Source organism: Jiella mangrovi (assembly GCF_017815135.1).
GTDB classification, from domain to species: Bacteria; Pseudomonadota; Alphaproteobacteria; order Rhizobiales; family Rhizobiaceae; genus Jiella; species Jiella mangrovi.
The window spans coordinates 1-57,671 of sequence record NZ_JAGJCF010000021.1; the positions used below are offsets into that span (position 1 = coordinate 1).

At 65.1% G+C, this 57,671-nt stretch carries 45 protein-coding genes (1 of these 45 running past the window's edge); 21 read left to right on the plus strand and 24 right to left on the minus strand.

Going from position 1 to position 57,671, the window contains the following annotated elements; genetic code table 11:
* Window positions 1-315: 315 nt before the first annotated feature.
* On the minus strand, window positions 316-717 hold the full coding sequence (locus tag J6595_RS19800) for a type II toxin-antitoxin system death-on-curing family toxin (RefSeq protein WP_209596979.1): 402 nt from the start codon (window positions 715-717) through the stop codon (window positions 316-318).
* Between the two features lie 24 nt (window positions 718-741).
* Window positions 742-924, minus strand: a complete 183-nt coding sequence (locus J6595_RS19805) for a hypothetical protein (protein ID WP_209596981.1) — start codon at window positions 922-924, stop codon at window positions 742-744.
* A 434-nt stretch (window positions 925-1,358) separates the two neighbouring features.
* Here J6595_RS19805 and J6595_RS19810 point away from each other — a divergent pair, with 434 nt between their 5' ends.
* From J6595_RS19810 to J6595_RS19840, 7 genes are all read left to right on the plus strand, one after another.
* Window positions 1,359-2,402 (plus strand): cysteine synthase A, encoded by a 1,044-nt coding sequence (locus J6595_RS19810; RefSeq protein ID WP_209596984.1) that lies wholly within the window; start codon window positions 1,359-1,361, stop codon window positions 2,400-2,402.
* Complete coding sequence (locus J6595_RS19815; RefSeq protein WP_209596986.1) at window positions 2,399-3,130, plus strand: alanyl-tRNA editing protein; 732 nt, start codon at window positions 2,399-2,401, stop codon at window positions 3,128-3,130. The genes J6595_RS19810 and J6595_RS19815 overlap by 4 nt, the downstream gene beginning before the upstream one ends.
* A gap of 311 nt (window positions 3,131-3,441) precedes the next feature.
* Window positions 3,442-4,299, plus strand: coding sequence for a 3-mercaptopyruvate sulfurtransferase (sseA, locus tag J6595_RS19820; RefSeq protein WP_209596988.1), 858 nt, complete (start codon window positions 3,442-3,444; stop codon window positions 4,297-4,299).
* 44 nt (window positions 4,300-4,343) lie between these two features.
* Window positions 4,344-4,853 (plus strand): GNAT family N-acetyltransferase, encoded by a 510-nt coding sequence (locus J6595_RS19825; RefSeq protein ID WP_245198893.1) that lies wholly within the window; start codon window positions 4,344-4,346, stop codon window positions 4,851-4,853.
* The gene (locus J6595_RS19830; protein WP_209596990.1) at window positions 4,850-5,785 is read left to right on the plus strand and encodes an ornithine cyclodeaminase family protein; all 936 of its coding nucleotides are present in this window, start codon (window positions 4,850-4,852) and stop codon (window positions 5,783-5,785) included. The genes J6595_RS19825 and J6595_RS19830 overlap by 4 nt, the downstream gene beginning before the upstream one ends.
* A 152-nt stretch (window positions 5,786-5,937) precedes the next feature.
* A complete protein-coding gene (locus J6595_RS19835; protein ID WP_209596992.1) occupies window positions 5,938-7,923 on the plus strand; it encodes a bifunctional 2',3'-cyclic-nucleotide 2'-phosphodiesterase/3'-nucleotidase in 1,986 nt (661 codons plus the stop codon).
* Window positions 7,924-8,008: 85 nt separating this feature from the next.
* Entirely contained in the window at window positions 8,009-9,010 is a 1,002-nt protein-coding gene (locus tag J6595_RS19840; RefSeq protein WP_209596994.1) for an alpha/beta hydrolase, read from the plus strand.
* A 29-nt stretch (window positions 9,011-9,039) separates the two neighbouring features.
* Here J6595_RS19840 and J6595_RS19845 read toward each other — a convergent pair whose 3' ends face one another.
* The 3 genes from J6595_RS19845 to J6595_RS19855 form a co-directional block, all read right to left on the minus strand.
* Window positions 9,040-9,918 (minus strand): MBL fold metallo-hydrolase, encoded by an 879-nt coding sequence (locus J6595_RS19845; RefSeq protein WP_209596996.1) that lies wholly within the window; start codon window positions 9,916-9,918, stop codon window positions 9,040-9,042.
* Between the two features lie 310 nt (window positions 9,919-10,228).
* Window positions 10,229-11,161 carry an alginate O-acetyltransferase AlgX-related protein gene (locus J6595_RS19850; protein WP_209596998.1) on the minus strand — a complete coding sequence of 311 codons (933 nt, stop codon included), beginning with the start codon at window positions 11,159-11,161 and terminating at the stop codon, window positions 10,229-10,231.
* Between the two features lie 279 nt (window positions 11,162-11,440).
* On the minus strand, window positions 11,441-12,352 hold the full coding sequence (locus J6595_RS19855) for a LysR family transcriptional regulator (RefSeq protein WP_209597000.1): 912 nt from the start codon (window positions 12,350-12,352) through the stop codon (window positions 11,441-11,443).
* A gap of 177 nt (window positions 12,353-12,529) precedes the next feature.
* Here J6595_RS19855 and J6595_RS19860 point away from each other — a divergent pair, with 177 nt between their 5' ends.
* On the plus strand, window positions 12,530-12,844 hold the full coding sequence (locus tag J6595_RS19860; RefSeq protein ID WP_209597002.1) for a hypothetical protein: 315 nt from the start codon (window positions 12,530-12,532) through the stop codon (window positions 12,842-12,844).
* A gap of 314 nt (window positions 12,845-13,158) precedes the next feature.
* Window positions 13,159-14,547, plus strand: coding sequence for an MFS transporter (locus tag J6595_RS19865; RefSeq protein WP_209597004.1), 1,389 nt, complete (start codon window positions 13,159-13,161; stop codon window positions 14,545-14,547).
* A gap of 51 nt (window positions 14,548-14,598) precedes the next feature.
* On the opposite strand, the gene J6595_RS19870 is transcribed toward J6595_RS19865, so the two are convergent.
* Together J6595_RS19870 and J6595_RS19875 are read right to left on the minus strand one after the other, a co-directional pair.
* On the minus strand, window positions 14,599-15,348 hold the full coding sequence (locus J6595_RS19870) for an RlmE family RNA methyltransferase (RefSeq protein WP_209597006.1): 750 nt from the start codon (window positions 15,346-15,348) through the stop codon (window positions 14,599-14,601).
* Complete coding sequence (locus J6595_RS19875; protein WP_425342188.1) at window positions 15,348-16,598, minus strand: Ppx/GppA phosphatase family protein; 1,251 nt, start codon at window positions 16,596-16,598, stop codon at window positions 15,348-15,350. The genes J6595_RS19870 and J6595_RS19875 overlap by 1 nt, the downstream gene beginning before the upstream one ends.
* Before the next feature lie 514 nt (window positions 16,599-17,112).
* Between J6595_RS19875 and addB the strand changes: the two genes are divergently transcribed.
* From addB to J6595_RS19890, 3 genes are all read left to right on the plus strand, one after another.
* The gene (gene addB, locus J6595_RS19880; RefSeq protein ID WP_209597008.1) at window positions 17,113-20,283 is read left to right on the plus strand and encodes a double-strand break repair protein AddB; all 3,171 of its coding nucleotides are present in this window, start codon (window positions 17,113-17,115) and stop codon (window positions 20,281-20,283) included.
* Window positions 20,280-23,939 (plus strand): double-strand break repair helicase AddA, encoded by a 3,660-nt coding sequence (addA, locus tag J6595_RS19885; RefSeq protein WP_209597010.1) that lies wholly within the window; start codon window positions 20,280-20,282, stop codon window positions 23,937-23,939. Before addB ends, addA begins: the two co-directional genes overlap by 4 nt.
* A 289-nt stretch (window positions 23,940-24,228) precedes the next feature.
* On the plus strand, window positions 24,229-25,428 hold the full coding sequence (locus J6595_RS19890; RefSeq protein WP_209597012.1) for a GGDEF domain-containing protein: 1,200 nt from the start codon (window positions 24,229-24,231) through the stop codon (window positions 25,426-25,428).
* A gap of 50 nt (window positions 25,429-25,478) precedes the next feature.
* Here the strand turns inward: J6595_RS19890 and glgB are convergent, their stop codons facing one another.
* The 3 genes from glgB to J6595_RS19905 are packed head-to-tail and all read right to left on the minus strand — an operon-like array spanning window position 25,479 to window position 33,104.
* Window positions 25,479-27,701 (minus strand): 1,4-alpha-glucan branching protein GlgB, encoded by a 2,223-nt coding sequence (gene glgB, locus J6595_RS19895; RefSeq protein ID WP_209597014.1) that lies wholly within the window; start codon window positions 27,699-27,701, stop codon window positions 25,479-25,481.
* Complete coding sequence (gene treS / locus J6595_RS19900; RefSeq protein ID WP_209597017.1) at window positions 27,698-31,030, minus strand: maltose alpha-D-glucosyltransferase; 3,333 nt, start codon at window positions 31,028-31,030, stop codon at window positions 27,698-27,700. Before treS ends, glgB begins: the two co-directional genes overlap by 4 nt.
* 31 nt (window positions 31,031-31,061) lie before the next feature.
* Entirely contained in the window at window positions 31,062-33,104 is a 2,043-nt protein-coding gene (locus tag J6595_RS19905; RefSeq protein ID WP_209597019.1) for an alpha-1,4-glucan--maltose-1-phosphate maltosyltransferase, read from the minus strand.
* Window positions 33,105-33,569: 465 nt separating this feature from the next.
* Between J6595_RS19905 and J6595_RS19910 the strand changes: the two genes are divergently transcribed.
* Window positions 33,570-34,154 carry a hypothetical protein gene (locus J6595_RS19910; RefSeq protein WP_209597021.1) on the plus strand — a complete coding sequence of 195 codons (585 nt, stop codon included), beginning with the start codon at window positions 33,570-33,572 and terminating at the stop codon, window positions 34,152-34,154.
* Between the two features lies 1 nt (window position 34,155).
* Here the strand turns inward: J6595_RS19910 and guaD are convergent, their stop codons facing one another.
* From guaD to uraH, 12 genes are all read right to left on the minus strand, one after another.
* A complete protein-coding gene (gene guaD, locus J6595_RS19915) occupies window positions 34,156-35,550 on the minus strand; it encodes a guanine deaminase (RefSeq protein ID WP_209597023.1) in 1,395 nt (464 codons plus the stop codon).
* A gap of 45 nt (window positions 35,551-35,595) precedes the next feature.
* A complete protein-coding gene (locus tag J6595_RS19920) occupies window positions 35,596-36,858 on the minus strand; it encodes a urate hydroxylase PuuD (protein WP_209597025.1) in 1,263 nt (420 codons plus the stop codon).
* Between the two features lie 268 nt (window positions 36,859-37,126).
* Entirely contained in the window at window positions 37,127-38,224 is a 1,098-nt protein-coding gene (locus J6595_RS19925; protein ID WP_209597027.1) for a BMP family ABC transporter substrate-binding protein, read from the minus strand.
* A gap of 31 nt (window positions 38,225-38,255) precedes the next feature.
* Window positions 38,256-39,173 carry an ABC transporter permease gene (locus J6595_RS19930; protein WP_209597102.1) on the minus strand — a complete coding sequence of 306 codons (918 nt, stop codon included), beginning with the start codon at window positions 39,171-39,173 and terminating at the stop codon, window positions 38,256-38,258.
* Between the two features lie 2 nt (window positions 39,174-39,175).
* On the minus strand, window positions 39,176-40,282 hold the full coding sequence (locus tag J6595_RS19935) for an ABC transporter permease (protein ID WP_245198895.1): 1,107 nt from the start codon (window positions 40,280-40,282) through the stop codon (window positions 39,176-39,178).
* 41 nt (window positions 40,283-40,323) lie between these two features.
* Entirely contained in the window at window positions 40,324-41,919 is a 1,596-nt protein-coding gene (locus J6595_RS19940; RefSeq protein WP_209597029.1) for an ABC transporter ATP-binding protein, read from the minus strand.
* A gap of 82 nt (window positions 41,920-42,001) precedes the next feature.
* Complete coding sequence (xdhC, locus tag J6595_RS19945; protein ID WP_209597031.1) at window positions 42,002-42,808, minus strand: xanthine dehydrogenase accessory protein XdhC; 807 nt, start codon at window positions 42,806-42,808, stop codon at window positions 42,002-42,004.
* Between the two features lie 364 nt (window positions 42,809-43,172).
* On the minus strand, window positions 43,173-43,511 hold the full coding sequence (locus J6595_RS19950; RefSeq protein WP_209597034.1) for a type II toxin-antitoxin system HicB family antitoxin: 339 nt from the start codon (window positions 43,509-43,511) through the stop codon (window positions 43,173-43,175).
* Entirely contained in the window at window positions 43,508-43,717 is a 210-nt protein-coding gene (locus J6595_RS19955) for a type II toxin-antitoxin system HicA family toxin (RefSeq protein ID WP_342453253.1), read from the minus strand. The genes J6595_RS19950 and J6595_RS19955 overlap by 4 nt, the downstream gene beginning before the upstream one ends.
* A gap of 128 nt (window positions 43,718-43,845) precedes the next feature.
* Entirely contained in the window at window positions 43,846-46,260 is a 2,415-nt protein-coding gene (xdhB, locus tag J6595_RS19960) for a xanthine dehydrogenase molybdopterin binding subunit (RefSeq protein WP_209597106.1), read from the minus strand.
* Window positions 46,260-47,786 (minus strand): xanthine dehydrogenase small subunit, encoded by a 1,527-nt coding sequence (gene xdhA, locus J6595_RS19965; protein ID WP_209597038.1) that lies wholly within the window; start codon window positions 47,784-47,786, stop codon window positions 46,260-46,262. The genes xdhB and xdhA overlap by 1 nt, the downstream gene beginning before the upstream one ends.
* Window positions 47,786-48,151: a hydroxyisourate hydrolase gene (gene uraH / locus J6595_RS19970; RefSeq protein ID WP_209597040.1), complete on the minus strand. Its 366-nt coding sequence runs from the start codon at window positions 48,149-48,151 to the stop codon at window positions 47,786-47,788. Before uraH ends, xdhA begins: the two co-directional genes overlap by 1 nt.
* A 194-nt stretch (window positions 48,152-48,345) precedes the next feature.
* On the opposite strand from uraH, the gene J6595_RS19975 reads away from it, so the two are divergent.
* Window positions 48,346-49,386: a DUF1963 domain-containing protein gene (locus J6595_RS19975; RefSeq protein ID WP_209597042.1), complete on the plus strand. Its 1,041-nt coding sequence runs from the start codon at window positions 48,346-48,348 to the stop codon at window positions 49,384-49,386.
* 68 nt (window positions 49,387-49,454) lie between these two features.
* Here the strand turns inward: J6595_RS19975 and tesB are convergent, their stop codons facing one another.
* A complete protein-coding gene (gene tesB / locus J6595_RS19980; RefSeq protein ID WP_209597044.1) occupies window positions 49,455-50,315 on the minus strand; it encodes an acyl-CoA thioesterase II in 861 nt (286 codons plus the stop codon).
* 154 nt (window positions 50,316-50,469) lie between these two features.
* On the opposite strand from tesB, the gene J6595_RS19985 reads away from it, so the two are divergent.
* Window positions 50,470-51,717, plus strand: coding sequence for a ubiquinone biosynthesis hydroxylase (locus J6595_RS19985; RefSeq protein WP_209597046.1), 1,248 nt, complete (start codon window positions 50,470-50,472; stop codon window positions 51,715-51,717).
* 541 nt (window positions 51,718-52,258) lie between these two features.
* Here the strand turns inward: J6595_RS19985 and J6595_RS19990 are convergent.
* A complete protein-coding gene (locus tag J6595_RS19990) occupies window positions 52,259-53,491 on the minus strand; it encodes an ABC transporter substrate-binding protein (protein WP_209597048.1) in 1,233 nt (410 codons plus the stop codon).
* A 477-nt stretch (window positions 53,492-53,968) separates the two neighbouring features.
* On the opposite strand from J6595_RS19990, the gene J6595_RS19995 reads away from it, so the two are divergent.
* The 6 genes from J6595_RS19995 to J6595_RS20020 form a co-directional block, all read left to right on the plus strand.
* On the plus strand, window positions 53,969-54,178 hold the full coding sequence (locus tag J6595_RS19995; protein WP_134762967.1) for a cold-shock protein: 210 nt from the start codon (window positions 53,969-53,971) through the stop codon (window positions 54,176-54,178).
* Window positions 54,179-54,206: 28 nt separating this feature from the next.
* On the plus strand, window positions 54,207-54,413 hold the full coding sequence (locus tag J6595_RS20000; protein ID WP_209597050.1) for a hypothetical protein: 207 nt from the start codon (window positions 54,207-54,209) through the stop codon (window positions 54,411-54,413).
* Window positions 54,414-54,492: 79 nt separating this feature from the next.
* A complete protein-coding gene (locus J6595_RS20005) occupies window positions 54,493-54,720 on the plus strand; it encodes a hypothetical protein (protein WP_209597052.1) in 228 nt (75 codons plus the stop codon).
* Window positions 54,721-55,074: 354 nt separating this feature from the next.
* Entirely contained in the window at window positions 55,075-55,425 is a 351-nt protein-coding gene (locus J6595_RS20010) for a DUF2849 domain-containing protein (RefSeq protein WP_209597055.1), read from the plus strand.
* 61 nt (window positions 55,426-55,486) lie between these two features.
* Window positions 55,487-57,175, plus strand: coding sequence for a nitrite/sulfite reductase (locus J6595_RS20015; protein WP_209597056.1), 1,689 nt, complete (start codon window positions 55,487-55,489; stop codon window positions 57,173-57,175).
* Window positions 57,175-57,671 carry the 5' portion of a DUF934 domain-containing protein gene (locus tag J6595_RS20020; protein ID WP_209597059.1) on the plus strand. It continues 19 nt past the right edge of the window, so only the first 497 of its 516 coding nucleotides appear in the window; the start codon lies at window positions 57,175-57,177; its stop codon lies off the right edge, out of view. The genes J6595_RS20015 and J6595_RS20020 overlap by 1 nt, the downstream gene beginning before the upstream one ends.

Genomic DNA, 57,671 nt, shown 5'->3' on the forward strand with positions numbered 1-57,671 from the left:
CAGCCTCATGCAACTGTTCAGGTTTCGAAGACGGCGCGGGAAGGGGCCATGCCAGGCACCGGTCTGCCTTGCGGACGACCAGGATTCTCTCGGCCTCCTTCCCGCCTCCCACCATACACCAATTCGAACACACAGGATTCTCGGGACGGGGCCCGAGAATGACGAAGCGTCGAATGGTGCGCCTTCTCGATCAAGTCGTGGCCGCCCTTCGAGGATCGTGTCGTGCACACTGGAGCGTCGCTCATCATCCCGCTGTATCTTTTGGTTTTGCAAGATCTTCTCCGAAAACCGGTTCCCACTTTTCGGAATCATATTTTAATCGCGGGGTGCCTGATCCGGGGACGTGTTGAGGACCACGTTCCTATCCAGCCAGGCGGCCAGTTGATCCTCCGAGAGCGTTCCATCCGCAATAGAACGCCATGTGTGGATAATCTCGTCCTCGGAGACCTTAAAATCCACCGCCGCGCCGGCGTTGAGACTGAGAAAGTTCAGAGTCGCGACAAAGGAAATTCGCTTGTTGCCATCGCGAAATGCATGGTTCTTCGCGAGACCGTAGCCAAGCGCCGCCGTTGTCGTTAAGAGCGTCGGCGCCTCGGCATACTGGTAATGGTCGATTGGTCTCTGAACGGCCGATTGGAGAAGGTTTTCGTCGCGAATCCCGTGCATTGTGCCGCGCTTCGCAGTTTCGCGCTCGTGCATCGCAATGATGGTTCGCACGCTCAGGAACTTAATGACGCGTTCCTACTTGGCCAGAGCGATCAGCACGCGTTCGTATCGGTCCATGACGTCCTCGGCAATTGCCATGGCCTCGTCGTGGTCCGCGATCTCGATGACGCGATCGGCCTGAGCTGGCTTGGCGGCCTGCTGCGACTCCGGCTTCTTGGAGGCCCGTCTGTCGAGGGTCGAAACGGGATTGTTACGCACGTTCTTGCCCTCCTTGGCTATGCGACTTGCACAAATATATGTCGTCCCAGGACGACTGTACAGCGAAACGCTTGTGTTTCGGTTGTGAGCCGATGCTGACCGGCCGCCCTCTCTTCAAGCCTCGAGACCGGCCAATCGCCGTTCGGGTCACGCACTCGCAGATGGCGAAGCCCCGTTCCGGCAGCGCCTCGCGGCGGTCTTCTCCTGCCCGTTTCGCGATGATCCGGAGCGCGGCGAGGGATGCTTTCACGACCTTGTTCCGACATCCCATTCCCCAAAGGCGCGGGGCGCCCTGACGGGAGGTTCGTTGTCTGCCGGACGACGGCGAACATGCACGAGGCCGCCGGCCTTCCCTGGCCAACCGAATCCTTGCCTTACTCATGGTGCGTCCATAGTTTGCGAGACATCTGCCCCAAATTTGCGAAACCGGACCCATGACCCTGCGCCTCAATTCCGTTCTCGACGCCATCGGCAACACGCCGTTGATCCGGCTCAACCGGGCCTCGGAGGAGACCGGCTGCGAGATCTATGGCAAGGCCGAGTTCATGAATCCCGGCCAGTCGGTGAAGGACAGGGCGGGCCTCTTCATCATTCGCGACGCCGAGGAAAAGGGCCTGCTTGCCCCCGGCGGACTGATCGTCGAGGGGACGGCGGGCAATACCGGCATCGGCCTGTCGCTGGTCGCCAAGGCGCTCGGCTACGAGACGGTCATCGTCATTCCCGAGACCCAGAGCGAGGAAAAGAAGGACGCGCTGAGGCTGATGGGGGCCCAGCTCGTCGAGGTGCCGGCGGTGCCCTACAAGAACCCCAACAACTACGTGAAGCTCTCCGGCCGCCTCGCCGAGCAGCTGGCCAAGACCCATCCCGCCGGCGCCATCTGGGCCAACCAGTTCGACAATACGGCGAACCGCGACGGCCATGTGGTGACGACGGCCGAGGAGATCTGGCACCAGAGCAATGGCGACGTCGACGGCTTCATCTGCGCCGTCGGCACCGGCGGCACGCTCGCCGGCACGGCGATGGGCCTGAAGCGCCATTCCGGCCGCATCAAGATCGGCATCGCCGATCCGATGGGCGCGGCGCTCTATGAATATTACAAGCATGGCGAGCTGAAATCGGAAGGCTCGTCGATCACCGAGGGCATCGGCCAGGGCCGGATCACCGCCAATCTCGAAGGCTTCGAGCCGGATTTCGCCTATCAGATCCCCGACGACGAAGCGCTGAAGATCGTCTTCGATCTCGTCAAGGAGGAAGGCCTCTGCCTTGGTGGTTCGTCCGGCATCAACATTGCCGGGGCGATGCGCATGGCCCGCGAGATGGGCCCCGGCCACACCATCGTGACCATTCTCTGCGACTACGGCAATCGCTACCAGTCGAAGTTGTTCAACCCGGCTTTCCTGAAGGAAAAGGGCCTGCCGGTGCCGGACTGGATCGGCGAGACGCCGCAGTTCGACATTCCCTACGAGACCGTGGCGTGACCATCCCGCTGTTTCGCGAGGACGCCTATCTGTCCACCGTCGAGGCGACGGTGACGGGCATCCGCGAGGATGGCGGCATCCTCCTCGACCAGACCGTGTTCTATGCGACGTCCGGCGGCCAGCCCGGCGACACCGGGCATTTCGAACGCGCCGACGGCTCGCTGATCAAGATCGGCGGGACGATCACCGGCGAGACCAAGGACGTCATCGTCCATGTGCCAGACGCCGGCCAGCCCGTGCCGGAGACCGGCGAGCTGCTGGTTCTGCACATCGACTGGAAGCGGCGCTACAGGCTGATGCGCATGCACACCGCCTGTCACATCCTCTCGGTGGTGCTGCCTTTTCCGATCACCGGCGCCTCGGTCAGCGAAGAGGAAAGCCGTGTCGATTTCGACCTTTCGCAAGCGTCCGCCGACAAGGCGGCGGTGAGCGAAAAGATGATGGCGATCGTCAATGCCAATCACCCGGTCTTCACCCGCTGGATCACCGACGAAGAACTCGACGCCAATCCCGGCCTCGTCAAATCCGCCAATGTTCGCCCGCCCCGCGGCCTCGGCCACATCCGCCTCGTGTGCATCGGCGAGGATGGCGCCGTCGACACCCAGCCCTGCGGCGGCACCCATGTTTCCGAGACGCAGGAAGTGGGCGAGGTCCACATCGGCAAGATCGAGAAGAAGGGCAAGGAGAACCGGCGATTCAGAATCCGGTTCGGGGCGATGCCGGCATAGCTTGAGGACGGCAGGTCGGATCATGATCTTCGATGCGATAATCGTGATGCGCGGCGCCAGTTTCGACAATTTGAAATGGATCCCGGCTCAGGTCCTAGATGACGATCCGGCGATGTCCTGAACCATTCTTCGCGAAGAGATTGCGACCGACAAACCCTGACAGGACACCGTCTCGGCTCCCGCAATCGCCGCACTGACGATGTGGACATACCGCATCAACCTCGACAAACGTCGCCATCGAACACCGGATGGCCAATGTCGCCCTCAGCCGCTATGGCCTTGGCCAGCTCCCTCCTCCATATTGCACGATCATGACACAGAATCCCTTCCTCATCTCGCCGGAAGACCTCGCCGAAGTCCTTGGACGCGACGGTGTCTCGATCGTCGATGCCTCCTGGTATCTGCCGGCACAAAATCGCTTCGCCAAGACCGAATACGAGGCCGCCCACGTGCCCGGCGCGGTGTTCTTCGATCAGGACGCCATCGTCGATCCGGCCTCGACGCTGCCGCACACCCTGCCCTCGCCCGAGGTCTTCGCCGAAAAGGTCGGCGGGCTCGGCATCGCGGACACCGACACGATCGTCGTCTATGACGGCGTCGGCATGTTCACCGCGCCGCGGGTCTGGTGGATGTTCCGAACATTCGGGGCAAAGGACGTCCGCGTCCTCGACGGCGGCTTTCCGGCCTGGCAGGCTGCGGGGCTGCCGATCGAGACCGAGGCGCCGAGCGTTTCTGCCGCGACCTTCGAGGCGACATTCGATGAGAGCGCTCCGGTGTTCCTGCCCGAGATGAAGGAAATCGTCGCCACAGGCAGGATGCAGATCATCGATGCGCGGTCGTCCGAGCGCTTCTCCGGCGAGGTGCCCGAGCCGCGCGCCGGCATCAGGGCCGGCCACATGCCGGGCGCCCGCAACCTGCCGATTCTGCAGCTTGCCGAGAACGGCAGGCTGAAATCGCCGGAGGCGCTGCGAAAGGCGTTTGCCGAGGCCGGCGTCGATCCAGACAAGCCGTCGGTGACGAGCTGCGGTTCGGGCGTCACGGCGGCGGTGATCAGCCTCGCGCTGGAAAGCCTCGGCAACCGGTCGTCCAAACTCTACGACGGATCCTGGACCGAATGGGGCTCGGCGGCGGATACGCCGGTCGAGGCCGGCCAGAGCCGGAAGCCTTGACTGTGATGCGCCTCCTGCGAACCCGGGTGACCAGCCTGGAAATCATGAGCCGGCCGCGTAGCCTCGTTCCCGTCCCCGAGGGAGCGGGGACCGTCGCGGTCTTCGAAATGCGCAAGATGGCTCTTTCCGAATACCGCGCGCTCTATCGCAAGGTCGGACAGGCCCATCACTGGACTTCGCGGCTGATGTCGGACGAGCGTCTCGCCCGCGAGATCCACAACCGCGACACCCGCATTTTCATCATGACCGTCGATGGCCACAGGGCGGGCTGGTTCGAGCTGGACGTCAGGCGCGCGGTCCAGGAAGTGCGGATCGTCCATTTCGGCTTGCTGCCGGAATTCCGTGGCCGGGGCCTTGCCCATGTCATGCTGTCGCGGGCGATCTTCGGGGCGTTCTCGACCGACCCGAAACGCGTGACCATCGAAACCAACACGCTCGACCATCCGGCCGCCCTCGCGCTCTATCAAAAGCACGGCTTTCGGCCCTATGCCCTGCGCGACGTGCAGACGCCCGCGATCGAGACGATGCTCGAACCACTTCGGGCCCTGTCATGAAGGTGATCGGCTTCGAAGAGGCCGATGGGCGGCTGACCTGGCCGATGGTGGTCGAGGCGCTGGAAGCGGGACACCGGCTGGCCGCGCCTCAGATCGGCGATCTCCTGATCGGCAGTGGCGAAAACAAGATGCTGAACCGCGCCGCCTGGATTGACGGGCTCGGCATCGCGCTGAAATCCGTGACCGTCTTTCCGGGCAATCCGCGCGCCGACCCGCCCCGCCCCTCGGTGCAGGGCAGCGTGCTTTTGTTCGATCCCGAAACCGGGGCGCCGAACGCCGTCGTCGATGGCGGCCTCGTCACAAAATGGAAGACCGTCGGCGATTCGCTGCTCGGGGCAAAGCTCCTCGCCAGTCGCGAGCCGAAGACCCTTCTCGTCTGCGGCGCGGGAAACGTCGCGGCCAATCTCGTCGCGGGCTATCAGGCGATCTTTCCCTCGATCGGGACGATCCTCGTCTGGAACAGGACGACGAGCCGAGCCGAAGAGCTCGTGGCCTCGTTCGACGACGATGCGGCCACCGTCTGCGTCGCCGCCGATCTCGCCGAGGCGGCAGCGGCGGCCGACATCGTTTCGACCGCGACCATGGCGAGCGATCCGTTCCTGAAGGGCGCGTGGCTGACACCCGGCACCCATGTCGATCTCATCGGCGCCTATACGCCCGACATGCGCGAGGCCGACGATGCGGTGATGACCGGGGGCGAGATCTTCGTCGATTCGAAAAAGACTACCATCGGCCATATCGGCGAGATCCAGATTCCGCTCGACGCTGGAACGATCACCCAAGCCGACATTCTTGGCGATCTTTCCGACATCATCATGGAGAAGGCCGGCCGCAGCGGGCCGGACGCCATCACCGTCTTCAAGAATGGTGGCGGCGCCCATCTCGACCTGATGGTGGCGGATCTGATCGCGAAGGTCGTGGCGGCGCAGTAGCTGGCCGGGACCGGCAGCGGACGAGGTTCAGCTGTTCCCGAATTGTCACGCGACTTTATCGCCGGCATCGCATAATTGTGTCCTGTAAGATTTTGCGGACGCACGCCTTTTGATGTGACGCGTTTGCCGGCCGGAAAACGATGGAGTTGGAAATGTTCGATCCGAAGCGCAACGAGATCTCCCGCCGCCATTTCCTCGCCGGTTCCACCGCTCTCGGCGCTGCCGTCGTGCTCCATCCCTACTCCGCCCGAGCCGCTGCCAATCAGGCGCATCTGCGGCTGATGGAAACGACGGACATCCACGTCAACGTCTACCCTTACGATTACTACGCCGACAAACCATCGGACACGGTGGGCCTCGCCCGCACCGCCTCGATCGTCGAACAGATCCGGTCCGAGGCGAAGAACGCCATGCTGTTCGACAATGGCGACTTTCTGCAGGGCAACCCGCTTGGCGACTACATCGCCTATGAGCGCGGCATGAAGGACGGCGACGTCCACCCCGTGATCGCCGCGATGAACGTCCTCGACTATGAGGCCGGAACCCTCGGCAATCACGAATTCAACTACGGCCTGCCCTTCATGGAGAAGGTGATCGCCGGGGCGAACTTCCCCTATTGCTGCGCCAATCTGGTCAAGGGCAAGCTTGCCGCCACGCCGCTCGAGGACGAATTCTTCGTGCCGCCTTATCTCGTCCTCGACAGAAAGATCGAGCTCGGCGACGGCTCGGCGAAGCCGATCAGGATCGGTGTCATCGGCTTCGTGCCGCCGCAGATCATGACCTGGGACCAGGAGAATCTGAAGGGCAAGGCGGAGACCCGCGGCATCGTCCAGGCGGCGAAAGCCTGGGTGCCGAAGCTGCGGGCCGAAGGCGTCGATTTCGTGCTCGCCCTCTCCCATTCCGGCATTGCCGGCAACGCCCCCGATGACGACGCGCCGGAAAACGCCTCGCTCGATCTCGCCATGGTCGATGGCATCGACGTGATCTTCACCGGCCACCAGCATCTGAGATTTCCCGGCGAGAAGGACTTTCAGGACATTGCCGGGGCCGATCCGAAGAAGGGCACGCTCAACGGCAAGCCGGCGGTCATGGCCGGCTTCTGGGGCTCGGACCTCGGCCTCGTCGACCTCCTCCTCGAACATGACGGCAAAGCCTGGAAGATCGCCGATTTCTCCACCGAGCTTCGGCCGATCTACGAGCGGGTCGACAAGACCGTGACGGCGACAGTCAAAAGCGACGAGCCCGTGCTCGAAGCGGTGAAGGCCGATCATCAGGCGACGCTCGACTATGTCCGCACGCCCGTCGGCGAGACGTCGGCGCCGCTGTTTTCCTATTTCGCGCTGGTCGCCGACGACCCGTCGGTGCAGATCGTCAACCAGGCCCAGACCTGGTACATGCGCGAGATCCTGAAAGCCACCGAGTTTGCCGAGCTGCCGCTTCTCTCGGCGGCGGCGCCCTTCAAGGCCGGCGGTCGCGGCGGGCCGGACTATTACACAGACATCGCCGCCGGCCCCGTTGCCATCAAGAACGTCGCCGACCTTTATCTCTATCCAAACACCGTCAGAGCGGTGAAGATCACCGGCGCCGAGGTGAAGGAATGGCTGGAAATGTCGGCCGGCATGTTCCAGGAGGTCGCGGCCGGCAAGAGCGACCAGCCGCTGCTCGCCGACAATTTCCCGTCCTACAATTTCGACGTGATCGACGGCGTCACCTACATGATCGACGTCACGAAGCCGGCTAAGTATACGCCGGAGGGCGCGCTTGCGGACGAGGGCTCGGAGCGGATCGTCGATCTGAGGTTCGACGGCGCGCCGATCGATCCGAAGCAGGAATTCATCGTCGCGACCAACAATTACCGCGCCAGCGGCGGCGGCAATTTTCCCGGGATTTCAGACGACAAGATCGTCTATGTCGCGCCGGACGCCAATCGCGACGTGATCGTGCGCTACATTCACGAGCAAGGCACCATCAACCCCTCCGCCGATGCCAACTGGCGCTTCGCGCCGGCAAAGGGTACCAGCGCGGTCTTCGAAACCGGCCCGAAAGCGAAGCAATACATCGCCAGCGTGAAGGGCGTGAGCATCGAGCCGACGGGCGGCGAGAAGGACGGATTTGCGCTTTACCGCATCAGTCTGTGACGAGGCCGGGGGCTCGCCAGACTGTTTCGCCCTGAGCTGATCCACGCTATGGCTTGCCCCCCGGCATACCTAGCGGACTGAACTCTTGATCCTGCGTATCGTTTTCGCCCTTTTGCTTCTGATCGTCGTCGCGGCCGGAGGGTTTTGGCTCTTCGGCCCGCGCGAGCCGGTCGATCTGACCGTCAGTTTCGATCCGGCCTCGATCGGCAAGGACCCCGACGCCTTTCTGGCGACGCAAGAGGCCGACATCCCCAATCTTCGGCCCCAGTCGCAGAAGGAGATCGTCTGGGCCTATCCGGTGTCACGGGCGAAGACGCCGCTCGCGATCGTCTACATCCACGGCTTTTCCGCCGATAAGGCGGAAACCCGCCCGCTCGCCGACGATGTCGCCAAGGCGCTTCACGCCAACCTCTTCTATACCCGCCTCTCCGGCCACGGTCGCGACGGCGCGGCGATGGAACAGGTGAGCGTCAACGACTGGGTGAACGATCTCGCCGAGGCGATCGCCATCGGGCGAAAGCTCGGCAGCAAGGTGGTCGTCGTCGCGGCCTCGACCGGCGCGACGCTCGCCACCCTCGGCACATCGATCCCCCATATGATGGACGACGTCGACGGCCTCGTTTTCGTCTCGCCGAACTTCGCGATCAACGACCGCTGGGCGTTTCTCCTCGACATGCCCTTTGCGCGGGACATCCTGCCGCTTATCGGCGGCAAGAGCTACGGCTTCGAGCCGGTCAATGCGGGTCAGGCGGCGCACTGGACGACCAGCTATCCGATCGGCGCCCTGGCTCCGATGGCAGCGCTGGTGCGTGCCGTCCAAAATCTCGACCTCTCGAAGGTCTCGCCGCTACCGCTGCTGATTTTCTTCTCGCAGCAGGACAAGGTCGTCGATCCCGATGCGACGGAGGCATTCGCCGCGAACTGGCCCGGTCCCCATCAGGTGGTCGAGGTTCCGATCACCGGGGATCCCGCCCATCACACGCTTGCGGGCGACATCCTGTCCCCAAAGACGACCGGAGATCTCGCCGAGCGGATCGTCGCCTGGGTCAAGGCGCTTCCGGGCCAGGACACCGCGAACGCGAAGTAACGCGGCGATCCAGAGGCTGTTGCGGGCGCTCAGGCGTCCTCATTCGCGATGGCCAGCTGGTAGCTCTCCGGCACGAAGCGAAAGCCGCCATCGTCCAGCTTTTCGGCATAGCCGAGCGCCGGGAACGGCATGTGATAGCCGATGAAGGGAATGCGTTCGGCGGCAATCCTGTCGAAGACCCGCTTGCGGGTCTGGCTGGCCGTCTCATGGTCCATGTCGAAGCCGACCTTCCAGTCGGGCTTTTGCAGCGAAGCGACGAAGTGGTTGGCGGTATCGGCCGTCAGCATCAGCCGCTGGCCGGATGATTCGAGCTCGAAAATCATGTGGCCGGGGGTGTGGCCGGGGGCGCTGCGGGCCGTGATGCCGGGCACGACGGCGTCGCCGTCCTCCAAAAAGGTCATCTTGTCCTGCAAGGGCACGACGAAGGTGGCGACGGTCTCGGCCATGCCGGCCCGCTCGCCGTTCTTCGCCTCGTCCGACGTCCACCAGCCGAATTCGCGTGCCCCGGTCACGTAGCGGGCTTTCGCAAATGTCGGCTGGCCTGCGGTCATCAGTCCCATGATGTGGTCGGGATGCAGATGCGTGAGGACGACGATGGTGACGGCGTCGGGTGCGTAGCCAGCAGCCGCCATGCGCTCGACGAGCTTGCCGTAACCGTTTGCCTTGCCGCTTTCGCCAAAGCCGGTATCGAACAGGATGAGATCGTCGCCGAGCTCGACGAGCGTCGGGGCGAAACCGTTGACGAAGCGCGTCTCCGGCAGGAGGTTTTGCCGCATCAGCGCGGCGACTTCCTCCTGGCTGCGGTCGGCGCCGAACGTCGGATGCGGGCCATCGGCGTGGCGTGCGCCGTCGAGTACCGTCGTGATCCGCGCGTCGCCGAGGGCAAAGCGCTGCCAGCCTGGTGTCATGATATCTGCCTTCTCGATTGGTTGTTCGACCTGGGGCCACCGGGCGATCGCCGACGCCGGCCGCCCGCGCTAAGCGTTCCGTTCACGGACGGCCGCAAACCGGACAGCGCGGGCTCGCAATTGCACGAACCGATATCGGCGCGCCTCGGTTCCGGCCTTCGAAGAAGCACCGGGCAAGAAAGCGTCACGGGTTATTCGCGGATATGCCGAAAGGCCGGGCCCGAACGCGTGGGAGAGCTGATCGCGAGCTGCCATGTGGCGGCCGGCACGCTTCCCGTCCTGCCCGATCAGGCCGATCGCCAGACCGGTGTCAGCCCTGGCAAATCTGCGGAGCGATGAAATCCAGTAGCGGCCAATCGACGAAGTCGGCCGTGAAGTCACCGTGGCGCATCCGCCATTTGGCGACATTGTCGACTTCTCCCAGCACGACCTTCTCGGCCAGCACCTTCTCGATGCCGACGCCGTCCTCGGGCGTTTCGCGTAAAAACCTCTCGGCCATTTCGAACAGGATCACGTCCGGGGCAAATTTCTTGACGATGCGAAAATCCGCCGAAAGCGAGTGAACGAACAGGACCTCGTCGACGAAATTGGCGAACATGCGGGCCAGATTGATCCCGGAAAAGCTGTCGCCGAAAATCAGCAGTCTCAAACGAGCGGAGTTCCCGGACCGTCCTCCGGACGGCTTCACGTAGCGGGAAATTCGTCCGCGATTTCTGAGTTTGTTGTCGGTGACCCGGACAAAGTGGGAGTTCGTCATCACGGTGTTGTAAGATTTCCGCACCGGGGTGAATTTCATGCCGAGGTCGCCGATGATTTCCTTGTGGCCCCAGACCGGCACGAAGTCGGGGCTGATCCCCCATTGCTCCAGCACCATCGTGGCGGCCCGCCATGCCCCGAGGTCGTTGAAATGCGTGTCGGTTCGGGAATAGGAAAACAGCCCCTCTGCGCTTGGCGTTGCCATCTCGCCGACGGGATAGATGACCCCTGGTCGATGCGCGAGTTTGCAGGCGAGCCGACCGGGATCCAGAACGACGTGGTCCGCAAAGCGAGAAAATACCGCGAGTTTCTCTGGGCATATCAGGTGGATACAGTCGAGAAAAAGCCTCTGGCGAAAGCTGATCGCCCGGTTCCAGACATGGGCGGTCCCGGGAGAGACCGGCTCTGTGCCGGTCAGGTATGAAAGGCTTCGGTTGGTACCTTCCTTAAGGAAAAGCCATTCTTCACGCCCGGCAATGACCTCCATGCATCCTGCACTCCAATGCGGGACGATGACATCCCCGCGACCTCCGTTACTTGTGATTGCATCATATAATAAGTGCGATTGATAGATGTCAATCGCCACTAACGCGACTTTCGTCTTGGATTGGCGACAGATCAGGGTGATCGAGGGCGATTGCGGTGCTCGTCGCCGACCTTTTCGGCCCAGCCTCTCCGACGACGACAGGTTGCAGGGATCCGGCGCGGCGGGCGCGTTCGGATCAAGTCCTGGCCTTGCTCAAAAGGGCGGGCAGGCGGTGGCCCCTCAGGCGCCGTCGAGCAGATGTTTCAGCCGCTCGAAGATGAAATCGACCAAAAGCCGCACGGCCGGAAGCATCGCCCGGCGTGACGTGAAGGCAATGTGGAACACCGCTTCGGGACCCTGCCACTCCGGCAGGAGGCGCACGAGCTTGCCGGCAGTAACGTATGGCCAGGACACGACATCGGGGACGAATGCGACGCCAAGCCCGGCGATCGCGGCATCGAGCACCATCGGCATGCTGTTGGAGGCGAGGCGCGGCTCGATCCGCAGCCGATGTTCACGGCCGTCCGGCCCGAGCATCGTCAGCACTTCCTCCGGATGCATGTCGTCCCGCCCCAGAAAGCCGAGAGCGAGAAGATCCTCCGGCCGTTCGAGCGGCCCGGCGCGTTTTGCAAGTTCGGGGCTCGCCACGAAGCAATTGCGGATCGAACCGAGCCGCTTGACGACATATTCGCTCTCGCCGGAAAAGTCCGAGCGCGCTCTCACCGCGATGTCGATCCTGTCCTCGATCAGATCGGAGCGACGACTGCTGACGACCATCTGCACGCGAATATGCGGATAATGCTGCAGGAAGGCGGCCAGGCCATCGGAAATGGCATTGGCAGGCCCGCCCGGCGGCACGGATATGCGCACGAGGCCGCGCGGTTCGCCGGAAAGGCGCGCGGCAGCACGGCTCGCCTCCTCCAGTTCCAACTTCGCCGAATGGGCGTGGCTATAGATGTCACGGCCGATGTCCGTAACCTCGAAACGGCTGGAATTGCGCTCGATCAGCCGCACCTTGAGCCGCTCTTCCAGGTGTCGCACCCGGCGGCTGAGCACCGATTTGGCGACTCCGAGTTCGCGTGCCGCGGCACTGAAGCCGCGATTTCGCACCACGGCTTCGTAGTAATAGAGATCGTCGAAGGTTCCAGGCATGGCGTTCTCTTTTTGGAACGAGGCGTCATCAAAATGCCTCTAGCGCCCCCACCGTTCCATCTTATCTCTTCAACCAACGGCCGATGTCGCCGGATCGAACGGTCCGGAAGAAGCGACAGGCGGCCCGACACGCCGAGCCACGCAATGGCCCGGCAACAGATATGAAAGGCGAAAGCCATGAAGACCCTCACCACCCTGTCCGCTGCAATTCTCGCCGCCGCGATCGCGGTTCCGACCATTGCTTCGGCCGCGCCGTTGAACGTGACCGGCGCTCCCTACAACGACAATGTCGACCCGCAGAACCTGCAGGCGATCCAGAACCAGCCGACGCCGGACGATCCGATGATCCCGGGCTCGAGTGCATCGACCCGGCTCTACAACGCCCAGGTCCGCGACGTCGTATCCGACACGACGGCGAAGACCTTCAAGCAGGCGGAACGGCAGGAGACGCCTTCGCGCCTCATCGTTCCCGGATCCAGCGCCGATTTCTGAGCATCCGGCAAACCGCTTCGGTTTGTCCAAAGACAAGGGCGTGGCCATCTCGGCCGCGCCCTCTGCGTCTGAAAGTTCGGCCAGACATCGACGCAACGCCGCGAACCCGGTCCGGGCAAAGGCGGTGCCGAAGCGGCCAAGGCTCGGTCCTTAAATTTTTCGTCGATTGGGTTTAGACCCGGCTCCTCGCCCAACCGCATCGATTCGCCAGGGCGTTCCGGTTTGCCGCCGTGCGCCACTGCCAATGCCGGGATCCGGGCGGAACGACACCACCGGCCGGAAACTGTCCGCCGGGCAGTGAAAGTATCTGACGCGTGAACCGCATCGTCCCGATCGTCCTTGCCGTTGCCCTGTTCATGGAGAACATGGATTCGACGGTCATTGCGACCTCGCTCCCGGTCATCGCGAACGACATCGGCACCAGCCCGATCGCCCTCAAGCTGGCGCTGACCAGCTACTACGTCTCGCTGGCAATCTTCATTCCCATCTCCGGACGGATCGCCGACCGCTACGGCGCCAAGCTGGTCTTCCGGATTGCCATCGCCGTTTTCGTCCTCGGCTCGCTGGCCTGCGCCACGGTCACCTCCCTTGGCGGCTTTGTCGCCGCCCGCTTCCTGCAGGGCATGGGCGGGGCGTTGATGACGCCCGTCGGACGGCTTTTGCTCGTGCGGGCCGTGCCGAAAAAGGACCTTGTCGACGCGATGGCCTGGTTCACGATCCCGGCGCTGATCGGCCCCCTGCTCGGCCCGCCGATCGGCGGGGCGATCTCCACCTATTCCGACTGGCGCTTCATCTTCCTGATCAACCTGCCGATCGGCCTTGCCGGCATCCTTCTCGCCGGGCGGTATCTGCCGAAGGTCGAGAAGATCCCGAGCATCCGCTTCGACATTCCCGGCTTCTTCCTCTCGGGCTTTGCCTGCGCCGGGCTCGTCTTCGGCCTTTCCGTCGTCTCCCTGCCGGCGCTGCCGCCGCTCGTCGGCGTCGTGATGGCGGCGGCTGGTCTCGGCTCGGCTGCACTGTTCGTCCTTTACGCCCGCCGCACGGCCGAACCGCTCCTGCGGCTGAAGCTCCTCAAGGTCCCGACGCTCAGAGCCGCCATCGTCGGCGGGACCCTGTTTCGCATCGGCACGGGCGCGGTGCCGTTCCTGTTGCCGTTGATGCTGCAGCTCGGCTTCGGCTACACCCCGCTCCAGTCGGGCCTGACGACCTGCATGTCGATCGGCGGTGCGATGGTGATGAAATTCCTCGCCAAGCCGATCCTCAACCGGTTCGGTTTCCGGCGAACCCTTTTGGCAACGGCGGTCATCGGCGGCGGCATGACGATGCTGATCGGCTTGTTTCGGCCGGAATGGCCGATCGTTCTGGTCGTTCTTCTGCTTCTGGTCGGGGGCTTCTTCCGCTCGCTGTTCTTCACCTCGATCAACACGCTCGCCTTCGCGGATCTGTCGAACCGCGAATCGGGCGACGCGACGGCGATGATGGCCGCGGTTCAGCAGGTGGCGATCGCCACCGGTGTGGCCGTGGCAGGCGGCGTTCTGGAACTCGGCATGACGGTCGGCGGCCGGCCGGGGGTGGGCCTTGCCGACTTCACGCTCGCCTTCTGTGTCGTCGGCGGCGTCACGGCGATGTCCGTCCTCGCCTTCCTCAAGATGCCGGCCGATGCCGGCGACGAGGTGGCCGGTCGCCGGGTTCCGGCACAGTAGAGGGCGGGGCCTCGGCGGGCGCACCCACCGGCAACCCAAAGCGCTACCCGCTCATCCCAGCGGCCCGGCCTCGTCATCCTCCTCGTCGGTGTGGCTGACGTCTTCGGCCGAAAGACCGCCGCGGCGGCCCTTGAAACCCTTGGCGAGAATGAAGAGCTCGACCGAGCCATCGCGCGAGGCCGGCGGCTTGACGTGATGGATCGACGTAAAATTCTGCTTGAGCAGCGTCAGGAGGTCGTTTTCGGTGCCGCCCTGGAAGGTCTTGGAGAGGAAATGCCCGCCGGGCTTCAGCGTGCGGATGGCGAAATCGGCGGCGACCTCGCACAGATGCATGGTGCGCAGATGATCGGTGCGGCGATGGCCCGTCGTCGGCGCCGCCATGTCGGACAGGACGATGTCCGGCGCGCGGCCGAGCGTTTCCATCAGCCTGGCGGGTGCCTCGTCGTCGAGAAAGTCCATTTCGAGGATCGTCGCGCCGGCCACCGGCTCGACCACGAGATAGTCGATCCCGACGACGGCGATGGCCTCCGTGGTCGATTTCGTCCGGTCGACCGCGACCTGCGCCCAGCCGCCGGGCGCCGTACCGAGATCGACGATGGCCTGCCCCGGCTTCAGAAGCTTGTAGCGGTCGTCAATCTCCAGAAGCTTGTAGGCCGCCCGCGAGCGGTAGCCGTCAGCCTTGGCACGGCGCACATAGGGGTCGTTGAGCTGGCGCTCGAGCCAGCGCCGCGACGACGCCTTGACGCCGCGCTTCTTCTTGACCCGGACCGACATGCCGCGGTCGTCGCCCCGTCCTGCCATCAATTGCCTCGTCTTCCGTCGCGTCGGCGCCAGACGCCGTCAGCGACCATCATTTCAGTGAGCAGGCCCTCGCGGAGCCCGCGATCGGCAACGCGCAGCGCCCGCGCCGGCCAGACCCTGCGGATCGCCTCGAAGATCGCGCAGCCGGCCAGAACGAGATCGGCACGATCGGAGCCGATGCAGGGATTGGCGACCCGCTCCTCGAAGCTCCAGCCGGCAATCCTGTCGACCAGCGTGTCGGCCTCCTCGGAGGTCAGCCACAGCCCGTCCACCTGGCGGCGATCATAGCGTTCCAGCCCGAGATGGACGCCGGCGAGCGTCGTCACCGTGCCGGAGGTGCCGAGGAGATGGAAATTTTCCGTCCCGACGAGATCCTTCAAGGCGTCGCGATCGGGGAAGTCCGCGATCATCTCTACCGTCTCGTCCACCATCTTGGCGAAGAGTTCGGGCGTCACGTTGCGTCCGCCATGGCGCTCGGCGAGCGTCACCACGCCGACCGGCAGCGATGTCCAGGCGACGATGCGGCTGGCCAGCCGCCGCGTATGAGGGCCCCTGAGGTCGAGAAGCGCGATCTCCGAGGAGCCGCCGCCAATGTCGAAGAGCACCGCGCCCCGGGCCTTGCGATCGATCAGCGAACCGCAGCCCGAAACGGCGAGCCGCGCCTCGGTCTCGCGCGGCACGATCTCGAGGGAAAGGCCCGTCCGCTCGGCGACTTCCTCGATGAACTCCGCCCCGTTGGCCGCGGCCCGGCAGGCTTCGGTGGCGATCAGCCGGGAGCGACTGACGTCGCGGGCAGACAGCTTCTGGGCACAGACGGCGAGCGCCGCAGTCGCCCGGTCCATCGCCCCGCGCGACAGGCTTCCGGTGCGGCCGAGGCCTTCACCGAGCCGCACGATGCGCGAAAAGGCGTCGACGACGCGAAACTGCCCCGGCCGCGTGGGAACCGCGATCAGAAGCCGGCAATTGTTGGTGCCGAGATCGAGGGCCGCATACATCGGCGGCTTGTCGCGATCGACCGCGCCGAAGCGGCCCCTGGCACCATTGTCGGAAGCGGACGCTCCCTGCGGTCTGCCGTTCTGATTGGCGGGACGCGCAACGCCCTTTGCGGCGGGCGCTGAATCAGCGCCTTTTGCGGCCGGCGCGGACTTCGCTTCCGATGGCTCGCCCCGTCGGGAGCGACCATATTTGCGGGCACCACGAGGCACCCCGGCGGTCGCGCCGCCAGGCTTGCCCTTGTCCTGTTGGGGTATCGACGGCGTGGCCGACTTCTTCCGCCCTTTTCGGCGACGGCGGCGTTGACGCTTGGTCAGCCGCGTGTCGTCTTCGGCGGAAGTCTTCGTTTCCTGCCCCTCGGCGCGCGCGTTCTGGACACCATCCGGCTCTTGCTTCGAATGGGCTCCTGCGGCGCGGCCGGCTCCGCCCGGGCGCCGGTCGTCAGCGTCGAAGGCGAAGGTCTCACGGGCTATCTGCGGCCGATGCCGATGTCTCCCCGAATCATCATGGTCACTCACACGTTCTCTCCGGCGCGGAACAGCATCAATCGCGTCCCCGGCGCCTTTCGTTACTGCGTCATGTCGAGTGTAACAGCCGCAAGGGGAAGCACAAGGGCGATGGCCGGAAGGTGGCTGGCTCCGGGCTTCCGAGACGCCTTCGCGACCGCCCCGGCCGTTTGCCATCGATGGTCCGCGCGTCACCAAGCAAATGGGGTCGCCGCTCCCCAGACGAAAGATGCGAATCGCATGGCCTCGGCGTAGACTTCGCAGAATGGCCCCCAACGTCCTGTCGATCCCGCCCGCAATGCCCTTCCTGAAGACCCTTGCAGAGGGGCTTTTGTCGGGACGGGTCGTCGAAGGCTTCCGGTTCTCCGGTGATCCGCTGTCGCTTGCGGACGTCACGATCTACGTGCCGAGCCGCCGCGCCGCACGCAGCCTCGGCGCGGCCTTCGCCACAGCTCTCGGCGACGGCGACCGCGACCGCGCCGAAGCCGCGCCCCGCTCGGCGATCCTGCCGCGCATCCGCCCGCTCGGCGAAGGCGACGAGGCGGCGATCTTCACGGCAAACGCGGCAAACGCCCCGCTGCCGGCGATGCCGGAGCTCGAACGGCGGCTGAACCTTGCCCGGCTCGCCAGGGCATGGCGTCACCTCGCCGACCGCGTCGCCGCCGACGAACTGCCGCAGACCTCGCCGGACCGTGTGACCTCGGCGTCCGAAGCGCTGTGGCTTGCCGGCGATCTCGGCGCGCTTCTCGACGAGATCGAGACCGAACAGACCTCCTTCGTCAAACTCGCGGGCCTTGCGCCCGACGCGCTGGCCGCCTGGTGGCAGACGACGCTGTCCTTTCTCGAAATCGTCACCGAGCACTGGCCGAAATTCCTCGCCGATCGTGGCGTCACCAGCGAGGCGGCGGCCAAGAACGACTGGCTGCGGGCCGAGACCGCGCGCCTTCGCGCCGGGGCAGCGAAGGGCCCGGTGATCGTCGCCGGCTCGACCGCGACCTCGCCGGCGACCCTCGACCTGATGCATGCGGTCGCCCATCTGGAAAACGGCGCGCTGGTTCTGCCCGGGCTCGACCGCCATATCGGATCACAGGGTTTTGCCGCGATCGACCGGCAGCTCGCGATCGCCTCGCCCGGCCATCCGCAATACGGGCTGAAGCGCATCCTCACCCGTTTCGCCATGGCGCCCGAGGAGGTCCGGCATCTCGGCGAGGATCTCGCCTTGCCGCTCGAGCGGCGCGAGACCTTCCTGTCGAGCGCGCTGCGCCCGGCCGAGACGACCGAGCTGTGGGCCGAAGAAGCCCCGGCCTTCGGCGCAGATGGCGGGGATCCGGAGGGTCTGGAAGACGTCGCCCTGATCGAGGCCGCCGAGCCGCGCGTCGAGGCGCTGGCCATCGCCGTCGCCATGCGTGAAGCCCTCGATAACCCCGAAGGCAAAGTCGCGCTGATCACGCCGGACCGGCGGCTCGCACGGCGTGTCCTCGCCGAGCTCGAGCGTTTCGGCATCACCGCCAACGATTCCGCCGGACGGGCGCTTTCGACGACCGCGCCGGGAACGCTCCTGTCGGCGCTGCTGTCGGTGGCGCTGGAGCCGGGCGATCCCGTTTCCCTGCTCGGCCTTTTGAAGCACCCGCTGTGCCGGCTCGGCCGCTCGGCCATCGACGCGCGCAATGCCGCCCGCGCGATTGAGCTGATCGCCATCCGGGGCACGGTGGAGGTCGCCGACGGGGCGAAGCTCGGAGAGATCGTCGGAAGGCGCATCGATCAGATCGAGGCCCTGCCGGCAGGCGATATCGGCAAGCTGCTGACGCGCCCGGCGCGCAACGTGAAGCGTGCCGACTATGAGGCCGCCCGGCTCTTCGCGGAAGATTTCGCGGCCGCCCTGGGGCCGCTCACCGCGCTGCGACAGGCCGAGCCCCGCGAGATCGGCGCCTATGCCGTGGCGATCACCGAAGCGATGGAAATGCTGGCGCGGGACGAGAAAGCCGGGCCCGGCGAGCTTTATGCCGGCGAGAACGGCGCGGCGCTTGCCGCATTCCTCAGCGATCTCGTCGCCGCGCCACGGACCGGTTTCGATTTCCCCGCCGAAGAGCTGCCCGACGCGGTGGCGGCGCTGATTGCCGGGATCACGGTCAAGCCGCGCGGCGGCCTTTCCGCACGCGCCTTCGTTCTCGGCACGCTGGAAGCCCGGCTCGAGAGCGTCGACACGGCGATCCTCGGCTCGCTCAACGAAGGGGTCTGGCCGGCCGGCGCGAGGAGCGGCGCGTTCCTGTCTCGGCTGATGCGCCGGGAGATTGCTCTCGATCCGCCCGAGCGGCGGATCGGCCTTGCCGCCCACGACTTCTGGATGGCGATGGGCGCCAAGCGTGTGGTCCTAACCCGCGCGCGCCGCATGGACGGCGCCCCGACCATCGCCTCGCGCTGGTTGCAGCGGCTGACGACGCTGGCGGGGCCAAAGGCCAGCGCCGCCATGGCCGCCCGCGGCGAAGCCTATGTCGCGGCCGCCGCGACGCTGGAGAGCGCCGACGACACCCCGCGCATTGCCCGGCCGACGCCCCGCCCGCCCCAGGAGACGCGGCCGCGCCGCTATTCCGTCACCGAGGTCGAGACGCTGATCCGCGACCCCTATGCGGTTCATGCCAGGCGCATTCTGAAGCTCGAAGCCCTGCCGCCCTTGATGCGGGCGCCGCACGCCCGCGAGCGCGGCGAGCTGATCCACGCCATCGTCGCCGACTTCGTGATCAAGAAGATCGACCCGAACGAGCCGGACGCCGCCGAGGAACTGGCGCTGATCGCGCGCGAGCATTTCGACCGCGCCGCCCTGCCGGGCGAAATCGCCGCCGTGTGGTGGCCGCGCATCCAAAGGACCGCCGAGGACTTTCTGGCCTGGGAGAAAGCGCGCGACGAGACGATCGCCGAGCGCTTCGCCGAGCGCGCGGGCCAAAGCGAGTTCCCGGCCATCGGCATGACGCTTTCCGGGCGCTCGGACCGGATCGATCGCCTGAAGGACGGCCAGCTCGTCATTCTCGACTTCAAGACCGGGACGAAGCCGTCGGTGAAACAGGCGCGCACCCTGCTTTCCCCACAGCTTGCCCTCGAGGGCGGCATGGCGATGCGCGGCGATTTCGAGGGAACGAGCCCCGGCGAGACCATCGCCGACCTCGTCTATGTCCGGCTGCGCGAGCGCGAGCTCAAGCAGGAGGGGCTGGAGACCGCCGGCACGCGATCGATCCAGCCCTGCGACCCGAGCGAGCTCTCCGAGACCGCGATGCGCCGCTTCGAGGGGCTTGCCGCCATGTATCTGAAGGAGGAGACGGCGTTCGCCTCGCGCCAGAGGCCGGTCCTCGCCGGCGACTTTTCCGGCGACTACGACCATCTCGCCCGGGTCAAGGAATGGTCGGTCGCCGGCGGCGAAGACGCCGAGGGAGACGGCGAATGAGTGCCAGCGCCAACGCCTTTTTCGTCGACGAGGACACCCGGCGCCGCCAGCAGATCGCATCGGATCCGCAAAAATCCGTCTTCGTCTCGGCCAATGCCGGCTCCGGCAAGACCCACGTCCTCACCGAGCGCGTCGTGCGGCTGCTTCTCGCCGGCGTCGATCCCTCGAAGATCCTGTGCCTCACCTTCACCAAGGCGGCGGCGGCCGAAATGTCGGCCCGTGTCTTTGCCAGGCTCGGCGCCTGGGCGACCATGCCGGATGCCGAACTCGCCGTGGTTCTGGCAGGCTTCGAAGAGGGGGGACAAGCCAGAGAGGCGACGCTGCGCGGCGCACGCCAGCTCTTTGCCCGCGCGCTGGAAACGCCGGGCGGGCTGAAGATCCAGACGATCCACGCCTTTTGCGAGGCGATCCTCCACCAGTTTCCCCTGGAAGCGGACGTTCCGGGCCATTTCGAGGTGATGGAGGAGGCCGAAACCGGCCGCCTTCTCGCCGAGACCCGCAAGCGCCTTCTGACCGGCACGGCAAGGATGAAGCCCGACGAGGCCCGCGAGCTCGCCGGAGCGTTTGCCGACGCCCTCGAGATCGCCGGTGAATGGGGCCTCGACAAGCTCCTCGCGGACATCGCCTTCAAGCGCGACGACCTCGCCCGGCATCTGGAAGAGGCCGGCGGCCTCGGCCCGGCCGTCGCGGCCCTCGCCCGCGCGCTCGACATCGACGAAGAGGCAGACGAAAGCGCGATCCTCGGCGAGGCCCTGCCCTGCCCGCATCTGGATCCTCAAACCTGCGAGACGCTGCGCGCCGCGGCTCTCGCCTCGAAATCGCCCTCGGACGCGAAATTTGCGGCGAAGCTGGCGCTCCTCCTCGACGAGACGGCGAAGCCGGAGACGCGCTTTGCCGCCTATCGGGGGACCGGTCTCGATTCCAAGGGGCAGCTGCGCGGCTCGCTGAAGGGCCTCGTCACCAAGGCCGTCGCCGAATGCTTGCCGGACCTCCTCGATAAGGTGCAGGCCGCCGGAGCGCGGGCGCAGGCGATCGACGACCGCCTTTCGACCCTCAGGCTGTTTCGCGCGAGCCGCGCCGCGCTGGTGATCACCGATGCCTTCGAGCGGGATTATGCGGCTCTGAAACGCCGGCGCGGCCGGCTCGACTTCACCGACCTGATCGCCCACACCGCCGATCTCCTGCTGCGCTCGGAGGCCGCAAGCTGGGTGCATTACAAGCTCGACCAGGGCATCGACCACATCCTGATCGACGAGGCGCAGGATACCAGCCCTCGCCAGTGGCAGGTGATGCGCGAGCTCGCCTCCGAGTTCTTCGCCGGCGAAGGCCGCCACAACCGCCGGCGCACGCTGTTCGCCGTCGGCGACGAGAAGCAGTCGATCTATTCGTTCCAGGGCGCTTCCCCCCACATGTTCGACGAGGAACGCCGGCAGGTGCAACGGCGCGCCGACGAGGCCGGGCTCTCCTTCGAGGCGATCCAGCTGAACCGCTCGTTTCGCACGGTCACGACCGTTCTCGAGGCGGTCGATCGTGTGTTCGCCGATCCCGACAATCGCAAGGGCCTGTCCTCCGGCGACGAAGCACCAGTGCATTCGGCCGCCCGCCGAGACGGGCCGGGTCTTGTCGAGCTGTGGCCGCCCTTCACGGCCGAGGCGCAGGAGGAGCCCGACGACTGGACGAAGCCGCTGGACGTCGAGCCGCAAGGTTCGCCGAGCCACCGGCTGGCCGCACGCATCGCCGACCAGATCGCCGCCTGGCTCGGCGATCCGATCATGGTGAAGGGCGAGGAGCGCCCGCTCACCCCGGGCGACGTCATGGTGCTGGTCAGGAAGCGCTCCGGCTTCGGCGCGGCGCTGGCGGCGGCCCTGCGCGACCGGCACATCGCCGTCGCCGGCACCGACCGCCTCGTCATCACCGACCACATCGCCATCGAGGACCTGATGGCGCTCGGCCGGGTGGTGGCAAATTTCGACGACGATCTTTCGCTCGCTGCCGTGTTGAAGAGCCCGCTCTTCGGCTTTTCCGACGACGAGCTGATGGCGCTCGCCTTGTCGCGCGAGGGGGCACAGCCGCTGTCCCTCGGCCTGCGGCTCCTTTCCGGCGGAGACGGCCTCGCCCGCTTGCCGGCGTTTTCGCCCGATGGCGACGCGGCAACGGCGCTTCTCGCCAAGGCCCGGGCGGCCATTCACCGGCTCGACGAGCTTCGCGACCGCGCCGGCTTTCAGGGCGTCTTCGAATTCTACGCCCGCATTCTCGGCCCAGAGGGCGGACGCCGGGCGCTGGTCTCCCGGCTCGGCCGCGACGCCGGCGAGGTGATCGATGCCTTCCTCGATCTGGCGCTGGTGAAGGAGGAAGCCGGCGTCGGCGGCCTCGACGCTTTTCTCGCCGAGCTTTCCGAAAGCCCGCCAACGCTGAAGCGCGAACTCGGCCACGGCCGCGGCGAGGTGCGCATACTGACGGTACATGCTTCCAAGGGCCTCGAAGCGCCCGTGGTCTTTCTCGTCGATCCGGGCTCGGCGCCGTTCTCGGCAAGCCACGGGGCGAGCCTGATGGCCTGGCATGCGATGCCCGGACGCCATCATGGGGCTGCGCCGGGCTTTCTCTGGTGTCCGACGAAGGAGCTGCGAAACGCCGCCGTGGAGGAGTTGAAGGCGAGCGAAAAGGAGAGGGCCGAGGAAGAATATCGCAGGCTGCTTTATGTCGGCATGACCCGGGCGGCCGACCGGCTGGTGCTGTGCGGCCTCGCGCCCAAGAGCGGGCCGAACGAGGAAAGCTGGCTGCAGCGCGCCGAGCGGGCGCTCGTCGGCGAGGCACAGACGGTGACCAACGCTGACGGCGAGACGACCGCGCTCAGGGTCGGCGCGGTGCCGACCGGTGCGAAGCTGGCACCGCGCGAGCATCACGCGCCGCAATGGCCCGCCCTGCCGCTGTCGAAGCTTGCACCCGAAATCCTGCCGCCCCGCCCCCTGTCTCCGTCCCTTGCCGGCGCTGCCGCCGAGATCGTGCCGGAGATCGGCGACGACGCGGCGCAGACCGACGAAAAGACCGGCACTACGGCTGAGACGCCCGCCCCTTCGCCGGTTCTGGCGGCTGCCGCCCTGCCATCCTTCGCCATCCGCCGCGGTCTTGCCGCTCACCGCATGCTCGAGCTGCTCCCCGACGTCGTGCCTGCCGAGCGTTTCGGCCAGGCGCAGAAGATCCTCGCCGCGCTCGCTCATGATCTGCCGGCGGCGGAAGCCGAAAAGCTGACGCAATCGGTGCTCGACGTCATGGAAGATCCGGCCTTTGCCGCGATCTTTTCGAGCGGCAGCCGGCCGGAGGTGGCCGTGACCGGCGAGGTGACGCTGCGCGGCCGGACCTTTACCGTCAACGGCACGATCGACCGCCTCGCCGTCACCGCGGACAAGGTGCTGATCGTCGATTTCAAGACCAACCGGCCGCCGCCACGCACCCTTGCCGACGTGCCGCAATCCTATGTCGTTCAGCTGGCGCTTTACCGGGCGCTGATCGCCCCTCTCTACCCGGGAAGGGCGGTCGAGGCCGCCTTGATCTTCACCGAGGCGCCGAGGCTCATCGACGTGCCCCCCGAACGGCTCGACGCAGCCCTCGACGGCAAGGCACGAAGCGCGGCCTCAAGAGACAGGGGTGCAGAATAAAAACACCGCTGGTCGGATCTTGGTCCTCGAAGGCCTTCGCACGGGGCGCCTTGCGCTCCCAGCTGCGCCGCTCGAGCCGGAAGGGCGTCTTCGACTTGCAGCTTCGGCTCGGCTTGCCGGCGAACCCATGGGGCGCCCGCGTTCGCGAATATTTGATCAGGCCTTCTTGTCTCAACGGCTTGTCATCGGATAACTAGCGCCGCCAGCGGTATTTGTACGAACGACTTAAATTTTTGGCGAGGTATGAATACTATGCTGCGTTCTTCGTCGTGCAGCATTGGCCCGCGCAATGAACGTTAACATTCAACTGGTTCTGCTTCTGGCGACGGGCACGTGCCTCATCGCCGGCGCGGCGATGTACGCGGAGTGGCGCGAATCTCGCGAGCCGGCAGCAGCATGGTGGAGTTCCGCATTTCTGTTCAGCGTCGTCGGCGCCGTCGTTTTCTTCATGCAGAATTTTCCGGCCCTGGACAGCAGCGTGTTGCTCTGCGTCTCCAACGCCCTGTTTCTGGCATCCTACGGTGCCATTCTTGCAGGGGCGAGCGTGTTTCTCGGCCGGCGGCCAAGCCTGCTCGTCTTTTGCCTGCCCATCTTTCTCTGGCTGGCCTTCTGGTGTTTCTGTCCGGCGGCCAGCGATTTCGACACGCGGGTCGTCTTCATGTCGATCGCCACGGCCTCGATTTCCGGCGCGAGCGCCTGGCTGGGCTTTTCCAGCCGCGCTAACAATCTCGTCCGGGTCTTCGCCATCGTCTTGTCGCTTAGGGCGGGCTTCTTTTTCGTGCGCGCCATCTGGGCCGCCGGCGCGCTGGGGCCGATCAGCGATGGCGCGCGCTCGTTCGGATTTCAGATCGTCATCATCGAAGGCCTGTGGACGTCGGTTCTCCTCGGCTATCTGATGTTCGCCATGCTTCGCGAAAAGCGCGAGAGTTCACTCGTCAAGCTCGCCGAAACCGACTTTCTGACCGGCGCGAGCAACCGCCGCGCCTTTCACGTCGCAGCGCAAAGGGCGGTCGCCCGGTCGTCGGCGAAATCGCCCGTGTCGCTGCTGATGCTCGATCTCGACAACTTCAAGCAGCTCAACGACGCCTTCGGCCACAGTTTCGGTGATAGCGTCCTTCAGCAATTCGCCACGATCGTCAGGGGCAGGATCGGGCCGTCGGATCTCTTCGCAAGGCTTGGAGGAGAGGAATTTGCCGTCGCCCTGATCGGCCAGCAGGCGGATCAGGCTGCCGGGCTGGCAGAACAAATCCGGCAGGCGTTCGAGCAGACCATGCTGGAACGCGGCGTTTGCAGCGTCTCCGCCACGGTCAGCATCGGCCTTGCCACGACCGGCCAGGCCGAGACGGTCGGAGAGCTCCTCGCCTTTGCCGACGACGCGCTATACGAGGCCAAGGCGAAGGGCCGGAACCGCATCGAACGGGCCGACGGCTCGCGCAGGCTCGCATCGGCGCCTGGCTGCCTCGGGCCGGAGTTTCGGCTCTCGGCCTGACCGAAGACGGCCGCAAGCAGAGCCTGCGGCAGTCAGGGTCTTGGCTGATGTCAGCCTTCGTGCACCATCACGACCGTGCCGAGCGGCGGCAGTGTCAGCGAGATCGAGTATGGCCGGCCATGGACCGAATGATCTTCCGCGACCTTGGCGCCCATATTGCCGACATTCGAGCCGCCATAGATCTCGGCATCCGTGTTGAGCCGCTCGGTCCACTTTCCGTCCCTGGAGACGCCGACCCGGTAGTCGTGGCGCGGGATCGGCGTGAAGTTCGAGACGATGAGAACCTGCCGCCCTTCACGATCCTTGCGCAGGAAGGCGATGACGCTCTCCTCGACATTGGCCGTATCGACCCATTCGAACCCTGAGGGATCGCAATCGAGCTGATGCAGGGCCGGGATCTCGCGATAGAGCGTGTTGAGATCGCGCACGAGACGCTGAACGCCGGCATGGTTCGGCTGTTCGAGCAGATGCCAGTCGAGCGACTGGTCGTGGTTCCACTCGGCCCGCTGGCCGAACTCGCCGCCCATGAAGATCAGCTTCTTGCCCGGATGTGCCCACATGAAGCCGAAATAGGCTCTGAGATTGGCGAATTTCTGCCATTCGTCGCCGGGCATCTTGCCGAGCAGCGAGCCCTTTCCGTAGACGACCTCGTCGTGTGAGAGCGGCAGGACGAAGTTCTCCGAATAGGCATAGACCATGCCGAAGGTCATGTGGTGGTGGTGGTAGCGTCGGTTGACCGGGTCCTCCTGCATGTAATGCAGGGTGTCGTGCATCCAGCCCATGTTCCACTTGAAGTGAAAGCCGAGGCCGCCGGCATAGGTCGGTTTCGAAACGTCGGGGAATGCCGTCGATTCCTCGGCATGGGTCGTGGCCTTCGGAAAATACTCGCCAACCCGCTCATTGGCGTCCTTCAGAAAGGCGATCGCCTCGAGGTTTTCCCGGCCGCCATGGATGTTCGGCTCCCATTCGCCGTGATTGCGCGAATAGTCGAGATAGAGCATCGAGGCGACGGCATCGACGCGCAGACCGTCGATGTGGAACTGATCGAGCCAGTACATGCCGTTGGCGACGAGGAAGTTCCTCACCTGCGGCCGGCCATAGTCGTAGATCAGCGTGTTCCAGTCCTTGTGAAAGCCCCGCCGCGGGTCGGGATGCTCGTAGATCGGCGTGCCGTCGAAGCGCACGAGGCCGTGGACGTCGGTTGGGAAATGGCCCGGTACCCAGTCGAGCAGGACGCCGATCTCGGCCTGATGCAGCGCGTCGACGAGGCGCGCGAAGGCCTCCGGCGAGCCCCAGCGGGACGAGGGCGCGAACAGGCCGATCGGCTGATAGCCCCAGGAGCCATAGAAGGGATGCTCGGAAACGGGCAGGAACTCGACATGGGTGAAGCCCATGTCCTTCACATAGGGGACGAGCTCTTCGGCAATGGCGTCGTAGTCCAGCATCGCGTTGTCTTCGCCGCGGCGCCAGGAGCCCAGATGCACCTCGTAGATCGAGATCGGCTTTTCGCGGTTCTGCCATTCCTTCGAATGGGCCTGGAACTCGGCATCCTTCCACTCGTGCTCGACGAGACCGTCGACGATCGAGGCGGTCGAGGGCGCCTCTTCCTGCAGGAAGCCGACCGGATCGGCCTTGAGCGGCTGGATATTGCCGTCCGCGCCAATCACCTCGAACTTGTAGACCTCGCCCTTGCCAAGATGCGGGACGAACAGCTCCCAGACGCCGCATTCATGGCGCTTGCGCATGACCGAGCGGCGGCCGTCCCAGGAGTTGAAGTGGCCGACGACAGACACCCGGCGGGCCGCCGGCGCCCAGACGGCGAAGGCGACGCCCGGCGTTCCATCCATGGTGGTCGGATGCGCGCCGAGCTTTTCGTAAAGCCGGTAGTGGCTCCCCTCGGCAAGGAGATAGAGGTCCTGTTCGCCGAGGATCGGGCCGAACCGGTAGGGATCTTCCTCGTCCCATTCCGGACCACCGCCATGGCTGTAGCGCATGCGGTAGGGCGACGTGGCGTCGAGCCCCGGAACATAGCCGGTGAAGAAACCCTCCGGCCCGAAGGCTTCCAGAATGGCGAGTTCCTTGTCCTTGGCGTCGATAACCTTGGCGGAATGAGCCCCGGGCCGGTAGACGCGCACGATGGCGCCGCCTTCGGTCTCAAAGCGGCCGAGAACCGAGAACGGGTCTCCGTGAACGCCGCGACCGATCTCCCAGGCCTGATGCTCTTCGGGCTTGTGCTCGATGCCGGCGGGGGGCGTTGCGGGTGTCAATGTCATTTCAAAACCTGTCGTTTCTCGAGGAGGGCGACGATGCCGCGCAGGGGGATCGACAACCACGCCGGGCGCATCGCAGCCTCGTAACGAAGCTCGTAGAAAGCCTTCTGCAGAACGAAGAGATCGAGGAGCTGGCGGGTCGGTTCGTCGAGGGCGACCCCCGAAGCCGTGCTCCAGTGGCCGAGGAAGGCCTCCATCACCTCGTCGCGCCAGACCGTCGCCATTTCGCGAAGCCGCTCGGCCGTGGTCTCGTCGACCGGGCCGGCGCGGTCGCGCGCGGCAAAGGCGGCGTAATCGAAGGAGCGGAGCATTCCGGCGACGTCGCGCAGCGGCGAGGTCTTGGCCCGGCGCTCTTCCAAAGACCGGCCCGGCTCGCCCTCGAAGTCCAGGATGACCACGTCGTTCTTGGCCACGAGAACCTGGCCGAGATGATAGTCGCCGTGGATGCGGGTGCGCTGCGCGTTGACCTTGATGCCGCCGAAGCGATCGAACCAGGTGAGAATGTCCTTCTCGGCGCCGACGAGGCGCTCGACATTCTCGATTTCCTCCGGCGGCAGGTTGGGCTTGGCCTTGGCGAGAACCGCCAAAGCCTCGGCCGCGTCCTTCTTGGCCTCGGCCACGATCGCCATGAAGCTGTCGTCGTCGAGCGGTTCGGGATCGAAGGCCTCGTCACCGGTCGTCGTGGCGAGGGCCGCGTGCATTTCGCCGGTGCGCCGTCCCAGAACCTCGGCCGGATCGATCTGGATCTGCAGCTTGGGCTCGCTCAGGGCGCCGACCTCGAGATTTTCGTCGGCGATCGGCGGCTGGGCGTAGGCGTGGTCGCGCAGATAGCGGGCCAGCGCCTCGACGATCACGGTCCAGGCGTCGCCCTGATTCTGCACCTGCTCGAACAGCGCGGCAACCGCCGTGCGGGTGCCATCCGGGCGAACCAGTTCGATCGAGCCGTAAAGCGCGGGAGCCGCCTCGAAATCGGTCTTTTCGGTGAGGAAGCGGGTGACCTCCAGCTCGGGCTGGATGCCGTCGCGCAGGCGCCGGTAGTATTTCAGAATGCCGTCGGCGCCGATCAGCACCGAGGTGTTCGACTGCTCGCCCGACAGCATGCGGATCGATTCCGCATCGACCAGAAGCGTTGAGGCAAGCCCTTCGCGCTCTGTCTGCGAGGCTTCGACGACGAGTTCGCCGCTGCCGATCTCGACATTCGCATTCGCCGCGATCATCGCGACGATCAGCTTGGCGAATTCGGCGCTGCGGGTGCCGTCGATCAGGGCGCCGATGCGCGGGCCCTGGCGCACCTTGGCGATGGTGTAGGGCAGGTCCGGATCATGGGTGCCGAGATGCTGCTCGCCCCACCGCACGCTCAAGGGCAGAAGGTAGTTCTGCGAGCCTTCGGAGGTTGCGACGGCAACTTCCGTCAAGAGGTGACGGCGGTTGTCCGGCGTCGGCGGGCCGAGGACGGTCACGTCGAGCGAGCGCGGCGTCGCCGACTTGCCGGCAAACCAGCGCTGGCCGCCGACATATTCCGGCAGGATCGATTTCAGCTCCGTCAGATTGCGCCCGCCGATCGTTGCGCGCAGATCGCCCTGGGCGACCAGCGTCGAAAAGGCCGGCAGCGGCACCGGCGTCGCCGGATAGCGCTGCTGGGCCGCGGTGCTGTCGGCGAGATCGAACCAGAAGAAGCCGTAGGCCGGAAGCGTCAGCATGTAGGGCTGCGTGCCGATCTGCGGGAAGGCCGACAGGCCGAGCATCTCGATCGGTACCGAGCCGGCATAGGCGGACAGATCGAGTTCGACGGCCTGGGCGGAGCCCGAGAGATTGGCGACGCACAGGACCCGCTCGTCGGCATGCTCGCGCAGATAGACGAGGATCTTGCGGTTCGCCGGCAACAGGAACGTGATCTCGCCGCGGCCGAAAGCTTCCTTGGTCCGGCGCACCTGGATCAGCCGGCGCATCCAGTTGAGCTGGGACGCCGGATTGTTGGACTGGGCTTCGACATTGACCGCCTGATAGCCGTAGATCGCGTCCTGGATCACCGGCAGATAGAGGCGCTGCGGATCGGCCCGCGAAAAGCCGCCATTGCGGTCGGCGGACCACTGCATCGGCGTCCTGACGCCATCGCGGTCGCCGAGATAGATGTTGTCGCCCATGCCGATCTCGTCGCCGTAATAGACGGTCGGCGTGCCCGGCATCGACATCAAAAGCGCGTTGAGCAGCTCCACCTTGCGGCGGTCGTTGCCCATCAGCGGCGCGAGCCGCCGGCGGATGCCGAGATTGATGCGCGCCCGCGTGTCGGCGGCATAGGTCGACCACAGATAGTCGCGCTCTTCCTCGGTCACCATTTCGAGCGTCAGCTCGTCATGGTTGCGCAGGAAGATCGCCCATTGGCAGTTTTCCGGAATGTCCGGCGTCTGGCGCATGATGTCGGTGATCGGATGCCGGTCTTCCTGGGCGAGCGCCATGTACATGCGCGGCATCAGCGGGAAGTGGAACGCCATGTGGCATTCGTCGCCCTCGCCGAAATATGGGCGCGTGTCCTCCGGCCACTGGTTCGCCTCGGCAAGCAGCATCTTGTCGGGATAGTACTTGTCGAGATCGGCGCGGATCGCCTTCAGGACATCGTGGGTCTCGGGCAGGTTCTCGTTGTTGGTGCCCTCGCGCTCGACGAGATAGGGGATCGCGTCGAGCCGCAGCCCGTCGACGCCCTTGTCCAGCCAGAAATGCATGATCGAGAGCACCTCCTCCATCACCTTCGGATTGTCGAAGTTGAGATCGGGCTGGTGGGAAAAGAACCGATGCCAGAAATACTGGCCGGCGACCGGGTCCCAGGTCCAGTTGGAGGTCTCGGTATCGGTGAAGATGATGCGGGTGAGGTCGTAGCCCTCGTCATCGTCGGCCCAGACGTAGAAGTCCCGCTCCGGCGAGCCCTTTGGCGCATTGCGCGCCGCCTGGAACCAGGGATGCTGGTCGGAGGTGTGGTTGATGACGAGCTCGGTGATGACCCGGATGCCGCGCTTGTGGGCCTCGTCGATCAGCCGCTCGATATCCTCGATGTTGCCGTAGGACGGATTGACCGAGCGATAGTCGGAGATGTCGTAGCCATCGTCGCGCAGCGGCGACGGGTAGAACGGCAGGAGCCAGATCGCGGTGACGCCGAGTTCCTGGATATAGTCCAGCCGCGACATCAGCCCCGCGAAGTCGCCGACGCCGTCGCCGTTGGAATCCACGAAGGTCTTGACGTGGACCTGATAGATGATCGCGTCCTTGTACCAGTCGTGGGCATTGAGGTCCGGCCCCGAAGAGGTCTCGGGCGTGACGATGGTGGCAATCTCGTTCATCGGGTTTCAGCGCTTTCGGCGTTCTTGGTTCTTATCGCGTGAGCTTGAAGACGGCATATGGCCGATCTTGCGGATTCAGCCACCAGTGCTGGACCTTCCCGGTCCAGGCAAAGCTCTCGCCCCGCATCAGGTCGGTGGCATGGATCGTGCCGTCGTCCGGCAGCCCGAACTCCCAGAGCGGCACCTCGAAATGCCCGCCCTGACCGTGATGGGGATCGAGATTCACCATGAAGAGGAGATAGGAGGAGAGGTCTTTCGTCCGCTTGCCGTAATAGAGGATCTGCTCGTTGAAGAAGTTGAAGAAGGCGAGCGAGCGGAAATCCTTCATCGCCGCTTCGTCGTTGCGCAGCTTGTTGAAGAAGGCGATGTCGTCGCGGATGTTGCCTTCCGCCTTCCAGTCGAAGGCCCTGATCTGGAATTTCTCCGAGTTGAGATATTCCTCCTTGCCCGGAATCGGCAGGAATTCGCACAGCTCGAAGCCGGAATAGACGCCGTAATTGCCGGCAAGGGTCGCCGCCAGCGCAAGCCGCGTCTGGAAACCGGGACGGCCCGAGGTCTGCAGGTAGAGCGGGTTGATGTCCGGCGTGTTCACGAAGAAATTGACGCGCATGTATTCGACGCATTCTTCGGTCGTCAGCTCGGTCAGATATTCCGTCAGCTCCCACTTCACGTTCCGCCAGGTGAAATAGGAATAGGACTGGTTGTAGCCGAGCTTGGCGAGACGCTTCATCACCTTCGGCCGGGTGAAGGCCTCGGCGAGGAAGATGACGCCCGGATCGACCTTGCGCGCCTCGCCGATCACCCACTCCCAGAACGGGTAGGCCTTGGTATGCGGGTTGTCGATCCGGAAGATCTTCACCCCATGCTGCATCCAGTGCAGGAACATGTCCCGCATGGCGTACCAGATCGACGGCAAGGCGCCCCGATAGAAGTGGAAGTTGACGATGTCTTCGTAGCGCTTCGGCGGATTCTCGGCATATTTGATCGTGCCGTCCGGCCTCCAGTCGAACCATTCGGGATGTTCCTTGATCCACGGATGGTCCGGTGAAGCGTTGAGCGCGATGTCGAGGGCGATTTCGAGGCCGTGCTTCCTGGCCTCGTCGATCAGCCGGTGGAAATCGTCGAAGCTGCCGAGCTCGGGATGGATGGCGAGATGGCCCCCGTCCTTCGAACCGATCGCATAGGGGCTGCCGGGATCGTCAGGGCCCGGCGTCAGGGTGTTGTTCGGGCCCTTCCGGTTGGTCTTGCCGATCGGGTGGATCGGCGGAAAATACAGGACGTCGAAGCCCATCTCCTGAATGTCGGGCAGACGCCTGATGACGTCGTCGAAGGTGCCGTGGCGATTGACGTCGCCCGACTGCGATCGCGGAAACAGCTCGTACCACGCCGAAAACGCCGCCCGCTCGCGATCGACCCAGATCGGCACGTCGACCGAATAGCGGGAAAGGTTGGTCCGGTGACCGGCCGCCTCCAGGATCCCTGCCGCCTCGTCGGAGGCCATCAGCGCATACTGGGCGTCGAGGTCGCCCTTGGCCTGATGCTTCTCCAGCCGCTCGAAGAGCTTTGCCAGCGCCTTTTGCTCGGGTTTCGTGCCACGGCCGGATTCCGCCGCCTTCTTGACGAGGTCGCGCGCCTCGGTGATCTCGAGATCGGTCAGCTTGCCGGCGTCGCGCTTCTTCTTGGCTTCGTCGCGCCACGTCGCGTAGAGATCGCGCCACGCAATGATCGAATAGCGGTAGGGCCCCGGCTGATCGAAGGTGATCGTCGCCTGCCAGCGGTCGTTCTCGACGAAGGCGAACTTCACCTCCGACCATTTCGAGGGATCGACTTCCGCCGGCCCGTAGATCAGCGCCGCGTCGATCTCGTCATGTCCGTCGCAGAAGATGTCCGCCGACACGGTCAATGGCTCGCCGACGACACGCTTGACCGCGAACCGACCGCCGTCGATCTCGGGCGCGACGCCCTCGATCGCGACGCGATTTTCGGCAAGAGCAAGGAGCAGGGCCTCGCTGTCGTCGTTCTTCGCTTTCGCGACCTTTCGCGGCTTTTTCGGCTGCATTGCGACGTCGGACATGCGCGAACCTTCCAGGACGAGGGATCGGGTCGGGTGGTAACCGCCATGTCGCCATGGCAGCTCATGAGCACTTGCTAAAGGGATAGGCGGACGCGGTTGTATGTCCAGTCGAGAACGCCCGAATCATGGTGAAGTTCAGGAGCGCCTGCATAAAAGATTGCGGCAAATCCCAACTCAGCTCATTGACGCAACGACATGCATCGCAGAGACTTCCAACCTCTGGTGGGTGGAGTTTGGAGATGGCGAAAAGCCCGCCAAAAGGCGGAAAGGCGGTGGAAGCAGCGGACGAACGCCAGTTAGCGATCGTCCGCTAGGCAGAACAGATAAGGGGCCGCTTTCACCGGCCAATCAACGACGCATCTCGCGCGAAATTATCAATCGAGACCGCGACTCTGGGCGCCTTCCTCCAGATCCCAGACCGCCCAAAGATCGTAATTAAGCGAAATCCATGCCTATATGAGGGCCATGAGCGAACTATCGTCCATCGAGAAGACACGAATGCGCGCCATGCGCAATGGCGTGTACCACTCCATGCGCAGGCAATTTTTCGAGCGATGTGAGCGCTTTGCCAATCTCTCCGTGTTGTTGCTTGGTGCGGCTAGCGTCGCCCAGGTGGCAGCGAAAACATTTGGCGACGATATGCCCAGCCTGATTTTCGGCTTTCTTGTCGCTCTCGTCGGCGGGCTGCAACTCGTGTTCAACTTTGGCGGACGAGCGCGCGACCATGCCATGTTCCAAGCGAGGTTCTATGGGCTCATGGCGAAAACGGAGCGATCGGGAGACGATCCCGAACGGCTTGCTGCCGAGATAGAAAGCGAAATGGCGACTTTTTACGGTGAGGAGCCGCCAACTTATCACATCGTCAATGCGATCGCGTACAATGCAGTCCAGGACAGTTTCGGCCGTCCGGACAAGTCGGCTTTGTTCAAGATCGGCACCAAGGAAAATCTCCTAAAGGATTTTTTCCATTATTCGCCCCACGATCTAAAGACATTCGGCGAAATCGACGCCGAACGCGAGCGTCACGACGGCAACCCCGCTACAGCGTAAACTACTGAGCGCTCTCTCCCGCCTGCAAGCCTTTCGTCACGGGCGCCTGATCGAGCTTGGGCGCGAGCGGCCGGTGGCCGGCGTGATAGCGGTCGTAGATCTTGCGCCCCATCGCATAGGTCGCGACGGTGGCGCGTTCGTCGCCGAGGATCATCAGCGCGAAGAGCTCTTCGGAAAGCGACTGCACCCGCTCCATGCGCCGGCGCAATGGCGCGGTCGAGTGCGTGTCGAGGACGACGAGATCCGCCTCGTAGCCTTTCTCAAGCCGGCCGACCTTGTCGCCGATCCCCATCGCCGCGGCATTGCCGGCCGTCAGCATGTGAAACGCCTCGAAGGCCCGCAGCTTCTGGCCCTTCAGCGCCAGCACCTTGTAGCCCTCGGCCGCGGTCGTCAGCATGGAATAGGACGTGCCGCCGCCGATATCGGTGGCGATGCCGGTCGAAAGGCCGACGGCGCGCGATGCCGCCAGATCATAAAGGCCGGAGCCGAGAAACAGGTTCGACGTCGGGCAGAAGATCGCCGACGCGCCCTTGTCCGCCAGCGCCGAGCGCTCGCGATCGGAGAGGTGGATGCAATGGCCGAAAAGCGCACGCGGGCGGACGAGACCGTAGCGCTCATAGACATCGGTATAGTCCTTCGACCACGGAAAGGCCTCGGCGACGAAGGCGATTTCAGCTTTGTTTTCCGACAGATGGGTCTGGATCGGCAGGCCGGGATATTCGGCGGCGAGCGCTTTGGCGGCGTCGAGCTGGGCTTCGCTGGAGGTCGGGGCGAAGCGCGGGGTGATCGCCACCTCGAGCCGGCCGCGCCCATGAAAGGTCTCGATCAGTTCCTTGGTCTGATCGTAGCCGCTCTGCGGCGTATCGAGGAGACCAGGCGGAGCATTGCGGTCCATCATCACCTTGCCGGCGAGCATTCGAAGGCCCCGCCGGTCGGCCTCCGTGAAAAACGCCTCGGCGCTCACCTGATGGCTGGTGCAATAGGCTGCCGCCGTGGTCGTGCCGTTCGCCGCCAGCGTATCGAGAAGGAAGCGCGACGCTTCCTCCGAAACAGCGGAATCGCCGTAGCGAAGCTCTTCGGGAAAGGTGTATTTCGCCAGCCACTCCATCAGCTCCTGGCCATAGGAGGCGATGACCTGGGTCTGCGGCAGATGAAGATGCGGGTCGATGAAGCCGGGCATGACGAGATGCGGCCGGTGATCGATCACGGCGATGCCGGCTTCGAGCCGCCGCGCGACGACCGGCCCCTCGCCGACTTCGACGATGATCCCGTCCCGGATGACGACGATGCCGTCCTCGATGAAGCGGACAGACGGCGCCTCGCCCTCGACGGCGGGATCCGCGTCGAAGGATAGGAGCCGCCCACGGATTGCGAGAGTGCCGGTTCTGCCTGTCATCGGCTCAATCATAGCGCCGTCGCGGCATCCGGCCCAGCCTTTTGCTCACAATCCCTTGCCAAGGCCCGGCGCCTTGCCGTCGGCGAGCCAGCGGGCGAGAAGCTCGCGTTCGGCCGGCTCGAGGCCCGACACGTTGCCGGGCGGCATGGCATGGCTGCGTACGGCCTGACGCTCGATCAGCGCGGCGTAGTGGACGACCTCGTCCGAGGTCTCGAGCGCGATGTTCTTCGGCGGGTGGGTCATGCCGGGCCACAACGGCTCTTTCGCGTGGCACATGGAGCAACGCGAGACGATGATCGATTCCGCTTCCTCGAAATGCGGCGAGTTGGCGAGGGCATATTGCGGATCGGCGGTCCATTCGCGCTTGGTCGTCTCCGCCTCCGCCTCCGCCGGGCCGCTGCGCCAGCCCGGCGCACCCGACAGCGTGATGACGATGAGAAACAACACGCCCGCAAAGGCCCAGCACCACCAGGGCTTTTCGCCCGTCGCATGCATGGTGTTGAAGAAATGCCGGATCACCGCGCCGATGATCAGGACGATGCCGGCGATCACCCAGTTCCACTCGGTGGCGAAGGCCAGCGGATAATGGTTCGAGAGCATCAGGAAGATGACCGGCAGGGTCAGATAGTTGTTGTGCAGCGAGCGCTGCTTGGCCGCCTTGCCGAGCGCCGGGTCCGGCGTCTTGCCGACCTTGAGGTCGGCGACGACGATCTTCTGGTTGGGAATGATCAGGAAGAAGACGTTGGCGGTCATGATCGTCGCGATCAGGGCGCCGGTGTGGAGCATCGCGCCCCGGCCGGAAAAGACCTGGGCGAACAGGTAGCTGGAAAGAACGACATAGACGAAGAGGATGGCGAGAAGCGCCGTGTCGTTGTTCTTGAGGGGCGACTTGCACAGGAGATCATAGACCACCCAGCCGAGACCGAGCCCGGCGATACCGATCAGCGTCGCGCCCCAGACCGGCAGATCGGCGACACCCGGGTCGATCAGGAAGAGATCGGCATGGAGGTAGTAGACGAGAAACAGGAGCGCCGCGCCCGAAAGCCAGGTGGCATAGCTCTCCCATTTGAACCAGGTCAGCTCGTCGGGCAGTTCGTCGGGCGCCAGCGTATATTTCTGCATGTTGTAGAAGCCGCCGCCATGGACCTGCCAGGCCTCCCCCGCCACCCCATGCGGCAGCTCGCGCCGGCGGCGAAGGCCGAGATCGAGGGCGATGAAATAAAAGGACGACCCGACCCAGGCGATGGCGGTGATCACATGCACCCAGCGCACCGCGAACTGCAGCCATTCGGAAAGGTATGTCCACATGCGGGCGTCGGGTCCTTGGCGTAAACGGCGCTGTGCGGCTGACACCTCTTTTGCGGAGGTCGCAGCCTTCAGGCACTGACGGCAACACTCTCGCGACCGTCATCCTCGGGCCCCGTCCCGAGGATCCAGTTCTTGTCCGATCGTTCGCTGCGCGGGCTGAGACCTGCGCAGCTCAGAGTCAGGACTTTAAGTTCGTTCGAGCCCACGTTCCCCTGGATCCTCGGGACGGGGCCCGAGGATGACGAGGTGGGAGGAGAAGCGCCGAGCCTCAGCTCTGCACGCCCTCGACGTACCAGTCCATCTTCAGGAGGTCTTCGTCGGGGATCTTCTCGCCTTCGGGGATCTTCACCTCGCCGGACTGGTCCTTGATCGGGCCGGTGAAGACCTCGTAGGTGCCGGCCTTGGTCTCGTCGACGATCTTCTGGGCGGCGGCCTTCACGTCGGCGGGCATCTTGTCGTTGAACGGGGCCATCTCGACCTCGCCCTCGGCCATGCCGAGCCAGACATTGTCGGCCTTCCAGGTGCCGTCGAGCAGCGCCTGGACGCGTTTGGTGTAGTAGGGGCACCACTGATCGACGATCGCGGTCATGTGGGCGTTCGGCGCGAAGCTCTCCATGTTCCAGGCCTGGCCGAAGGCAATGGCGCCGGCCTCTTCGGCCGCCTGCAGCGGAGCGGGCGAGTCCGTATGCTGAGTGATCACGTCGGCGCCCTGAGAGAGCAGCGCCTTGGTGGCGTCGGCTTCCTTGGCCGGATCATACCAGGAGTTCACCCAGACGACCTGGGTCTTGAAGTCCGGATTGACCTTCTTGGCGGCGAGTTCGAAGGCGTTGATGCCCATGACGACTTCCGGGATCGGGAAGGAGGCGACATAGCCGGCCTTGCCGGTCTTCGACATCATCGCCGCGATCGTCCCGAGGACGGCGCGGCCCTGATAGAACTTGGAATTGTAGAGGCCCATGTTGTCGTTGCCGCCGGTGGTATAGCCGGTGGCGTGCTCGAATTTCACGTTCGGGAACTGCTTGGCCACCTTGATGGTCGGGTTCATGAAGCCGAAGGAGGTGGTGAAGACGATGTCGTTGCCGTCCTGGGCAAGCTGGCGAATGACGCGCTCGGCGTCGGGGCCTTCCGCGACGTTCTCGACATAGCTGGTTTCCACCTTGTCGCCGAGGTTCTTCTCCAGGCACTTGCGGGCCTGGTCGTGGGCGTAGGTCCAGCCGAAATCGCCGACCGGGCCGACATAGACGAAGGCTGCCTTGACCTTGTCCTTGCCTTCGCCGTCCTGGGCGAAGGCCGGGGCGATGGACGTCGCCGCCAGGCCGAAGGCGGCGCCCGCGGCGAGAAGCTTGCGTCGGGAAAGAGCGAACATCGAATGTCTCCTGTTCATGCGTTGGATCAAATCAGGCCGTCGCCCGGAAGGATTTTCCAAGACAGGCCGGTGCATTGGCGCTTCCGCGCTTGGCGGCGGAAATGATCGCGAGAACGGCGATCGTCGCGATGTAGGGGAGCGCGGCGAGGAACTCGGGCGCGAACATGTTGAAGCCGGCGGCCTTGGCCTGCAGCTCCATGGTGATGACGAGGCCGAAGAGATAGGCGCCGGCGAGCATGCGCCCCGGCCGCCAGGAGGCGAAGACGACGAGGGCGATGGCGATCCAGCCCCGCCCGGCGGTCAGCCGCTCGGCCCACATCGGCGTCAGCACCAGCGAGTAGTAGGAACCGGCGAGACCGGCCATCGCCCCGCCGAACAAAATGGCGAGATATCTGACCTTCAACACCGGATAGCCGATGGCATGGGCGGCGGTGTCGGATTCGCCGACCGCGCGAAGGATCAGTCCGGCGCGCGAGCGGTTGAGGAACCACCAGACGCCGAGGGTCAGGAGAAGGCCGAGATAGACCAGCGGCGAATGGCCGAAGACGAGGCGAAGGAGCGGCGTGGAGGTGAGCCAATCGGGGAAGATGGTCCCGAGCGTCGGCGTGGTGATACCGACGAAGGGCGCGCCGATCAGCGCCGAGACGCCGGTGCCGAAGATCGTCAGGGCGAGCCCCGTCGCCACCTGATTGGCCATCAGCGTCAGGACGAGGACGGCGAAGATCGCCGAGGCGAGCGCCGCCGCGACCATCGCCGCGAAGGCCCCGAGAACGGGAAAGCCCGTGGTCGTGGCGACCGCGAAGCCGGTGACCGCGCCGATCAGCATCATGCCCTCGACGCCGAGATTGAGGACACCGGACTTTTCGACGACGAGCTCGCCGAGACCGGCGATCAGGAGCGGCGTCGCCGCACCCGCGATGGTCATCAGGATGGCGACGAGAAGGTCCAGACTCATGCCGTCACCACCTTCGTCTCGCCTGTCTTGGCTCCGGACTTCGCCTCGGCTTCCGCCTTGCCCGGAGCGCGGGCCGTCTTTGGCGCGGCGCGGCCGGAGACCACCCGGTATCGCACCAGAATGTCGGTGGCGAGCAGGAAGAACAGCATCATCGCCTGGAAGACGCCGGTCGCCGCCGATGGCAGACCGATCGTCGTCTGAGCGCTCTCGCCGCCGACATAGGTCAGCGCCAGAACCATCGCAGCCAACAGGATGCCGAGCGGGTTCAGCCGGCCGAGAAAGGCGACAATGATCGCTGTATAGCCATAGCCCGTCGGAAATTGCGGCACCATCTGGCCGAACGGACCGGAGGCTTCCAGGATGCCGGCAAAGCCGGCGAGCCCCCCGCCCGCCATCAGCGCGATCCACACCGTCGAGGCGGCGCCGAAGCCCCCGAAGGCCGCCGCCTTGGGTGCAAGGCCGACGACCCGCATCTGGAAGCCGGTGATCGTCCGCGTCATGACGAAGAAGGCGGTGAGCGCGACCGCCACGGCCAGCGGCACACCGAGATGGATCAGGGTTCCCGGCACGACCATCGGCAGGGTCTGATCGGCGGTGAACATCGCCGTCTGCGGGAAGTTGAACCCCATCGGGTCCTTCCAGGGACCGCGCATCAGATAATACAGAAGCTGGATCGCGACGTAATTGAGCATCAGGCTCGACAGGATCTCGTTGACCCCGAGCGTCGTCTTCAGCACCGCCGGGATCGCCGCCCAGGCCATGCCACCGACGATGCCGGCGAGAAGCATCAGCGGCAGGATCCAGCCTCCCGACATGTCGAGGGTGGCAAGCGCGATGCCTGTTCCGGCAAGGCCGCCGAGAATGTATTGCCCCTCGGCCCCGATGTTCCACACATTGGCGCGAAAGCCGATGGCAAGCCCGGTGGCGATCATCGCCAGCGGTGCGGCCTTCACCAGGAGGTCCTGCCAGCGATAGGGATTGAACAGCGGCTTGACGAAGATCTCGAGGATCGCGCCCAATCCGTCATGGCCGAGAAGCGTGAAGAGGACGGCCCCGACGACGAGCGTCAGCGCGACGGCGATCACCGGCGCGGCCAGCATCATGGCGCGGCTTTCCTGCCGCCGGGGTTCCATCCGCAACAGGCTCACAGCGCAGGCTCCGGCCTCTTCGCGGGGGCGTGCGAGGGATCGGCGGCGCGGCCTGCGCCGGCCCCGTCGATCTCGGACCCGTGTACGCCGCCCATCAGCAAGCCGACCTTTTCGATGTCGATGCCCTTGACATCCATCGCCTCGGACAGCCGCCCCTCGTTGATCACCGCAAGGCGGTCGCAGAGCTCCAGCAATTCGTCGAGATCCTGGCTGACCACGACGACGGACGCCCCCTTGGCGACGAGATCGATCATCGCCTGGCGGATGAAGGAGGCGGCCCCCGCATCGACGCCCCAGGTCGGCTGGGACACGACGAAGACCGCCGGGTTCTGCATGATCTCGCGGCCCATGACGAATTTCTGCAGGTTGCCGCCCGAAAGGCTGCCTGCGGCGGCGGCGGGCCCCGTCGCCTTCACCGAGAAGGCCTCGATCACGCGCGTCGCATAGTCCTTCGCCGCGCCGCCCTTGATGACGCCGCCCGAGGCGAGGCCCATGCGGCTTCGCGCCGACAGAATGGCGTTTTCGGCGAGCGACATGGCAGGCACGGCGGCGTGGCCGTTGCGTTCTTCCGGTGAACTCGCAAGCCCGGCCTTGCGCCGCGCGCCGACCGAGAGCTGTGAAAGTTCCCTGCCTTCCAGACGGATCGAGCCGGTGACGCCGGCCTGCGTCTCGCCGGAGATCACCGCGAGAAGCTCATTCTGGCCGTTGCCGGCGACGCCGGCGATGCCGAAGATCTCGCCCGAGCGCACGGAAAACGACACGTCCTTCAGGCTCGTACCGAAGGGGGGCTCGCCCGGCGCCGAAAGCCCGGAAACAGTGAAGCGATCCTCGCCATAGGAGCAGTCCGACTTGTCGGACAGATCCTTCAGGCTGCCGCCGATCATCATTTCCGCCATCGACTTCGCCGATTCCCGCCGCGGATCGCAGCTTCCCACGACCTTGCCGCCGCGCAAGATGGTGGCGGATTCGCACAGGACCTCGATCTCGTGCAGCTTGTGGGAAATATAGAGGATCGAGCAGCCCTCATTCGCCAGCCGCCACAGCGTCTTGAACAGCTCCTCCACCTCCTGCGGCGTCAGCACCGAAGTCGGCTCGTCCATGATCAGGAGCCTGGGCTCCTGCAGCAGCGCGCGGACGATCTCGATCCGCTGGCGCTCGCCGACCGAGAGCGTGTGCACATATCGATGCGGATCGAGCGACAGGCCGTAGCTGTCCAGCACCTCGCGCACCCTGGCTTCCAGCTGCCGGCGCGGTGGCGGATCGTCCATGCCGAGCGCGATATTCTCCAGCACCGTCATCGCCTCGAACAGCGAGAAATGCTGGAACACCATGCCGATACCGAGCGCCCGCGCCTCCTTCGGCGAGCCGATCTGCACAAGATTTCCGTCGAAGACGATCGCGCCCTCGTCGGCGCTCTGGACGCCGTAGATGATCTTGACGAGCGTCGATTTGCCGGCGCCGTTTTCCCCCAGGAGAGCGTGGATCGTGCCGGCGGGCACCGCAAAGGAGACCTGATCGTTCGCAACCACGCCGGGAAAGCGCTTGGAAATGCCCTTGAGTTCCAGACGTGGCGCAGCCGCCTTCGCTGTCATCAATCCCGACCTCTGCCCGATCATCCGACCCGATTCGAGTATGGCATCCGCAACGCCCCCCTGCCAAGCATCACGGCAGGGATTATTCCTGACGTTTTAACAGGCATGTGACGATCTCGGCCGCCGTCAGCGCGGCGATGACCTCGGGTCGCTTGTCGCGAAGCGCGGCCCCGCCGATCGGCAATGTCAGCCGAGCGGCACCGGATTCTCGCCCCTCCTCGGCGAGATGGCGGCGAAAGCGCTGGCGCTTGGTGGCCGAACCGATCATTCCGACATAGGCGGCGTCGGCTCGCGCAAGCGCTGCGGAAGCGACGAGGAAATCCAGCGAATGGTCGTGGGTCATGACGACATAGGCGGCGCCCGGCGGTGCGTCGGCGACGAGGGATTCCGGCAGGGCTGCGGCGATGCATCGCACGGGTTCCGCGATGTCGACGAGAGTCTCGGGCCGCGAATCGACGAGACTGACGGCAAGCGGAAGCGGCGCGAGAGCAGTGGCGAGCGCGCGGCCCGTATGGCCGGCGCCGAAGATCAGGACGGCGGGAAGAGCGCTTCGCTGGCGCTCGTCTTCGAGCGCGATCTCGGCCAGCAGCGCCCCGTCGAGCCGGCGGAAGGACAGGTTCACCCGCCCGCCGCAGCACTGGCCGATTTCAGGCCCGAGGGGCACGTCGGACGTCGCATGGACCTCGCCGTTCCCGATCATCCGCCGCGCCGTGTCGATCGCGTCGAACTCCAGCCGCCCGCCGCCGATCGTTCCGGCGACCCTCTCTGCCGTCACCAGCATACGCGCCCCGGCCTCGCGGGGGGTGGAGCCGAGAGCCGTCTCGACGGTCACGAGGATGGCGGTTTCGGACGTGTCGAGAGAGCGGCGAGCGACAGCGACAAGGGTCATCGGGGCGTGGCCCGTTCGGTGCCTGATCTTTTCCGATGACGAAAGAGGTCATGACAGCCGAATGTCCGCGCCTCGGCACGCCCCGCTCTGCCCTGCCGGACATCTCCCCCACGAGGGGGGAGATCGATCTCGCGAAACCGCCGCCACCTGGAATCCGGCGCTCGTCGAGGCATAGACGTCTGAGAAAAAGGCGGAAACGATGCCGCGCCCAATCTCCCCCCTTGTGGGGGAGATGTCCGGCAGGACAGAGGGGGGTGGCTGGGCGCCGTCACGTCAATCGGTCCTCCCCGGCACCGGCTTGGAACGCTCGAGCGGGCTTGGTCGACAAGCCAGGAGACTTTGTCATTGCGCCCACGCCTGCCTCTCATTCATCCCGTGCCGCACGTTCGATCGCCTCTCCAACCCATTCATTGAGGCTCTTCTGCTGGGCCTTCGCCGCAGTCACGGCGGCGGCATGCAGGTCCGCTTCGATCCGAACGTTGAACTTTCCGGAAAAACCGCGGAATGGCTCGATGCCGTTTTCGGCGCACATTTCGAGATAGGTCTTCAAGGAAAGACGTCCTTCCTCCTTCAGTCCATCGACGCTCGTGGCATAAAAATCCGCTCCACCACTGAGATTCACGAATTCTCCGCGAAACATCCCGATCTCCGGATCAAAGGTGACAACCGCCTTCTGACCGTCGATTTCCATCACATTGTTCATGACGGCCTCACCCCGTTCGATTCGAGCCATTTCCTGATCGACACGACCGCACCTTTGTCGGTTTCCGGGGACGGATGCGGGCGATGAAAGACGCGGATTTCGCCGAACAGGATCACACCCACCCTCGAACCTGCCCGCTCTTCGATCTTCGCACCCAGATCGAGCAGCAAGGCCTCGATATCGTCCCACCGGATCGTCCCGCTCACGGGTCGCGCGAAAAGCGCATCGAGCGTGCGCCGATGCCGTTTCTTCATCGCAGATCAGTACCAATATATAGTACCGTCATCGAGGCAGTCCAGACGGGTTCTGCCGGGTCGGCCGTGCAGACATCGTGCTACTGGCTCCTGACATCCTCCACCGCCATTAACACCCTTTCCGGCGTCGCGGGGGCATCGAGGCGCGGAAACGCCCGTCCATTGCCGGCCGCACACACCGCGTCGGTCAGCGCCGAGAATACCGAGATCGCCAGCATGAAGGGCGGTTCGCCGACGGCTTTCGAACGATAGACGGTCTCGGCGCGGTTCTCGCCCTTGTCCCAGATGGCGATCCTGAGATCGTCCGGCCGGTCGTTGGAGGTCGGGATCTTGTAGGTGGAGGGCGCGTGGGTCTTCAGCCGGCCCTTGTCGTCCCACCAGAGCTCTTCCGTCGTCAGCCAGCCCATCCCCTGGACGAAGCCACCCTCGATCTGGCCCATGTCGATCGCCGGATTGAGCGACCTGCCGACGTCATGGAGGATGTCGGCGCGCAAGAGCCGGTATTCGCCGGTCAGCGTGTCGATCACGACTTCCGAACAGGCCGCGCCATAGGCGAAGTAATAGAAGGGCCGGCCGCTCGCCGCTTCCCGGTCGTAGTCGATCTCCGGCGTGGCGTAAAAGCCGGTCGAGGACAGCGAGATGCGCGCGAGATAGGCTTCGCCGACGAGATCGGAAAAGCGCTTCTCGTCGTTGCCGATGCGCACGCGGTTCGCCTCGAAAACCACCTGCTCTTTCGGTACGTGATAGCGCTCGGAAGCAAAGGCGATCAGCCGGTCCTTGATCGTGCGGGCCGCATTCAGCGCGGCCATGCCGTTGAGGTCGGAGCCCGACGAGGCCGCCGTCGCGGAGGTGTTGGGCACTTTCGCCGTCGTCGTCGCGGTGATCTTCACCTTGCCCAGATCGATCTGGAACTCCTCGGCGACGACCTGGGCCACCTTGACGAACAGCCCCTGTCCCATCTCGGTGCCGCCGTGGTTCAGATGCACCGAGCCGTCCTTGTAGACATGGACGAGGGCGCCGGCCTGGTTGAGATGTGTTGTCGTGAAGGAGATGCCGAACTTCACCGGCGTCAGCGCCAGTCCCTTCTTGAAGATCGTACTGCCGGCGTTGAACGCCTTCACCGCCTCGCAGCGGGCCCGGTAGTCCGACGAGGCTTCCAGTTCCTCGACGATCTCGGCGATGACGCAGTCGGTGACCGGCATGTGATAGGGCGTCACCGCCGGCTCTTCGCCGATGGCCGGATAGAAGTTGCGCTTGCGCACATCCAGGGGATCGACGCCTGTCAGAAAGGCGATCTCGTCCATCGCCCGCTCGATGCCGACCATCCCCTGCGGCCCGCCGAAGCCCCGGAAGGCGGTGTTCGACACGGTATGGGTCTTCAGCCGCCGGGAATGGATGCGTGCGGCTTTCAGATCATAGGCGTTGTCGGCGTGAAACATCGCCCGGTCGGCGATGGCGGCCGACAGATCGCGGGAATAGCCGCAGCGGACACAATGCTCGAAATCGGCGGCGAGGATCGTCCCGTCTTCGGCAAAGCCGAGATCGTAGTCGATCCGCGTCTCATGGCGCTTGCCGGTCATCTCCATGTCGTCGTCGCGGTCGAGCCGGCATTTCGCCGGGCGGCCGGTCTTCACCGCAACGAGCGCGGCGACCGCCGCAAACAGCGCCGGCTGGCTTTCCTTGCCGCCGAAGCCGCCGCCCATGCGCCTCAGCTCCACCGTCACCGCGTGATCAGGCACGCCGAGCATCTTGGCGACATTGTGCTGGACCTCCGAGGGGTGCTGCGTGGAAGAGCGCACGAAAACGTCGCCGTCCTCCATGGGAATGGCCGTGGCGATCTGGCCTTCCAGATAGAAATGGTCCTGCCCGCCGACCTCGACCCGGCCGCTTGCCCGTAGCGGCGCGGCTTCGAGCGCGGACGCGGCATCGCCGAGCCGCATCTCGTAGGCCGGCAACAGGTCTTCGCCCGCTTCGTCCGCATGGGCGAGCGCCGCGTCGATGGAGATCGCCGCCGGCAGGTCCTCATAGTCGACGACGGCAAGCTTTGCCGCCGCGCGGGCCTGAAGCTCGGTCTCGGCCGCCACGGCAAAGAGCGGCTGGCCGACATATTGGACGACGGCGCACTCGCCCTGAAGCGGCGGGAAGATCGGATCGTCGCCGAAGACCGGCGAATAGTCGTTCTCGCCGGGGATGTCCTCGGCGGTCAGCACGGCGGCGACGCCCGGCGCGGCACGAGCTGCCGCAAGGTCGAGCCGCGCGATCTTCGCATGGGCGCGCGCCGACATGGCGATGAAGACCTGCAGCGTTCCCGGCAGTTCCGGCTCGTCGTCGCCATAGCGCGCCGCGCCCGTGACGTGCTTCATGCCGCTGTCATGGGCGGCCGGCGTCGCAACGCCGCCCCTGATCCGCGCTTCGTGGCCCGGTGGCCGCTCGTTCAGTTCGGCGATGCCCGGCTCGCCGGCGCCGGAGCGATCCTGGATGCGGGTCTCGTCCATCATGAAGCTCCGCCGATCGGGGCCATGTCGAGGGTTTCCGGGCCCATGCCGGCAATGCGCCCCGACGCCTCGCCGGCGAGTTCCAGCTGAAACCGCTTCAACAGGTTCTGCGCCGTCTTTAGCCGGTACTCGCTGGAAGCGCGCATGTCGGTGAGCGGCGAGAAATCCTCAGCCATTGCCGCCATCGCGTCCGCGGCCGCATCAGCGTCGAACGGCCGGCCGACGAGCTTTGCCTCCGCCGCCTTCGCCCGCTTCGGCACGCCGGCCATGCCGCCGAATGCAAGCCGCGCCTCGGCGACGATCACGTCCTCGCCCGAAGCCTCGAAGGTCAGGCAAAACGCCGCCATGACCGCCGAGATATCGCTGTCGAAGCGCTTGGAGATCTTATGGGCGAAGAAGCGCTGATTGTCGGCGAGCCGCGGCACCTCGATGGCGGCGACGAACTCGCCCATGGCCCTGTCCTGCTTGCCGTATTCGATGAAGAAATCCTCCAGCGCCACGATGCGCAGATCGTCGCCCTTCCTGAGGAAAATCCGCCCCCCCAGCGCGATCAGGCAGGGCGGCAGGTCGCCGATCGGCGAGCCGTTGGCGATGTTGCCGCCGAGCGTGCCGGCATTGCGGATCTGGGTGCCGGCAAAGCGGCGCAGCATCTCGCCGAGATCGGGATGGATGCCGGCCAGCACCTCGCGGGCCTCGCGATGGGTGATCGCCGCGCCGAAATAGACCCGGCCGGCCGCCTCCTCGATGACCTTCAGATCGCGCACGTGGCTGATGTCGATGAGAAGCGGCAGCTCGCGATACTGCTTGGTCACCCAGAGCCCTATATCGGTCGCCCCGGCGACGAGAACGGCATCGGGATGGGCGGCATAGGTGTCGGCGAGCTCGTCGACACTGGTCGGCGAAAACCAGCGATGACCGTCAGATGCGTAGGAAAAGACCCCCTCGCCTTCGAGCTGCGCAAGTCGCGCCGACAGCGCCGCATCCTCTGCGCCCGTGTCCGGCACCGGTTCGTCGGCGATTTCCAGCCCGGCCTCGATGATCGGGCCATAGCCGGTGCAGCGGCAGAGATTGCCGGCAATCGCATCCTTCACCGACTGGCGGTCGGTGAGCGCCCCGGTCAGCCAGCCGGCGTGCAGCTGCATGACGAAGCCCGGCGTGCAGAAGCCGCACTGGCTGGCATGGTTCTCCACCATCGCCGTCTGCAGCGGCGTCGGTCCGTTCCGGCCGATATGCTCGATGGTCTCGATCGCCCGGCCGTTCATGGCGGGCAGGAACTGGATGCAGGCATTGACCGAGCGGCGGGTCAGGCCGCCGGCCCCGTCATGTTCGCACAAAAGCACGGTGCAGGCGCCGCAATCGCCCTCGGCGCAGCCCTCCTTGGTGCCGGTGAGGCGCTCGGGGCCGCGCAGATAGTCGAGCAGGGTCGTCGTCGGCGACACGCCCGCAACCTCCCGCTCGGCGCCGTTGAGAACGAAGCGGATCGGGCGGATCGCAGGCTCGGCCGGTCGGGTCGCGGTGTCGGTCATCAGCTCCCCCGATAGGTCGAATAAGCGTAAGGGGAGACGAGCAGCGGCACATGATAATGCGCCGGCTCGGCGATGCCGAAGCGGATCGGGACGATGTCGAGGAAGGCCGGTTCGGGCAGCGCGACGCCGAGGCCGCGAAAATAGTCAGCGACGTGGAAGACCAGCTCGTAAGAGCCCTGCGCCATTTCCTCGCCGACGAGCAGCGGCCCGTCCACCCGGCCGTCCTCGTTGGTGGTGACGGACTTCAGCGGAGTTTGCGATCCGCCCTCGCGGCGGACGAGGTCGATCCGCATGCCGGCGGCGGGACGACCGTGCATCGTATCGAGAACGTGGGTCGTCAGTCTGGCGGCGTTTGCCTCGGCCATTCAAGCGGTTCCGTCATTTTTGACCATCTGGTCAGGCAGTTTGCAACGGTCATCCCCTGCTTCGCAAGGGCTCGGTGAACAGCTGGATCTGACGCCCGCATGAGTTAGGTTCATGGCCGTCGGACGACGGGCCGTAGGCGGTTGCCATCGGCAGACCGACGAACCGCCGCAATGCGGCCCAACGGGATGAGTTCATGTTCGAGAGTCTCAACGACGCCGCAGCCGCCCTGGAAGCGCTTTTCGACCGACCGCAGCTGGATATCGTGGTCGAGGCACTGGTTCCGGCGATCGTCTTTGCGCCGCTGCCGGACAGTGTCCGAAAGACCGGGGGCTCACGGCTCGGTGGCACGCCCGACATGGCGCCAGGCAGCGTCTGGCCGAGCCCGACACCACCCGAAGACCCCGCCGAGATCGCCGATCGCGGCCGTGGCGAGACGCTCCGCCAGCATCTTGCGGCTGATCTGCCCTTTGCCTTCATCGCGCAGCTGGATCTGAAAGACGCCGCGGCGCTGGGAGACATCGCCGCCGACCTGCCGGATGCCGGCAGGCTGCTGTTCTTCGCCGATCTCCCCGTCCTACCTTGGGAAGCCGGATCGCGGCCCGTTCGCGTCGTCTACGACCAGTCGGCCGAAAGCGATCTCGCGCCGCTGCCGATGCACGCAGAGCTTTCCGAAGCCGCCGCTGCCGAGAGGGCCGAGATGGCGAAAATCCAGGAGCGATTTGGTCGCGCCCGTCCGCCCGAGACAGCGGGAACGCATTTTGCCGCCGTCGGGCGCGAAATAAAGCTGCGAAAGGTGTTCAAGCTTCCCGATCCGGCCTCGCTGGAAATTGCGGCGATCCCGGACCTCCAGGTGAGATCCCAGTCACCGGCGACTGACGATTTTCGCGACGACTACGAGGAGGCCATCGAATTATTCCAGGAGGGGTTCGACTCGCGCCGCAGCGGCAAGCGCCAACAGCTTCTCGGCAGCCCCCAGCCCGAGCAGGACGATCCGCGCTACGATGCCGTCGTCGTCTCGACCTTCGGCAAGCAGGACCTGTCATCGCAGGAATGGCAGGCGAACAAGGCGATGATCAAGGAACGCGCGGTGGAGTGGCGGCTCTTGTTCCAGCTCGATCTCGCCGACTGGATGCAGGCCGATCTGATCGAGGGTACGATTTTCTTCCTCATCCGTCAGGATGACCTGACCAGACACGACTTCGATCGCGTCGTCGGCGTCTATCAACAGACCTGAGACGACCGCTTCCTGCGCCATGACCTGACCGGCCGCCCAAAGATCCGGCCAGAGATCACGCCGAGAAATCACCGCTTCGGCCGGATCAGCCCTTCCTGCGCCACCGAGGCGATCAGCGTGCCGTCGAGGCCGTAGAGCGAGCCGCGCGTCAGCCCTCGCCCGCCGGAGGAGGACGGCGAATCCTGGGTGTAGAGCATCCACTCCGACACCCGCGCCGGCCGGTGAAACCACATCGCATGGTCGAGGCTCGCCGCCTGGACCCTTTCGTCGAAGACCGAAAGCCCATGGGCAAAGAGCGCCGTGTCGAGCAGGGTCATGTCGGAGAGATAGGCGAGGACGACGGTGTTGAGGGCCGCATCGTCCCCGACATCGCCGCGGCAGCGCACCCAGCTGTGCTGGTACGGCTCGAGCTTTTCGTTCGACAGGAAGTGCTCGAGGCGAACCGGGCGGAACTCGATCGGCCGCTGCCGCTGCCAGTAGCGCTGGACCGCGGGCGAGGCGTTCTTCAGGAACAGCTCTTCCACCGCCTTGCTGTCGGGCAGCTCGTCGGGCCGGGGAACGTCCGGCATCGCCAGTTGATGCTCGAAGCCCTCTTCGTGTTTCTGGAAAGAGGCCGACAGCGAGAAGATCGCCTTGCCATGCTGCATGGCGACGATGCGGCGGGTGGTGAACGAGCCCCCGTCCCGGATCCGGTCGACGCTGTAGACGATCGGCACCGCCGGGTCGCCCGGCCGCATGAAATAGCAATGCAGGGAGTGGCAGGCGCGCTCCGGCGGGACGGTCCGGATCGCGGCAGTCAGCGCCTGGGCGATCACCTGCCCGCCGAAAACGCGCTGCCATCCATTGTCCGGACTCACCCCGCGAAACAGATCTTCCTCGAGTTTTTCGAGGTCGAGGATCGTCAGAAGCTGTTCAACCGGGTCGCTCATCCATAGATACTCCGCATTGGGCGCCCCGTTCGTACAAGGTGCCCGCATCGATCGCAAAGGTCTTGGAAGGGCTCTGCCCGACGCGGCCTTTTCATGCACACAGAGAAGGCGGCCGCCCGTTCGGACGTGACCGGCAGCCCGTGGAGACGAGACGATGAGCGAAACGACCGCGAACAGGCCGGACGACAGGGTCGATATTCTCGTCGCCGGCGCCGGCTATGTCGGCCTGACGACGGCCGTCGCCATCAAGCAGGCAGCCCCGCATCTCACCGTTTCGATCGTCGATGCGGCCCCCGACGAGGTGTGGAAAAAGGACGGCCGCGCCTCGGCCGTCGCCGCCGCCGCCGTCAAGATGCTCGATCAGCTTCAGATCTGGCCTTCGATCGTCGGCGAGGCGCAGCCGATCACCGAGATGATCGTCACCGATTCCAAGGCCGCCGATGCGGTCCGCCCGGTCTTCCTCACCTTCGGCGGCGAAGCGCAGCCGGGCGAGCCCTTCGCCCATATGACCCCCAATGTCGCGCTCAACGGCGCCTTGCGAGACCGCGCCGGCGAACTCGGCATTTCCATCCGCCAGGGCCTTGCGGTTTCCGGCATCACCGAGGCCGTCGGCCATGTCGATGTCCGGCTTTCGGACGGATCGACGCTTGCCGCGCGGCTGCTCGTCGCCTGCGACGGCGTCAAGTCGGCGATCCGCGACATGGCGGGCATCCGCACGCTCTACTGGGACTATGGCCAGTCCGGCATCGTCGCAACCGTCGGCCACGAGCGCCCGCATGAGGGCCGGGCCGAGGAACACTTTCTCCCCTCCGGCCCCTTCGCCATCCTGCCGCTCAAGGGCAACCGCTCCTCGCTGGTCTGGACCGAGCCGACCCGGGAGGCCGAGCGCCTCGTCAATGCCGACGACATGGTGTTCGAGCTGGAACTCGAACAGCGCTTCGGCCACCGCCTCGGCGCACTCACCGTCGAGGGGCCCCGCCGCGCCTTTCCGCTCGGCCTGACGCTCGCCCGCGACTTCGTCAAACCGCGCGTCGCCCTTGCCGGCGACGCCGCCCACGGCATCCACCCGATCGCCGGCCAGGGCCTCAATCTCGGCTTCAAGGACGCGGCGGCCCTCGCCGAAACCGTCGTCGATGCCGAACGCCGCGGCCTCGACATCGGCGCGATCGACGTTCTGGAGGGCTACCAGCGCTGGCGGCGCTTCGACACCGTCCAGATGGGCGTCACCACCGACGTCCTCAACCGCCTGTTTTCCAACGACAACACGGTCCTGCGCATGGCCCGCTCCTTCGGCCTGTCGCTGGTCGACCGGGCGCCGTCGCTGAAGGACTTCTTCATCGGCCAGGCCGCAGGGCTAACCAAGGGGCCGAGCCCGCGATTGTTGAGGGGCGAGGCGATCTGAGCGGTGAAGTCATAGGCGGGACGCCCGCATTTCAGGATGCGCTGCCTCATTCGCACATTCTGACGAGCGCGCCGATGCTGTAGAACAGGCGTCCGCTTTTATCGCGCTCGTCATGCTCGGGCCCCGTCCCGAGCATCCAGTGCGCCGTTTAAGCTTCTGTTGTGTCAGACGTTTCTGGATTCTCGGGACGGGGCCCCAGAATGACGAAGCGTCGAATGCTGCGCCTTCTCGATCAAGTCGTGCCCCCTTAAGGATCGTGTCGCGCACTGAGCGTCCATTCGGACGCATGGCGCTTCAAGCCTGAGCGCCCCCATTCCGAGACTCGACCGATATATGATCAGGCGAGTCTCGAAGCGCGCGGGCGCGCGTCCATGGATCTGCCTCTTGAAACGAGAAGAAAACACCGAGCCGGCAGAAGCCCCCTTGCCCTTCGAGGCTCGCCTCGCTTGGCTCGGGTCGCTCCTCAGGACGAGGGGGCTTCTGCTTCCAGACGGCGACAATTGGTCCGCAGGTGCAAAACCCACGGACCCCCGCCATCACATCACTTGGCGGCGGTCTTCGCCGCCTCGCAGCTGCCGTCGGCGATCGACTGGAAGGCCTGATCGCCGGGGATGGTGCGGATGATCTTGTAGTAGTCCCACTTTTCCTTGCTCTCCTCCGGCGTCTTCACCTGGGCGAGGAACATGTCGTGGACCATCAGACCGTCGGCGCGGACCTTGCCATTGCGGGCGAAGGCGTCCTCGATCGGCATGGTCTTCAGCTGGGCGATGACCTTTTTCGGATCGTCGGTTCCGATCTCCTTGACGGCCTTCAGATATTGCAGCGCCGAGGAATACATGCCGGCCTGCACCATGGTCGGCTTCGACCCTGTCTTCTCCTCGAACTTGGCGCTCCATTCGCGCGCCTTGTCGTCGAGATCCCAGTAGAAGCCGGTGGTCAGCGTCAGCCCCTTCGCCGCGTCGAGGCCGAGGGCGTCGACGTCGGTGAGGAAGAGGAGAAGCGAGGCGAGCTTCTGGCCGCCCTGGACGATGCCGAATTCCTGCGCCTGCTTGACCGAATTCTGGGTGTCGGTGCCGGCATTGGCAAGGCCGATCACCTGGGCACCCGAGCCCTGCGCCTGCAGGAGGAAGGAGGAAAAGTCCGGCGTCGGGAACGGCGCGGCGACCTGGCCGACCACCTCGCCGCCATTGGCCTTTACGGCATTCGCCGCAGTCTTTTCCAGATTGTGCCCGAAGGTGTAGTCGGCAGTGATGAAGTACCAGGACTTGTCGCCCTCCTTCACCATGGCGACGGCCGTTCCGTTGGCGAGGGCGTCGGTGTCGTAGGTCCAGTGGAGACCCGTCTCGGGCGCGCAGTTCTCGTTGGTGAGAGCGTTGGTGGCGCCGCCGTTGTTGATGTAGGCGACGTTCTTTTCCGAGGTGATGCCCTGGAGCGCGATGCCGGCGCCGGAATTGGCGCCGCCCAGGATCAGGTCGACATGGTCCTGATCGGCCCATTGGCGGGCGATGTTGGAGCCGATATCCGCCTTGTTCTGGTGATCACCCGACAGAAGCTGGATCGGCTTGCCGTCGATCTGGCCGCCCATCTCGTCGATGGCCATCTGGACCGCCGCGACGGACCCCTCGCCGTCGAGCGCCGAATAGGCGCCGGACATGTCGAGAATCATGCCGATCTTGACGGCGTCGTTGCTGATGCCGCCGGCATCCTGCGCGCTGGCCGCGCCCGCCAGAGCCGTGGCGGCTCCCGCCAAGAGAACCGTCTTCAGAAATTTCATGCTGTTTCCTCCCATGAAAACCCGTTCGGGCACCGCGATGGCCATCGACACCTCCTGTCGATGGCGACCGTCGCACAACCGCCGTCACCGACCATTGCGCGCTGCCCGTCGCCATAGTGAACGGCCTCTGCCTCAAGGGCAAATCGAACTTTAGGTTGAGGCCTGGAGCGGGCGGAAACACCGCGCCGGCAGGCGCCAGGACAACGCCAACGGCCGGTAGGTCAGGGATGCTGACGCAAGCGCCGAAAAAAATAAACGCCCCTGCCCGCCTTGCGCCCGCCATCGATAGCGGGCATATTCAACCCATCGATCTTGCTTGTAAAATTTCGGTTCCGCGCCAGCCGCTTCGGCTTGAGGTGTCTCACACACCCGCATCGGACAGAGGCGCACCGACTGATCTTCTCTTCAAAATCGAAAAGCCAAGGACCAGGCGTTCGGCCTGATCCGCATCACTATGTCGATACGAAGGAGATCGCCATGCCCGTCGGAACCGTAAAGTTCTTCAATACTCAAAAAGGCTTCGGCTTCATCGCTCCCGAAGGCGGTTCGCAGGACGTTTTCGTCCATGCCACGGCCGTTGAGCGCGCCGGCCTCGGCACCATCGTCGAAGGCCAGAAGCTGCAGTTCGAAGTCGTCACGGACCGCCGCACCGGCCGTTCGTCGGCCGACAATCTGCAGGCTGTCTAAGCCACTTGCTTCAGGACGCTGACCACGGATGTACCGGCAGCGTCGTCAGGCGATAGAGGAAGGCCGGGTTCGCCCGGCCTTTTTTGTTGGCGGAACGCCGCCGCGCCGCGCGCTGCCGGGTGAAATGCCGAATGGCCCCGACAAGCACCATGCCTGTGCGGAACAGTTTGTCGCCCTATCTATCTTCAACGAAGGCCCGGTCCGAAAGATCAGCCGGCAGGGCAGCATGCGGTGATCAGACGATCTCCTCGCGTCCCCCGCAATCGAAGCGGACGCGAACGGCGCTTTGACGCCTGACGACGAGCGAGACCAACATGAATCAGAAAACCCTTGATCGGGCCGAGCGGGTCTTCGGAACGCCGGTCGAACGCCATGAAAAGGGGTCTGCCATGACCCTGATCCGCGAAGAGTCCGACGCGACGCGCGAAAAGTCGGCCAAATTGAAGGCGATGCGGCTGGCCCGCGAGGCGGATGCTCCCGAAGAGCCCACGGCCCCGACACGCGCCGCTCCGAAGAAGAAGGTCAAGCGCGGCCGCACTTAAGGCGCGCGCCCTGCCGGATGGCGCTCAGCCAGGCGGGCATCCTTCATGAGACCGTGAAGGAAGGCCTCGTTCTTCGAAGTTCGATGCCCTGCAGACGCGACATCGCCCGCGCCGGGACGAAAGCGACGAGCTCGCCCCATCGATCGGCCGCACCCTCGGGGAGCTGAGCGATTCGTTCCGCCAAGCCGCGCCATCGGGGTAATTTGTTTCCCTTCTGCGCCTCACAAGACAATCCGCGCCCGTGATCGTTTCGCCGATCCAGCCTATCTAGAACGTCACCAGACCGGCATGGCGCATCGATCCCATCGGACGATGCTTCTTTTATCGCCGGGAACCGGCCGACGGAGAGAGACGATGGCGAAAGACCACCGCGCGGGATCGAAGGTTCGCGGCGACAAGCTGCCGGCGATCCTCATGGCGAGCCACCTGCTCGAGGGCGACACCGTCTTTCTGAGCGAAAGCGGCTGGACCCTCGACCCGTCAGCGGCCCGGATCGCGCACGATGCGGAAACTTCGGCAGCCATGGAGGCCGAAGGCAAAGCGGCAGCCAGCGCCAACATCGTCATCGACCCCTATCTCGTGCCCGTCGATCTGACCGAAAGCGGCCTGCCGCTTGCCCGGCATTTCCGCGACGCCATGCGCCAGCGCGGGCCGTCGATCCACCCCGACATGGGCAAGCAGGCCGAGTTCGCGCCGCTCGACTGACATTTTTCGAAGTTGCGCCGCGCGGGCCGACCGCCCCGGCGCCGACCACAAGGGACGCATCATGTACCGCTATGATGAATTCGACGAACGTTTCGTGCGCGAACGCGTCGCCCAGTTCCGCGGCCAGGTCGAGCGGCGGCTCGACGGCTCGCTGAGCGAGGACGAGTTCAAGCCGTTGCGGCTGAAGAACGGGCTCTATCTCCAGCTCCACGCCTACATGCTGCGCATCGCTGTGCCCTACGGCACGATGAATAGCCGTCAGCTGCGCCAGCTGGCGCACATCGCCGAGACCTACGACAAGGGCTACGGCCACTTCACCACGCGCCAGAACCTGCAGTTCAACTGGCCGAAGCTGAAGGATGTGCCTGAGATCCTGGACCTTCTTGCCGATGTCGAGATGCACTGCATCCAGACCTCGGGCAACTGCATCCGCAACGTGACGTCGGACCAGTTTGCCGGCGTCGCCAAAGACGAGGTCGAGGACCCGCGCCCGACCGCCGAGCTCCTGCGCCAGTGGTCGAGCCTGCATCCGGAATTCGTCTGGCTGCCGCGCAAGTTCAAGATCGCGGTGACCGGCGCCGAGCACGACCGCGCGGCGATCAAGGTCCACGACATCGGGCTGAAGCTGAAACGCGACGATGCCGGCGAGATCGGCTACGAGGTGAGCGTCGGCGGCGGGCTCGGCCGGACGCCGATGATCGGCAAGATCATCAAGGACTTCCTGCCGAAGAGCGAGCTTCTCGCCTATCTCGAAGCCGTCATGCGCGTTTACAATTCCGAAGGGCGGCGTGACAACAAGTACAAGGCACGCGTGAAAATTCTCGTCCACGAAACCGGCGAGGACGAGTTCCGCGCGATGGTGGAAGAGGAATACGCCAAGCTGGATGGACCGACCATCAACGCGCCGCAGGAAGAGGTCGAGCGGATCGCGGCCTATTTCGCCTCGCCCGCCTACGAGACGCTGCCCGAAACGTCGGCGACGCTCGCGAAGGCGCAGGCCAACGATCCGGCGCTCGCACGCTTCGTCGAGCAGAACGGCTTTGCCCACAAGCAGCCGGGCTATATCGCGCTCACCATCGCGCTGAAGGAGATCGGCGCGGTGCCCGGTGACATGAGTGCCGCCCAGATGCGTGCCTTCGCCGACATCGCCGAGCGCTATTCCTTCGACGAGTTCCGCGTCACCCACAGCCAGAACCTCGTCCTGCCGCATGTGAAGCAGGACGACGTCCCGGCCGTTTTCGCGGCGCTGAAGGAAGCCGGCCTCGCCTCCGCCAATGCCGGCCTGATCACCGACATCATCGCCTGCCCGGGCCTCGACTACTGTGCCCTGGCAACGGCGAAATCGATCCCGATCGCCCAGGCGATCGCCAAGACCTTCGCTGACGAGGAGCGCCAGAAGAAGATCGGCCTCCTGCCGATCAAGATTTCCGGCTGCATCAACGCCTGCGGCCATCACCATGTCGGTGCGATCGGGATTCTGGGGCTCGAAAAGGGCGGCCGCGAGAACTACCAGATCACCGTCGGCGGCGATGCCAGCGAGCATGCCGCCCTTGGCGAACGGCTCGGCCCCGGCATCGACGCGGCGGACGTGCCGGCCGCGATCGAGGCGATCGTCGAGACCTATCTTGGCGAGAAACAAGGTGGCGAAAGCTTCATGGAGACCGTCCGCCGGACCGGCCCCGAGCCGTTCAAGGCCGGGTTCACCGCCTTCATCGAAAGCCGGACACTCGAGACGGAGGCCGTCGGCTGATGACGCTGATCACCGAACAGGGCGCGGTGGAGGACCGCTTCACCCGCGCCGATACGCTGGAGGCGGCGCTTGCCGCCGATGGCCCCGTTTTGATCCCGCTGTGGCTCGTGGCAGAATATGCGAAGGTCCGTCCGCAGGCCGAGTTCGGCCTCTCGGTGACGGGTTCGACCGCGATCGAGGACGTCGCCCCGCATCTTGCGAAAGTCTCGCTGGTTGCGGTCGAATTTGCCGCCTTCGCCGACGGGCGCGGCTTTTCGCTGGCGCAGAAGATCCTGCGCGAGGGATATCAGGGGGTTCTTCGCGCCTCCGGCCCGCTGATCGCCGATGAGTTCGCCGACGCGCTCGCCTGCGGATTCACCGAGGTCGAGCTGCCGGAGACGCTGGCGAACCGGCAGCCGGTGCAGCAATGGCTGGCGGCCAAGGATACGATGAGCGATCATTATCAGAGCGGCTACGGGAGAGGGCCGAGCATTCTTCAAAAGCGCCATGCCGCGCG

What these genes read in the sequence shown, in the direction of transcription:
- J6595_RS19920 (WP_209597025.1), bottom strand. Translation starts at nt 36,858, where the DNA reads ATGTGGACATACCTTTCCGAATGGCTGCAGTTCGCGGTGCGCTGGGTG.
- tesB (WP_209597044.1), bottom strand. Translation starts at nt 50,315, where the DNA reads ATGAGCGACCCGGTTGAACAGCTTCTGACGATCCTCGACCTCGAAAAA.
- J6595_RS19835 (WP_209596992.1), top strand. Translation starts at nt 5,938, where the DNA reads ATGTTCGATCCGAAGCGCAACGAGATCTCCCGCCGCCATTTCCTCGCC.
- J6595_RS20015 (WP_209597056.1), top strand. Translation starts at nt 55,487, where the DNA reads ATGTACCGCTATGATGAATTCGACGAACGTTTCGTGCGCGAACGCGTC.
- glgB (WP_209597014.1), bottom strand. Translation starts at nt 27,701, where the DNA reads ATGACATTGACACCCGCAACGCCCCCCGCCGGCATCGAGCACAAGCCC.
- xdhA (WP_209597038.1), bottom strand. Translation starts at nt 47,786, where the DNA reads ATGACCGACACCGCGACCCGACCGGCCGAGCCTGCGATCCGCCCGATC.
- J6595_RS19940 (WP_209597029.1), bottom strand. Translation starts at nt 41,919, where the DNA reads ATGACAGCGAAGGCGGCTGCGCCACGTCTGGAACTCAAGGGCATTTCC.
- J6595_RS19950 (WP_209597034.1), bottom strand. Translation starts at nt 43,511, where the DNA reads ATGAACAATGTGATGGAAATCGACGGTCAGAAGGCGGTTGTCACCTTT.
- J6595_RS19870 (WP_209597006.1), bottom strand. Translation starts at nt 15,348, where the DNA reads ATGGCAGGACGGGGCGACGACCGCGGCATGTCGGTCCGGGTCAAGAAG.
- J6595_RS19985 (WP_209597046.1), top strand. Translation starts at nt 50,470, where the DNA reads ATGAGCGAAACGACCGCGAACAGGCCGGACGACAGGGTCGATATTCTC.
- J6595_RS19905 (WP_209597019.1), bottom strand. Translation starts at nt 33,104, where the DNA reads ATGTCCGACGTCGCAATGCAGCCGAAAAAGCCGCGAAAGGTCGCGAAA.
- J6595_RS20000 (WP_209597050.1), top strand. Translation starts at nt 54,207, where the DNA reads ATGTACCGGCAGCGTCGTCAGGCGATAGAGGAAGGCCGGGTTCGCCCG.
- J6595_RS19810 (WP_209596984.1), top strand. Translation starts at nt 1,359, where the DNA reads ATGACCCTGCGCCTCAATTCCGTTCTCGACGCCATCGGCAACACGCCG.
- J6595_RS19910 (WP_209597021.1), top strand. Translation starts at nt 33,570, where the DNA reads ATGAGCGAACTATCGTCCATCGAGAAGACACGAATGCGCGCCATGCGC.
- addB (WP_209597008.1), top strand. Translation starts at nt 17,113, where the DNA reads ATGGCCCCCAACGTCCTGTCGATCCCGCCCGCAATGCCCTTCCTGAAG.
- J6595_RS19845 (WP_209596996.1), bottom strand. Translation starts at nt 9,918, where the DNA reads ATGACACCAGGCTGGCAGCGCTTTGCCCTCGGCGACGCGCGGATCACG.
- J6595_RS19995 (WP_134762967.1), top strand. Translation starts at nt 53,969, where the DNA reads ATGCCCGTCGGAACCGTAAAGTTCTTCAATACTCAAAAAGGCTTCGGC.
- J6595_RS20010 (WP_209597055.1), top strand. Translation starts at nt 55,075, where the DNA reads ATGGCGAAAGACCACCGCGCGGGATCGAAGGTTCGCGGCGACAAGCTG.
- J6595_RS19975 (WP_209597042.1), top strand. Translation starts at nt 48,346, where the DNA reads ATGTTCGAGAGTCTCAACGACGCCGCAGCCGCCCTGGAAGCGCTTTTC.
- J6595_RS20005 (WP_209597052.1), top strand. Translation starts at nt 54,493, where the DNA reads ATGAATCAGAAAACCCTTGATCGGGCCGAGCGGGTCTTCGGAACGCCG.
- guaD (WP_209597023.1), bottom strand. Translation starts at nt 35,550, where the DNA reads ATGACAGGCAGAACCGGCACTCTCGCAATCCGTGGGCGGCTCCTATCC.
- J6595_RS19850 (WP_209596998.1), bottom strand. Translation starts at nt 11,161, where the DNA reads ATGGAGGTCATTGCCGGGCGTGAAGAATGGCTTTTCCTTAAGGAAGGT.
- treS (WP_209597017.1), bottom strand. Translation starts at nt 31,030, where the DNA reads ATGAACGAGATTGCCACCATCGTCACGCCCGAGACCTCTTCGGGGCCG.
- sseA (WP_209596988.1), top strand. Translation starts at nt 3,442, where the DNA reads ATGACACAGAATCCCTTCCTCATCTCGCCGGAAGACCTCGCCGAAGTC.
- addA (WP_209597010.1), top strand. Translation starts at nt 20,280, where the DNA reads ATGAGTGCCAGCGCCAACGCCTTTTTCGTCGACGAGGACACCCGGCGC.
- J6595_RS19860 (WP_209597002.1), top strand. Translation starts at nt 12,530, where the DNA reads ATGAAGACCCTCACCACCCTGTCCGCTGCAATTCTCGCCGCCGCGATC.
- J6595_RS19935 (WP_245198895.1), bottom strand. Translation starts at nt 40,282, where the DNA reads ATGATGCTGGCCGCGCCGGTGATCGCCGTCGCGCTGACGCTCGTCGTC.
- J6595_RS19890 (WP_209597012.1), top strand. Translation starts at nt 24,229, where the DNA reads ATGAACGTTAACATTCAACTGGTTCTGCTTCTGGCGACGGGCACGTGC.
- J6595_RS19990 (WP_209597048.1), bottom strand. Translation starts at nt 53,491, where the DNA reads ATGAAATTTCTGAAGACGGTTCTCTTGGCGGGAGCCGCCACGGCTCTG.
- J6595_RS19925 (WP_209597027.1), bottom strand. Translation starts at nt 38,224, where the DNA reads ATGTTCGCTCTTTCCCGACGCAAGCTTCTCGCCGCGGGCGCCGCCTTC.
- uraH (WP_209597040.1), bottom strand. Translation starts at nt 48,151, where the DNA reads ATGGCCGAGGCAAACGCCGCCAGACTGACGACCCACGTTCTCGATACG.
- xdhB (WP_209597106.1), bottom strand. Translation starts at nt 46,260, where the DNA reads ATGGACGAGACCCGCATCCAGGATCGCTCCGGCGCCGGCGAGCCGGGC.
- J6595_RS19855 (WP_209597000.1), bottom strand. Translation starts at nt 12,352, where the DNA reads ATGCCTGGAACCTTCGACGATCTCTATTACTACGAAGCCGTGGTGCGA.
- J6595_RS19825 (WP_245198893.1), top strand. Translation starts at nt 4,344, where the DNA reads ATGAGCCGGCCGCGTAGCCTCGTTCCCGTCCCCGAGGGAGCGGGGACC.
- xdhC (WP_209597031.1), bottom strand. Translation starts at nt 42,808, where the DNA reads ATGACCCTTGTCGCTGTCGCTCGCCGCTCTCTCGACACGTCCGAAACC.
- J6595_RS19830 (WP_209596990.1), top strand. Translation starts at nt 4,850, where the DNA reads ATGAAGGTGATCGGCTTCGAAGAGGCCGATGGGCGGCTGACCTGGCCG.